Raw genomic sequence first — 57,671 nt, 5'->3', positions numbered from 1 at the left:
TCATCAAATTCCCCCCTTTTCAGGAGTGAAGTGAATACTTCCCGGGTCATCGCAAACACAGGCTTAGCGCCACGGGCCAGCATCGTGTATTCCGCTAAAGCGCTGTCTCCGGCATAACAGACCCCCTCATCTAAAGGAGGTAGCTTGTTAATCCAGACGATTTTCTTCACCGGATTACGCATCAGCAGAAGAGATTTTACGAAAGTCTCTGAGCGCGAAAATCTGAGTGAATAAAATCGGGTCGAAAAATCTTTCTCATGCGTTGAAGCAAGAAGCCCGGATTTTGTCAGCTCAGAAATGGCTTTTGAGAGCGTCACGCGACTGTAATTATATAAGCCCATCAACTGCTCAGCCGTACAGGTAATACCGGATTTAGAGAATGACTCATCCCATAAAAGCTGGATGAGCATAGCCTGAGTGGCCGGAGAAAAATCGTTTTGCACGTCTTTGCCGGCGCTTTTTTTACGAATTCTGAAGGCATCGCGCAAATCCATGGCCAGTTCAGGAATAAATAACTGCTTTTTAATCGCAATAAAATTTATGTGATGGTCAATCAAGCTGCGGCGTTCCGCCAGATTCATATTTTCGCAGACGTAGACAACCACCTTATCTGTCATCCTTTCAATGAGTGACAGACGTTTCCTTATCGTGACAATGCCCGGATAGGTGTCATCCCGCTGTAAAGCCGCCAGCAGAATCAGAGGAGCGTCACCCGGCACACCAACTTCCAGTTCGAAGAAACCAAACAACTCCTGAAGACTGAATGAAACTGAGAGTTTTACTTCGGTGGCTGTAGTGCGAAAGCCTAAAACCGTTTCAAGGTAGCTAACCAGTTGCGTTATCTTCTGTGTCATTTGCAGATCCGTGTAAAGTCATTTTTTAAAGTATAAAGCAAATCACTTTATACATCGAAAAAGACTTTACACGGTGTGACCCTACTTAAATATCTTCTGCACAAACTCCGCATAGGCCGGGCGCCAGACGTCCATTTCATGGCCGAGATTCGGGTATTCGTGGTAATCGAATTTAATCTTTTTCTCTTCCAGCTCGGTTTTCAATCCGGCAATGTCCTTCCCTGTTACCACATCTTTCTCGCCGACAACCACGGTGAAGTTTTTCAGTTGTGCATTGATTTTTTCCGGTTCAGCGAAGCGTTTCGCCACATCAGCATTGGGTACGGTGGTGGTGCTGACACCGCTGAGTGTCGCCAGCCAGCCAAACTGGTCGAGATGCGTCATGCCACTGACCAGCGTCTGATAACCGCCTTGAGAAAGCCCGGCCAGCGCGCGTCCGGTTGCGTCATCACGCACACGGAAGGTTTTAGAAATCAGCGGGATAATATCACCGGTCAGCTCTTTATCTGCGGCAGCGGCATTGCGCGGATAAAACTCTTTGCGGCGATCTTTGGTGACGTAATCTTCCGGCACCACGCCTTTGGCGTCGGTTTCGGTATCCGGAATGACCACCAGCATCGGCACGATTTTTTTCTCCGCCAGCAGGTTATCCATGATTTGCGGAATGCGCCCCTGATCCAGCGCCGAGCGACCGGTGTCGCCAAAGCCGTGATAGAAATACAGCACCGGCAACGGCTGTGAAGCATCGGTGTAACCCGGTGGCGTCCACACCGCGACCTGACGCTCGGAATTCAGCGCGGCGGAATGATAGGTCAGCGTGCGGACTTCGCCGTGCGGCACGTTTTTCACATCAAGAATACTGCCGGGCACCAGGATCAAACTGGTATTCACCTGACGCTGTGGCTTGGGCATTGCACTGCCAGGATCGGCAATCCTCAAGCCATCCACGTTGAAGAAATATTCATAGAGATCAGGCTTCTGTGCACCCGATGTCCAGCTCCAGACACCTTTATCGTCCTTGGTCATCTGATGCGGAATGTAGGTCACCGGCGTGGCACCGGTCACCACATCGACATGTTCGGCAGTCGGCGCATACAGCCGGTAAGTGATGGTTAAATCAGGATTCACCGCCGTGATGTAATTTTTCGCAGGCACCGACGCATCAGGATCCTGCGGCAAGCTTTGCGCAGAGACGGTCAGCGGGAACGGCGCGCTGAGCGCCAGAATCAAAAGCGTGGCAAGATTCAGCCGGTTACGGGTCATCATCCTTTCCTTCTGGGTTGGCGTGAGCAAACGGACAACCTGTCCTCAAGTAACTCACTGTTTTTGCACAACTCTCAGAGTAGGTTATTTTTACCGCCAGCGAGCGTGATCGGCGTCACTGTTCCGAAGATGCATCTAAAGCATGAAGCTGCGGCAGTGCACTCAGCCGCTGATAAGCAAAATCCCAGAAAGTCCGTACCTTGCGTGGCATTTGCTGTACCTGCTGCGCCACCAGTTGTACCGGCAACGGCAAAGGTTCGAAATCCTTCAGCAGCCGCACCATACGGCCTGCCTGCACATCATCCCTGACCTGATACGACAATAACCGTGCTATCCCCTGCCCGCTGCGCACCGCCAGCAGTTGCGATTCCACATCGTTGGAAAGCAAACGTGGCGACAGCCGCACGCGCAAATCGTCCTCATTCGGCCCGAAACGCCATTCACGGATTTGGGTGCGCAGCGTGCCCATCACCGTCTGATGAGAAGCGAGTTCCGACGGATGTTGCGGTTCACCATGCTGCGCCAGATACGCCGGACTGGCGACCAGAACGCGGGTGACTTGCGCAACCTTACGGGCGACTTTGCCTGAATCTTCCTGATGACCGATGCGCACCGCCAGATCTAACCCTTCGTCAATCAGATCCAGATTACGGTCATTTAACATCATTTCGATTTGCATATCAGGATGTTGCGCCAGAAATTCCATCACCAGCGGCGCGACGTGTTTACGACCAAACTGTACCGGTGCGGTGATGCGCAGCAGGCCGCTGAGCTGGGTTTCCGCGGTATCTTCTACCGCGTTCTGATACTGGCTGAGCAGCAGTCGCGCTTTTTCCGCCAGCCGTGCACCTGCTTCTGTCGGCGCCAGACTGCGCGTGGTGCGCTCGACCAGCCTTGCGCCGAACCGGTGTTCCAGCGAGGCAATGGCGCGGGTGATCGCCGGAGGAGAACGGTGAAGTTTACGGGCAGCTTCCGCCAGGCTGCCATACTGAAGTACAGCGACAAAAATCGCCATTTCATCTAAACGGTCCATAGATTCTTCCACCAGGTGAAACGCTCAATTTCAATCTTCGTGGATCCCAATCATTTGATGCAAGAGTAATCTTGACGCCAGACCCATAAAGGAGACATTCCATGCCAGCCATTCAACTTTACAGCACACCGCTTTCCGGCCATTGCCACCGCGTAACTCTGTTGCTGAACATGCTCAGTCTGCCCTTTGAGAACAAAGACGGCGGCAAAGACATTCGTCAAACCGCCGAATTCGCGCAGTTAAATCCGCTGCAGCAGGTGCCGGTGCTGACCGACGGCGAACTCGTTGTCACCGACAGTAATGCGATTCTGGTGTATCTGGTGAAACGTTACGCGCCCGACAGCCACTGGTTGCCGGAAGATCCGGTGCAGGCCGCTGAGGTGCAAAAATGGTTGTCCCGCGCCGCCGGTGAAGTGCGTTACGGCCCGGCATCTGCCCGTATGGTGAAACAGTTCGCGGCACCGGAATCTTATGAAAGCGCGCTGGCCGTGACGGCAAAGTTTCTGCCGCAGCTTGAACAGCATCTGGAAAGCCGCGAGTTTCTGGCGACGGAGCGGGCCACCATTGCCGATCTGGCCTGTTACAGCTATGTGGCGACGGCTCCGGAAGGCGGCGTTTCGCTGGCGGATTACCCGGCGATTCGCCGCTGGCTGAAACGGGTGGAAAGCCTGCCGGGCTTTACGCCACTTCCGGCGTTGCCACTGCCTGAAATTGTGGGGTAAAACGCGATGAACCATCCTTTCCATGCAGACGAAATCCTGGCACAGGACATGGCAGGGTTTGATGTTTCCGCACACGGCATCCGCGATGCGATGCCGGAACAGCACCGGCTTTTTTTCGCCACGCTGCCGTATCTGTTTATCTCAACACTGGACGAAAACGGCTGGCCGGTGGCAACTCTGCTGACCGGCCCCGCCGGGTTTATCAGTACGCCGGATGACATCCATTTGCGGATAAATGCGCCGCGACGGGCGGACGATCCGGCCCTGGCCGCTTTACAGCCGGGGAAACAGATTGGCGGGCTGGGGATCGATTTTTCCAACCGGCGGCGTAACCGCGTGAACGGCAGGATCGGGCGCATGGATAAAAACCGCATTGAGATCGTCGTCGATCAAAGTTTTGGTAATTGTCCGCAGTATATCCAGATACGCAAACTGGCCGATGTTCCCGTCAGTTTGCCGCTGGCTGCGCGGGAGGATATGACCGAACCGGATGCTGACGCCCGCGCACTGATTGCCCGCGCCGATACGTTTTTTATCGCCAGCCACGCGCACGGCGGTGCCGATGTGTCGCATCGCGGCGGCCAGCCGGGATTTGCGCATCTGGTGGGAAACCGCTTGTGGGTGCCTGATTTTCGCGGCAACCGTTATATGAATACGCTGGGGAATTTGCTGGCAGAACCGCGTGCAGCGCTGCTGTTTATCGATTTCGAAAACGGTGACCTGCTGCATCTTCAGGGACACACGCAAATCCACTGGCAGCCGGAGGATATTCCCGGGCCAGCAGGCGCAGAACGTTACTGGAGTCTGGACATCACCCGCGTGTGGCGCTTTCGCGGCGCACTGCCGTGGCGGGCAGAGGTGGCGGACTTCTCTCCTGCAACCCTCAGCAGTGGCAACTGGCCGGATAATCAGCAGCCAATTTCCTGACGCACCGCCTCCGGCAGACCGGATACCACCAACTGGTAGGAATCATCAATCAGATAATAAAACTGTGAATCGGGCAGCGAGCCGTCGAGGAACACGGTATTCCAGTGCGCTTTGTTGAGATGATCTCCCGGCACAATATCCGGATGTGCTGCCCGTAATTGCTCTGCCAGTTCAGGGCTGGTTTTCAGCGAAATAGCCTCGCGGCCATCAATTTCACACACCATGGCAAACATCGCGTCGCCCACTTTTACCTGATTTGCGCCGCGCTGATTTTCAACACTTTGCTCCGCACCGGGTTTTCCCATGCAATAGGTCAGCAATTCCGAACTGGTCATGTTTGGGTTTCTCCTTGTAACGTGATGGCTACGTAGCACGAAAGTGCCCTCGGTTAACCATAGCAAACCTGAACGATTTACAGGCTTAACACAGACGTCTTTTCTTTGCCGGTGACAGGATCTGGAATCTCCCCTTTTTTGCGCGCACCGATTTCCTCAATGATTCTGGCAAAGCGTTCCTCATTGAGTTTGTAAAATACGCCCATAATGATCGCCGCACTGATAGCCAGTGCACAGGGCCAGATAAAGATCAGCTGACGCAAACCGAGTAAGGTCGCGCTGCCCTGCACCACATTCGGGATATAACCGATTTGAGTCAGCATAATTCCCGGCAGGAACCCGGCAAGCGCGGCAGATATTTTTCGTGAAAAGGTATAACCGGTATACACCGAGCCTTCGGCACGAATACCGGTTTTCCATTCGCCATAATCCACGGTATCTGGCACCAGCGCCCAGTTCAGGCTGTTGACAAATGCGGTGCCAAAAAATGCCATGCAGGAAAACAGCACAAAGCTTAACGAGCTGTTTCCCCACAGGAAATTAAGCATATCGCCGGTTGCCCACAACAGTAATCCCCCCAGGTACACCTGTTTTTTGCCAAAGCGTTTCACGCAACCCGGCACCAGAAAGACACCGACCAGAATGCAGCCCATGCTGAAAAACCCCATCCACGACAACAGATGAATATCATTAAGCACGTACTGCGTGTAATACACCTGGATCGCCAGTTTGATGTTAAACGCCGCCAGCGTACACAGATTGGCGAGGCACAGTACCAGCAACGGCGGATTACGAAATATGGCGCGAAACGACCGCAGGATGCCGGATTTATGTCCCGCAGGCGTGAGTTCAACGTAACGTTCCCTGACGCCGCGATAGCACCAGCCCATACACAGAATGCCGCAGGTGGCGAAAATCAGGGCAGCGGAGAAATACCCCACCGAAGGGGAATTGCCGAACAACGCCTGTACCGGCATAAACCCGACGGTACACAACAATAATCCGAGCGTGGCACCGCCCTGGCGCCAGGCGGCAAGCTGCGCCCGTTCATGGGGATTTTTGGTGATAGCGGGCACCATCGCGCCGTATGAACAATTCATCAGGCTGTAGAACAAGCCGAACAACATAAACAGTACGGTGGCGAGCGCCGTTTTCACCGGCAGGCCGAAATCATTCGCCATAAACTGCGCCGTCGCGATCAGTCCTACCGGCACGGAGGCATACAAAATGAACGGTCTGAACTTACCCCGCGCACCAATATGACGGCGGGAATCAAGTAACACGCCGGTCAGCATATCGGTGAAAGCGGTGAAAAACTTCGCCACCAGGAAGATGATGCCGCCATAAAACGCCGGCATGCCCAGTTCATCGGTATAAAACTTCAGGAGATACAGCGTCCCGATACATAACATCAGGTTCGAGCCAAAATCGCCCATTCCATAGGCGCACTTCTCACGCAACGTCAGCGGATCAGGGTGATGACAATTCTTCATAGGCGATCCTCAAAGCGCCCCGCAGGGCGCTGTTACAGTGAATGCATTATGCCGTCTGCTTACGCTGCTCAATTTCCGCAACGATGCGCACGTACATTTTCTCGTTGAGGTTATAGAAACAGCCCATCGCCACGATGGTGATTGCCGCCAGCGCACAGGGATAAATGAAGATCAGCTGACGCAGCCCTTCCTGCGTGTGCGCCGACTGCACCACGTTAGGCACATAGCCGATTTGCGTCAGCATCAGGCCGGGGAAGAACCCCGCCAGTGCCTGTGAAACTTTGCGAAAGAAGGTGAAACCGGTGTAGACCGTGCCTTCCGAACGCACGCCGGTGCGCCACTCGCCGTATTCCACCGTGTCGGACACCAGCGCCCAGTTCAGGCTATTGACGAACGCCGATCCGAAGAACGCCAGACAGGAGAACGCGACAAAGCTGACCGAGCCGCTGCCATAGAAGTAGTTAAGGATGTCGCCGACAATCCACAGCGCCAGACCGCCGATATACACTTTTTTCTTACCAAATCGCCGGACGGCGGCAGGCATCAGGAACACGCCAATGAAAATGCATCCCATGCTGAAAAAACCCATATAAGAGAGCAGGATCGGGTCATTCAGCACGTACTGCGTGTAATACACCTGAATCGCCAGTTTGACGTTAAACGCCCCCAGCGTGCAGAGATTGGCGATGCACAGAATGAACAGCGGACGGTTACCGGCAATCGCCCGGAATGACAGCAACAGCCCCGGTTTTTGCGTATCACTGGCGGGCTGCGCCTCGACATAACGCTCTTTCACGCCGGCATAACACAGCCACATAAACAGTAACCCGACCAGCGAGAACAGCGTCGCGGCAAAGATATAACTGCGCTGCGCATGACCTTCAAGCAGGTTCATCACCGGCACAAAACCGACAGTGCACAACAGCAGTCCCAGCGTGGCTCCGCCCTGCCGCCATGCCGCGAGTGACGCCCGCTCGTCCGGGTTTTTGGTGATAGCAGGCACCATCGCGCCATACGAGCAATTCATCATGCTGAAAAACAGCCCGTACAACATAAACAACAGTGTTGCCACGACGGTTTTACCGGTGATCTCAAACGGTGTGCCGACGAAATTGGCGACGGCCAGCAACGTCACCGGAAACGCGGCGTACAATACGAAGGGGCGGAATTTGCCCTTTGGCCCGATCTTACGGCGCGAATCCAGCATGATGCCGGTGCCCATATCGGTAAATGCGGTAAAGAATTTGGCGATCAAAAAGATAATGCCGCCGTAAGTCCCCGGCAGGCCGAGCACGTCAGTGTAAAATTTCAGCAGGTACAGCGTGCCAATATCGAGCAGGATATTGGAGCCTAAATCCCCCATGCCGTAGGCCAGTTTTTCCCTGAAAGGCAGGCGCAGGGTCGCGGGGTTTTCCGATGTTGTCTGACTCATTATTATTCTCCTTCACCCGCCGGGGCGATGTATTCCCCCCGGCGGGCAAGCCTTATCAGAGGTGACGTAATGCACCGAACAGCGCTGCCCACTCGCTGTCTGCACGATAAAAGACCGGCGGCTGTCCTAACGGCGCGGCCACCGTAATATCGCCGCCGTGATGCGTTTCCCCGGTCCAGGCGTTGATCCACGTATCCTGCGGCAGATACAGCGACCAGTCGCTGCGCCCTTCTTCATGCACCGGTGCCACCAGCAGATCGCGGCCAAACAGGTACTGATATTTCAGGGTATAGGTGCGGGCATCGTCTTCGTAATGCAGGAACAACGGACGCATCACCGGTAAACCGCGCTGACTGTTTTGTTGCACGGCCTGCCGGATATACGGTTTGAGATGAGTGAACACGCCGGTCATGCGGGCGAAATGCGCAATGGTTTCCGCGTCGCCGTCAAACTGCCAGTTGTCGCCCGGACGGTTGCCTTCGTGAGTGCGCATCATCGGGGTGAAGGCGCTGAAATCGCACCAGCGCAGCAGCAGTTCCTTGCTACGTTTCATCTCGAACAGCGTGGTGTAACCGCCAATATCGCTGTGATGCAGACCGTGGCCGCTCATTGCCAGCGACAAGGCCGCCGGGATCACCGAGGCCAGCCCGTCGTCCGGGCTCCAGTCAACGTTCTGATCACCCGCCCACATCATCGTCGAATATTTCTGACTGCCGGTGTAACCGGCGCGCATAAAGAACAGCACCTCGCCGAGCTTGCCGGTTTCCTGCAAGGCTTCGTAGTTACATTTCGCCCACAGTGCGGGCCAGGCGTTATGCATGATTTCCGCACTGACGCCGTTGTGCAGGAAGGTATCGGTTGGCAGATATTCACCGAAATCCGCCATCCAGCCGCCACATCCCAGTTCAATCAGGTTCTTTTTGATGACGTTTTTGAACCAGTCATAGGCAGCAGGATTGGTCAGATCGACCACGCCTGCGTAAAACTCGCCGAACTCGACGTGATAATCGCCCCCCGTGGCATCTTTGGTCAGATAGCCTTTTTTTGAGGCTTCGGCACACAAATCCCGATCGCTGGCGACATACGGATTGATGTAAGAAAGGAACTGCACGCCCTCTTCTTTCCACAGAGGAATACGCTGGTCGAGTTGCGGATACAGCTCACTGTTCCACTTCCAGTTCCACATCACGCGTTTGCCGAATGAGGTCATGCGGATACCGGACCAGTCCTGCGCCCAGATGCCGTTGACCTTCACGCCGCCTTCGCGCATCACGTCGAGTTTCTGCTGGCAGACTTCCGTGCCGCCCTGAATACCCAGCGTCACGCCGTCGTATACCCAGTCCGGTAATTCCGGCTGACGGCCCAACAGCGCAGTGAGTTTTTCCAGCAGGCTGATATAGTCGTCGGCGCATTCAAAACGCAGCGTGGCGCTATCTTCCCAGAAGGCCAGTTCGTGGTAGTCCGGCGCGCTGAAATCGAAATTCATATAACCGCTGTTTTCAACATGGCAGTAAACCTTCTGCGTGCTGACAAAGGTCGGCTGGGGGAAGAACGTCCAGTAATAGTCGCCGCCTGCGTTCTCTTTGCAGTCGGCCTGCCAGGTCACATAGGTTTGTTTGTTGCGCCCGACGCCCTGCTCGCTGGTCCACAGCGGGAAAGGTTTGCCGCGCAAATCAAAGTAAGAGAATTGTTCACCGCAGCCGTAAATATGATCTTGCGGTTGCGCTGCCAGCCGCAACCAGATGCGGTTATGTGCGCGGTTATCATTTTGCAGGTTGAGCTGTAAACGCCCGCTATCATCGGTGGTGATAACCAGCGTAGCGCTGAGCGTATTACCACGGCTGAAATGTAAGTGCCATCCCGCGGGTTGCGCAGTGATCTTAACGTCTGTCAGGGCGACCTTTTCATTCAGACGATCTTTAATACTGAAATTACCGCGAAACATATCGATATCCGCTTCGCCGCCGCCAATCCACAAACAAGGCGCTTGCGCGGTATGACGTAAAATCAGACGCTGTTGATAAATCAGCGAAAATTCGTTATTACCGGCGATAAATTCAATCTGAGTATTTTTATTTTGTAGGGTACTCATGATGGTCTCCGTGATTTTTATTTTGCATTAACGTCCAGCAGACCCGCAGCCACGGCAGGCGCCAGCCCGGGTGCCAGCGGCAGACGCGGGATCACCAGGCAGTGCAGCAGATGATAAATATCCTGTTTGCCGTCCCAGACTTTGGTGGTGACGTTGTTGTCAGTGTCCAGCTCCTGCCACCAAGAACCATTTTCGTAGTCCATCAGGTATTTCACGCAGTAATCCCACCAGGTCTGATACCAGGTTTCGTATTGCGCCTCGCCGGTCACGCAGTGCAGTGCATACGCGGTGCCCATTGCCTCCACAACCGGCCAGCGCACGCGTTCACGCACGATGGGTTTCCCGTCCCAGTCAACGGAATAAACAAAACCGTCTGCGCCATCCGGTGCCCAGGCATCGCGGAGGGTGGCGTGGAACAGCCCTTTGGCATCCTCCAGCAACCAGGCTGGTGGCGTTTCAAAACGGGCTTCCAGCGCGGCATGCAGATGCAGCATCAGCCGTCCCCATTCGATCCAATGCCCCGGCGTGCCGCCGTAAGCGCGGAAACGGTGCGCCGGATTATCTTTGTTGTAATCGCGGATCGGGTTCCAGTGCGTATCGAAATGTTCATTAACGCGATACTCGCCGGGCCGGGCGACGTCATGAATAATGACCGAGGCAATTCTCAATGCGCGATCCAGCCATTTGCGTTCGTGCGTGACGTCATAAACAATCAGGAAAGCTTCGACGGCGTGCATATTCGCATTGCCGCCGCGATAGGCTTCGGTTTCGCTGAAGGCTTCATCCCACGACTCGAGACACATCTGTTCGTCTTCACTCCAGAAATACTTTTCGATCACGCCGATGGCCTGATCGAGTAACGCTCCGGCCTCAGGATGGCCGGTGGTGACCGCGCTGGCGGCGCCCAGCAAAACAAAGAAATGCTGATAACCTTGTTTCGAGGCATCCACCACGCCTTCATCATTTACGCAGGCGTACCAGCCGCCGTATTGTTTATCCGCCAGCGCGCCGTTGAGGGCACGGATGCCGTGATCCACCAGCGCATACGCACCGGGACGGCCCATGCCTGCGGCAACGGAATAGACGTGCAGCATGCGGGCAGTGATCCACAAATGGGTGCCCATCTCTGCCCGGACCTGGCCGTTATTGCCCAGCCAGCCAAAGCCGGTGGCCACAGCGGCATTTTTGCCAAAATCGAAGATCCGGTCGGTTTCCTGCTCAAGCCAGCGGTGGTGGCTCAACGTGTTAAACCATTTCATTTTCCACTCCTTTCGTTAGCGGCGGCGCGCCATCATCTCGTCCACAATGTCGCCCAGGCGCTGTAATTTCGGCGCGGAAACATCCCTGAGCATGAGTTCGGTATCAGGTAAACCGACCACGGATGACCAGACCGCACGGCCTGCGAGGAAACCGGACGCGCCCGCCGTCATGGCGACGCTGACCGCGCGCGGGAAGAGTTTTTCATCAACACCGGAGGAGAGGATCACCCACGGCATATGAATATGTTCATTGAGGTGTTGCGATGCACGTAGCAGTTCAGCCTGCGTACCGCGCCCGCTGAGTGGCATTTCGACTTTATAAAGATCAGCGCCGCTGTCGCCGAGTTCTTTTGCGGCATCGATAATCGCCTGCTCGCGGTCAAATTTATCGCCACGGCGCGGCGGCCTGACCACCGGCTCGATAATGCTCAGCAGCCCGTGTGCATGGCAGCGCTGATTAAATTCCTTCACCATCGCCAGACGTTGCTGCGGATCTTCATCGCTGCGCCACAGCACCAGTAATTTCAGCGCCTTACCGCCGTTTTCCCGGACCTGTTGCGGATCGACATTTTTATCGATCACCACGCTGTCCACCGGAATGCCGTTGCCCGGAATAAATTCGTCTGCCGCGACAATCATGGCGCAGCTTTTCGCGATGGCCTGTTGCTCAACAATCTGGCGGTAACAGAACTGCTGATCGACCAGAATCGCGGAGGCGTACGGCGATAAAATCCGCGCGGCATTGACTTTAAAATCAGTCAGCACCTGATCGGCGACCGGGGCTTTCGCGCCGGCTGCCGCGAACATTAAGCGCATCGCTTCACGCTGATCGACCGCCAGCATGGCGAAGCCGCCGGACGGACGGGTGATATCGTTAAGGCTGTAATGGGTCATTTAACTTTCCTTGGTTAATGCGTTACGGATGTGTTTTCTGAGCCAGACCGGCGCTGGTGCGCACCTGCTCAAGAATGGCGGTCCAGTCCTGACGCCCGCGCCCGGCGGCACGCGCCTGGTTGTACACTTCGCGGGAAGCCGCACCGAGCGGCATCGGCACATGCAGCTGATTAGCGACGTCCAGCGCGATACCGAGGTCTTTATGGGCGAGGTCAATCATGAAGGCCGGTGACAAATCACCTTTCAGCACTTTGTTCGGCCATGAGGTGGTGAAGTGACCTTTTCCGGCCGGGGTGCCGCTCATTACCTGCAGCGCCACATCAAAAGAGAGATCCAGCGCTTCGCACAGCACGGCGGCTTCGGCGGAGAGCGCATTCAGGGCGATACTCATGTAGTTATTGATCAGCTTGACGCGGATGCCTTTGCCCGGCCCGCCCGCATTAATCAGCTCCGAGCCCATCGCCATCAACACTGGCCTCGCGCGCTCAACCTGTTCTGCCGTGCCGCCTGCCAGTAGCAGTAAGGTACCGGCCACTGCGTGATCAGAGGTTCTGCCCACCGGCACATCCATCATGCTGAAACCTTTTTCATGCATCTGCGCAATCAGCTTGTCGGTCTGTAACGGATGGATAGTCGACATATCAATAACCAGCGCGGACGGGCTCAGGGTTTCGCAAATACCATCACGGCCAAATAAAACCTCACTTACCAGATCGCCGTTGGGCAGCATAGTAATGACAAATTCTGCGCCCGCCGCCGCTTCTGCCGCGCTCTTGCTGCCCGTTGCCCCCTGTTGTATCAGTGAGTTAACCGTCTGCGGGTTGAGATCGAACACCGCTAACCGGTGTCCCTGTTTAATCAGATTGGCCGCCATCGGAGCGCCCATTTGCCCCAGACCAATAAATGCCACGTTTGCCATCCGTCTCTCCTTTGTGCTGATCAGGCATGTCACTTTTGATAATCAGCGGTGTCTGTGTTTGTCGTTTTTTGATCGTATTTGTAATTTAAGGTCAAAAAATTGACAGCCATCACTTTTTTAACAATTCGCTAAATTAAAATAACCCCATCAAAACACGCTTAAGGAATAGCCATGATTCGTATCGCCTGTGTCGGAATTACCGTGATGGACCGGATCTATTACGTTGAAGAACTGCCTGCGGAAGGAGGGAAGTATGTCGCTGAAAAATATCATGAAGTGGGTGGCGGTCCGGCGGCCACGGCTGCGGTGGCGGCGGCCAGACTGGGCGCACAGGTGGACTTTATTGGTCGCGTGGGCGATGACGATACCGGCAACCGGCTGCTCGCGGAGCTGGAATCCCTGGGGGTAAATACCCGCTATGTCCGTCGCGTTGAGCAGGCCCGTTCTTCGCAATCCGCCATTCTGGTGGACAACAAAGGTGAGCGGATCATCATCAATTATCCCAGCCCGGATTTACCCGTTTCCGCCGAGTGGTTACAAGCCATCGACTTTTCCCAGTGGGATGTAGTGCTGGCTGATGTGCGCTGGCATGACGGCGCGAAGCAGGCGTTTACCCTGGCGCGCCAGTCCGGTGTGCTCACCGTGCTGGATGCCGATGTGACGCCACAGGATATCGCCGAACTGGTGGCGTTAAGCGACCACAGCGCCTTTTCCGCACCCGGTTTGCAGCGGCTGACCGGAAAAACGGACGCCGGTGCTGCGTTAGTTAACGCCCAAACGCTCACAAATGGTCATGTGTATGTCACGCAGGGCGGGCAAGGTTGTCTCTGGCTGGAAAATGACCGTTTGCATCATCAGCCGGGTTTTGCCGTCAACGTAGTGGACACCACCGGCGCAGGGGATGTTTTTCACGGCGCACTGGCGGTCAGTCTGGCTCAGGGAGCGTCGCCCGCCGAAGCCGTGCGCTTTGCCAGCGGTGTTGCTGCACTGAAATGTACCCGGCCGGGTGGCCGTGCGGGGATACCTGACTGTGATCAGGCCCGGTCTTTTTTGTCACTTTCTGTATAGAATACGACTCAGACGCTCATTTTAAAGGATGTATCCATGAGTCTTACTGAACTGACCGGTAATCCGCGCCACGATCAACTGCTCGCATTGATTGCCGAGCGTGGTTACATGAACATTGAAGAACTGGCGGCGTTACTGGATGTCTCGACCCAAACCGCCCGCCGCGATATCCGCAAGCTCAGCGATCAGGGGCTGATCACGCGCCATCACGGTGGCGCGGGGCGGGCCTCAAGTGTGGTCAATACTGCCTTTGAGCAGCGTGAGATTTCCTGGACGGAAGAGAAAAAAGCCATTGCGGAATCCATCGCCGATTACATCCCCGACGGCTCAACGGTGTTTATCACCATTGGCACCACAGTCGAGCAGGTCGCGCATTCGCTGCTCAATCATAACCGGCTGCGGATTATCACCAATTGTCTGCGCGTCGCGCATATTTTGTATAAGAACCCGCGCTTTGAGGTGATGGTGCCTGGCGGCACGCTGCGCCCGCATAATGGTGGCATTATCGGCCCGGAGGCCACGGCTTTTGTCGCCGGCTTTCGTGCCGACTATCTGGTGACCAGCGTCGGCGCAATTGAAAGTGACGGTGCCCTGCTGGAGTTCGATGTCAACGAGGCCAGCGTGGTGAAAACCATGATGGCGCATTCACGCCATATCCTGCTGGCTGCTGACCACACCAAATATCATGCCTCAGCGGCGGTCGAAATCGGCAATGTCTCACAGGCCACGGCGCTGTTCACCGACGAACTTCCGCCCGCCGGATTGCTCAAGGTGCTGAAAAACCATCAGGTCGAAGTGATAAAAGTCAGTACCGCGGAATAAAAAAGGCCGACATTTCTGTCGGCCTTAATCAACATCTTATCCCCTAAATAATTCGGGTTGCGGGAAGGCGGTAAGCTCACGCAGCCCGAAGTATGACGGGGATTTACTGAACCGCGGCGAAAGCCTCAGCCACTTGCTTCACATTGTGGTGATTCAGACCGGCCATGCAGACGCGGCCGCTGAGTATCAGGTAAACGCCAAATTCCTCACGCAGACGGACAACCTGCGCTTCGCTGAAACCGGTGTAGCTGAACATCCCGCGCTGTTGCAGCAGGTAGTCAAAATTACGGCCCGGCAAGGCGGTTTTCAGACTGTCGACCAGCGTGTGGCGCATTTCGAGAATACGGGTACGCATTTGCTCGACTTCGGCTTTCCACTGGGCATTCAGCGCGCTGTCGCTCAGGACTTTCGCCACTACTTTTGCGCCGAAGCTTGGCGGGCTGGAGTAGTTACGGCGCACGGTGGCTTTCAGTTGCCCCAGTACACGTCCCGCCGCATCGCTGTCTTCACAGACCACAGACAGACCACCGACGCGTTCGCCGTACAGGGAGAAGATTTTCGAGAAGGAGTTGCTGACGAAACAGTTCACACCTGCCGCAGCCATCGCCCGGATGGCGTAAGCGTCATCGTCAATGCCCGCACCAAAGCCCTGATAAGCGATGTCGAGGAACGGGATCAGCTCACGCTGTTTGGTGATTTCAATCACCTGATCCCACTGCGCTGGCGTCAGGTCAGAACCGGTCGGGTTGTGGCAGCAAGGGTGCAGCAGCACAATGCTTTGCGCTGGCAAGGTTTTCAGGCGGTCAATCATCGCCGGGAAATTTACCCCCAGCGTCTCCGGGTCAAAGTACGGATAGGTATGCACTTTGAAGCCTGCGCCTGCAAAGATAGCCACGTGGTTTTCCCAGGTCGGGTCGCTCACGTAAACTTCTGAATTCGGGAAATAAAACTTCAGGAAATCAGCACCGACTTTCAGTGCGCCGGAACCGCCGACGGTCTGAATGGTCGCAATACGCTGTTGTTTCAGCGCCGGATGATCGGCACCAAACAGCAATTCCTGAATGCCTGCGCGGTATGCGGGCAGACCTTCCATTGGCAGATAGACTGACGCGGCCTGTGGCCCGGCGTTCAGTTGTTGCTCTGCATTTTCCACTGCCGCCAGTTGCGGAATAATACCCTGCTCGTCGTAATAAAGACCGATGCTCAGGTTTACCTTATCTTGTCTCGGATCGGTCTTGAAGCTTTCCATCAGCGACAAAATCGGGTCACCGGCATAGGCATCGACATGTTGGAACACGGTATACATCTCCTTGGTTTGGTTAAGTGGCGCTGCGATCCACATCCGGCAACCCGGCGCATCGCAACTGTTTCACAGACTATCAAAGTTCGTTAAAAAAGATGACAACTATGTTGTCGATTTTCGGGCACTCATTGCGTATCAAACCGTCCGTTCGCCTGAGATGCTGATCCGCTCACATCAACTACGATCAAATGGACATCTCATTCTTCCCGGAGCAAACCAATGACAACTCAACACTCACTGCAAGGTAAAGCCGCTTTCGTTCAGGGCGGTTCACGCGGCATCGGTGCCGCCATCGTTCAGCGTCTGGCCCGCGAAGGCGCCAGCGTGGCCTTCACCTACGTTTCTTCTGAAGAAATTTCCGGCCCTGAAGCGGGGTATATCACCGGCGCAAATCTGACGATTGACGGCGGTTTCGGCGCGTAACACTTGCCGGTTCATTCATAAAAATGGCGCAGTCCCCTGCGCCATTTTTTTATCCATTTCGTCAGACGCTGTAGCGCCCCGGACGGTGATTCATCGCAATGATCAGGTTGACGATCACCGCGCCCAGCACCGAAGCAATCAGCATTTCAAGGCTGACGACAAACAGCGATGCCAGCACGATGCAGCAGTCCACACCCATTTGCAGTTTACCGGCTCGGATGCCGTATTTGTCCTGCAGGAACAGCGCCAGAATGTTCACGCCGCCCAGACTGGCTTTGTGGCGGAACAGCACAATGAAGCCGATGCCCATAATCACGTTGGCAAACAGCGTGGCGTAAAACGGCTGAAGATGATCGAAATGAACAAACAGCGGATGCAAATCAGAAAACACGGAAACCAGCGCGACTGCAGCAAAAGTTTTCAGTGTGAACTGCAAACCCATGCGACGAAAAGAGAGGTAATAAAAAGGTAAGTTGATGATAAAAAAGGCCGTACCGAATGATACCTGCGTCACGTAATGCGCCAGAAACGCCATTCCCGCCGTGCCGCCGGTCAGTGCGCCGACCTGACGCAACATCACCACACCAAAAGAGACCATCAGCGTACCGATAATGATCGCCAGCGCATCTTCAACCAGCGTGTGCCCGATGCGCGGCTGCTCAACCGGCTGTTTGATGTCGTCTACACTTGCCATAATTCCCTGTACCTCAAAATAATAATACTAAAGACTGATTTTGAGATAATTAATGAGATGGAGAGTTAAGGCAATATTCACGCATAGAATTTGCATTAAAAATCGAAAATAAGATTTTATGACGCGTTAATTATTCTTTACATGCACAGATCACGCATATTAATTCAAAATATTGCACCATTAAAGTGAGTCTGCACCAAAATAAATCACCCAAACAGTGCACCTGAAATACGCCCTTATTTTTCTCAGCTCAGCGTCAATAAGCCGTTTTCTTTTAAACGGTTAAGCACTACCGATGTTTTTACGTGGGCGACACTTTTATGGACTGACAGAATTTGGCTGATCAACATGCTTAAACCGGCTAAATCTTTCACCGCAACTTTCAGCAAATAATCCGCATCGCCAGTGGTTTTATAGGCATCAATAATGGAATCGACTTCGCCCAGCATGCTGTGAAATGCATCGACCTGTGCGGGCAAATGATTGATAAGCCTGACTTCAATCAGACCAATCATGCCTAAGTCGAGGGCTTCCGGTGCCAGACGGGCATGATAGCCGAGAATGAGTTGTGCCTGTTCCAGACCAATCCGGCGGCGTGAACACTGTGATGCGGACAGTCCGACCAGCTCGCTTAATTCTTGGTTAGTCAGTCTTCCGTTGGTTTGTAATAAGGTCAGAATTTTCAGATCGTAATCGTCAATGCTGTACATGGCAGTGTTCCTGTCGCTTTAATTTTTATATGTGGATTCTTATTGCAAAAAACATTCCCACTATAACCAGTTATAAATACTTTTCGGCCGTTTTTTCTTATACTTGCGCATGATTTAAACGCAAGGAAAAATAATGAAAAAAGTATTCTACTCTCTCGTTTTGCTGTCAGTTTTGCCCGGTCTCGCAAAAGCAGAGCCGGCATCTTCACGCCTTGAACGCGTATTACAGAAAGGCTCGCTGAATGTCTGCACCACCGGCGACTATAAACCGTATACATTTTTGAAAGAAAACGGTGAGTATGAAGGCATTGATATTGCAATGGCGGAATCGCTGGCGGCGAGTCTGGATGTGAAAGTGAACTGGGTACCGGTCACCTGGAAATCTCTGCCGGACGAAATGAGCGCAGGGCATTGTGATATCGCGATGGGCGGGATTTCGGTCACGCTGAAACGCCAGCAAAAAGCCTGGTTTGCCAACGTACTGGATCAGGACGGCAAAATCCCCCTGGTGCGCTGCGAAAATGTGCGTCAGTACCAGACGGTTGAGCAGTTAAACCGTGCCTCCGTGCGCCTGATTGAACCGGCAGGCGGTACCAATGAAGCCTTCGTACACAGCCATCTGCCAAAAGGCACGCTGACCCTGAGCGATAACGTGACCATCTTCCAGAAGCTGGTGGATAAGAAAGCGGATGTGATGATTACGGATGCTTCGGAAGCGCTGTTTCAGCAGAAACATTACCCGAAACTCTGTGCGGTAAACCCGAAGAAGCCGCTGCAATATGGCGAAAAGGCTTACATGCTGCCGCGTGATGACGTGAGCTGGAAGATGTATGTCGACCAGTGGCTGCACCTGAGCAAAGCCACTGGTGAATATCAGAAGATCGTCAGCCAGTGGCTGGCCGTGAAAAAGTAAGATTTAGTCGCCAATATAAACGCGGGCGACGCGCTCGCTGAGCTGGGTAATCAGCTCATAAGCACTGATACCGGTTGCCTGCGCAATGCGCTCAACCGGTAATTTCCCGCCCCAGAAAATCACTTCATCGCCGACCTTATCGGTCGCATCTGGCCCTAAATCGACAGTGATCATATCCATCGACACACGCCCGGCAACCGGCACTTCCCGACCATTGACCAAAACCGGCGTGCCGTTCGGCGCACTGCGCGGATAACCGTCGCCATACCCCATCGCCACCACGCCCAGACGGGTATCACGGTTGCTGACCCAGGTGCTGCCATAACCGACCGGCTCACCGGCAATATGTTCACGCACGGCGATCAGGCTGGAAGTCAGTGTCATTGCCGGTTGCAGCCCAAAATCGCTGGCTGTACCGGTTTCCATTGGCGACACGCCGTACAAAATAATGCCGGGGCGGACCAGGTTCATATGCGATTCCGGCCACAACAAAATACCGCCGGAAGCCGCAATAGATTTTTGTCCCGGCTTGCCTTCGGCAAATTCATTAAAACAGTTCAGCTGTTTCGGTGTCGCGTCGCTTTCCGGTTCGTCCGCGCGGCAGAAATGGCTCATCATATTGACCGGCTGAACCACGTTTTTGCAGGCACTCAGACGCTGATAAAATGCATCGGCCTGTGCCGGATGAACGCCCAAACGGTGCATCCCGGTATCGATTTTCAGCCAGACATTCAGCGGACGCGCGAGGTCAGCACTTTCCAGCGCATCAAGCTGTTCGAGGCTGTGAACAGCAGTATCAAGCTGATGTTCAATCAGCAACGGTAATTCGCTGGCGGAGAAAAAACCTTCGAGCAGGAGGATGGGTTTTACCACACCGGCTTTACGCAGCATCAGCGCTTCGCTAAGCCGGGAAACGCCGTAATAATCAGCGTCCTGCAAGCTATGCACCGTCTCCAGCAGACCGTGCCCATAAGCGTTTGCTTTCACTACCGCAACCAGACGACTTTGTGGCGCCAGATGACGCACCCGTTGCAGATTGTGTCGCAGAGCGCGGCGATCAATGACAGCCGTAGCCGCTTTCATTTTAAGTCCTTTGCATGAATTTGAGAGTGTTAACCTAACCGCTAATGCTTAGGGGCGTCAGCGTCGCGGCCAGTTTGGACACGGCCAGCGCGGAAAAACCGGAGCGTACACAAAGTACGTGAGCCAATCTTTCCAAAAAAAGTGAGCACTGCCCGGGTTCAAAATGGCAAGTAAGCTAGCTCCGCACTAGTCTTCGTCGTATTGCGGGCCGCCATAGTTATCAAACCGCGACCACTGACCGTTAAAGGTCAGGCGGACGGTACCGATCGGGCCGTTACGTTGTTTACCGAGGATGATTTGCGCGATGCCTTTTTCTTCACTGTTATCGTGATAGACCTCATCACGATAGATGAACATGATTAAGTCGGCGTCCTGCTCGATGGAGCCGGATTCACGTAAGTCGGAGTTGACCGGGCGTTTATCCGCACGTTGCTCCAGGCTTCGGTTAAGCTGCGACAGCGCCACCACCGGCACCTGCAATTCTTTCGCCAGCGCTTTGAGCGAGCGGGAGATTTCGGCAATTTCCAGCGTACGGTTATCAGACAACGCCGGAACGCGCATCAGCTGGAGGTAGTCGATCATGATCAGGCTCAGGCCGCCGTGCTCACGGAAGATACGTCGCGCACGCGAACGAACTTCGGTTGGCGTCAGCCCGGACGAATCATCGATATACATGTTACGTTTTTCGAGCAGAATCCCCATGGTGCTGGAAATACGTGCCCAGTCTTCATCATCGAGCTGGCCGGTACGGATTTTGGTCTGGTCGACGCGCGAAAGCGACGCCAGCATACGCATCATGATCTGGTCGCCGGGCATCTCAAGGCTGAAGATTAAGACCGGTTTATCCTGCATCATCGCGGCATTTTCTGCGAGGTTCATCGCAAAAGTGGTTTTACCCATCGACGGACGCGCCGCCACGATGATCAGGTCAGATTTTTGCAAGCCTGCGGTTTTCTTGTCGAGGTCAGCATAGCCGGTTGAAACGCCGGTTACGCCGTCATGCGGGCGCTGGAACAGCTCTTCGATACGGGAGACCGTGCTTTCCAGAATACGGTCGATACTTTTTGGACCTTCGTCTTTACTGGCGCGGCTTTCGGCAATCTGGAATACGCGGGATTCGGCTAAGTCCAGCAGGTCTTCGCTGCTGCGACCTTGCGGATCATAGCCCGCGTCGGCAATTTCATTGGCGACGGAGATCATTTCCCGGACAACAGCACGTTCGCGCACAATGTCAGCGTAAGCGCCGATGTTCGCCGCACTGGGGGTGTTTTTAGAGAGCTCTGCCAGATACGCAAAACCGCCGACGGAATCCAGATCGCCTTTCTGTTCCAGCGATTCGGAAAGCGTGATCAGGTCGATTGGTTTGCTCATTTCCAGCAAACGCTGCATTTCGGTAAAAATCAGGCGGTGCGGGCGGCTGAAGAAGTCATTGCTGACCACCCGTTCGGCCACATTATCCCAGCGTTCGTTATCCAGCATCAGCCCGCCCAGAACGGATTGTTCAGCTTCCAGCGAATGCGGCGGAAGTTTCAACCCTTCCATCTGGCGATCGCGGTTTTCGTTCTGTTGATTGGTCGGTTTTTTTGCTGCCATCTGTGGATTATTTCCTGCTCTAAGCGCCTGTTTTATGAGCGTCGGGTTTCCAAAAATCGGAGCCTGACTCGCGCGACAGTATAAACCATTTCAAAAGGGTATTAACCCTTAGTGCCGAAAATCTGGATTGTCCCTGACATTTAGCCTAGGGTTGAAATCAGACTCCATCACGAGGAAAAAACATGGCAAAGCGCATCCAGTTTTCTGAAACAGGCACCCCGGACGTTCTGCAATACGTTGATTATCAGCCACAAGATCCGCAGGCAGACGAAGTCCAGGTCGAGAATAAAGCCATCGGTATCAACTATATCGATACTTATGTGCGCAGCGGTCTGTACGCACCGGCCAGTTTTCCGGCGGGTTTAGGCACGGAAGCGGCAGGCATAGTCAGTAAAGTCGGTAGTGGCGTAACGGACATCAAACCTGGCGATCGTGTGGTTTACGCACAATCCGCGCCCGGCGCTTACAGCGAATTCCATAACGTACCACAGGAAAAAATCGCCCTTTTGCCGGACGCGATAAGCTTTGAGCAGGCCGCAGCCTCCTTCCTTAAAGGGCTGACAGTTTATTATTTACTGCGCAAAACCCATGAAGTACAGGCCGGTGAAACCATTCTTTTCCATGCCGCAGCCGGTGGCGTAGGCCTGATTGCCTGCCAGTGGGCGAAAGCGCTGGGCGTAAAACTGATTGGCACCGTGGGCTCTGATGAAAAAGCCGAACGCGCCAGACAGGCCGGTGCATGGGAAACCATTAACTACCAGAAAGAAGATATCGCGACCCGCGTGGCGGAACTGACGAACGGCGAAAAAGTCGGTGTGGTTTACGATTCCGTCGGCAAAGATACCTTTGAAAAATCGTTAAACAGCCTGAAACGTCGCGGTTTACTGGTCAGTTTCGGCAATGCGTCCGGCCCGGTAAAAGGTGTGGATCTGGCGATACTCAATCAAAAAGGTTCGCTGTTTGTGACGCGCCCTTCCCTGAATGGTTACGTGACTAACCGTGAAGAACTGCTGGAGGCGAGCAGCGAGCTGTTCTCAATGATCGCCAGTGGCGCGATAAAAGTGGATGTCAGTGACGCGCAGAAATTCCCACTGTCCGAGGCAAAACGCGCGCATGAAACGCTGGAAAGCCGCGTGACACAGGGTTCAAGTCTGCTCATCCCATAAAAGTTTCCCTGAACCAATGCAAAAAAGGCTTTCACAGTTGTGAAAGCCTTTTTTACTGCCTGACTCAGACGACCTCTGATTTCAGACGGGTACTGCTGTAGGGTACTGCCGGGTAAATCCACAGGGCGATGTCACTTAAGCGACTATTGTGTGCCTCAGCGGACTTGATGAATTCGGTTTACAGCCTGCTGGCTGCCAATGAATTCCATCCTAACAGTCACCCATGTTAAAAAATATGATTTATGCATTTTGACCGCACATTCTGACCCAGCTTGTGATCGCTAGCACATAAGCAAAAGTTATCACTGCAACGGTTACATTTTTTTGCGCTCAGAATACGGTCAGCAATCCCCATCATTTCATGCAGTTACGGAAACCGATAAAGTGAAGCTGTTATTATGGCAAGCGACGGCGACGGTATTTTGGCTCATCAGGCCGGAAAAATGTCCGGTAAATCCAGACCGCAAGCACGGCCAAAAGCAGCCACGGCAACATTTTTACAACAATCGCCAAAAACCCACCCAACATCATCAGAGCAAATGCCACGACCAGCGCCGCAACCATACCCAGTAAAGAAATGCCGGTCAGCATCAGCATAAAGAAAAAACCAAGCACGAAGAGAATTTCCAGCATCGGGTGCTCCTTAATAAGCCATGTGCGATAAGACGTAGCGTCCAAACACGCATTAACCATTACAAGAAACATGCCAGTGTGATGGGATAAATAATTGATTGAATGATAAGGAAAAAATAATTCGCAGGCACGAATGGCCTGCGAAAAGATAGTAAATTTGACTAACAGATAGCGATTTTACTCACCCTGTTTTTATGCCTGCGCCACCACTTCCTGCGGCTGAGCAACCATCTGCAACGCCTGTTCGACCACATCAATGCCCGCGCCGGCTTTATGCGCATTCTCACTCAGATGACGACGGAACTGACGCGCGCCCGGCACCCCCTGGAACAGACCAAGAATATGGCGGGTGATGTGACCGAGGTAAGTACCTTTGCTCAGTTCCGCTTCGATATACGGATACAGCGCGCGGATAATATCCGGCCCGGTTTTCAGCGGCGCATCAGAGCCGAACAGCTCGCGATCCACATTCAGCAACAGGCCCGGATTCTGGTAAGCCTCACGCCCCACCATCACGCCATCCATATATTGCAGGTGCGTTTTGGCTTCTTCGAGGGTTTTGATACCGCCGTTAATTGCCAGGGTCAGGTGCGGGAAATCACGCTTGAGCTGATATACGCGCGGGTAATCCAGCGGCGGAATTTCACGATTTTCTTTCGGACTGAGGCCCGAAAGCCAGGCTTTACGCGCATGAATAATGAAGGTATCGCAACCGCCGTTTTCTGAAACCTGACGGATGAAATCACACAGAAATTCGTAGCTGTCCTGATCGTCAATACCGATTCGCGTTTTAACCGTGACCGGAATTGAGACTACGTCGCGCATGGCTTTGATGCAGTCAGCCACCAGCGACGCCTGACCCATCAGACAGGCACCAAACATGCCGTTCTGCACGCGATCTGACGGGCAACCGACGTTGAGGTTAATTTCGTCATAACCACGTTCTTCCGCCCGTTTTGCGCAATGCGCCAGATCAGCCGGATTGCTGCCACCAAGCTGCAAAGACACCGGATGTTCTGCATCGCCAAACCCGAGATAATCCCCTTTGCCGTGAATAATGGCGCCGGTCGTGACCATTTCGGTATACAGCAACGTCTGGCCGGTCATCAGCCGGTGAAAATGGCGGCAGTGGCGATCGGTCCAGTCGAGCATCGGCGCAACGGAAAAACGCTGGGCGGAAAAGGGAGTGGTCTGGGGCATTACGTGTTGAGTTTCTGACATCGGCCTGACATTCGCTGAAGGGGTTCGTGACGCTCCCCCCGCTTCGCGCCAGAGGGAAGGTAATCGCTGATTATACCACAGAACAAAGATTCGGCATCTTGTGCCGCTGAGCAGGCGGATGCCGACGTTGCATCACATCTGAATGGCGCATAATTCGTCGTTTTGGTGCAAGCATGATAAAATCATCGGTGGTCGCATGATGTGGCCTATTCATTCCAATCTGCGCTCAGAGACCGTTGCTATGACCCTGAATAATCCGGAAAAATTACTTTCACAAGCTGAAGAACTTTGCCAGCAGCGCAATGTTCGCCTGACGCCGCAGCGGCTGGAAGTACTGCGCCTGATGACGCAACAACCCGGTGCGATCAGCGCCTATGACTTGCTGGATCTATTGCGCGTAAGCGAACCTCAGGCGAAACCACCGACCGTTTACCGGGCGCTGGATTTTCTGCTGGAACAGGGATTTATTCACCGTGTTGAATCCGCAAACAGCTATGTTCTCTGCCATCATTTTGAAGAGCCGAGTCATACTTCTGCGTTGTTTATCTGCGACCGCTGCGGGTTAGTTACCGAAAAAACCACCGACGGCATTGAAGAGCGTCTGGCAAAACTGTCATTAGAATCCGGATTTGAGCTTCGCCATTCCGTCGTTGAAGCGCATGGCTTATGTGCAGAGTGCAAAGTAGTAGAAACCTGTGACAGCCATGACCATTGCGATCACGACCACAGTATTGTGGTGAAAAAACGCTGAATGATCGGGTTTTAAGGTCTTGAAGGTGACTCGTAAGAGGGGGATGTTTTGTACAGAGAAGAGGTTGGGTACATCCGTGTACCCGTATCCTGAAGCGTTCCGGGTAGGAGCAGCTAAATCTCAGGATACGTCACTGGCACGCGAGGGGGAGTCGCGTCTTACCAGTGATATTTGTTTTTGGTTTCCCATTCATTGAGCTCTTTCTCGGCCTGATCTTTTTGATAGCCGTAACGCTCCTGAATTTTACCGACTAACTGATCACGTTTACCTTCAACCACTGTCAGGTCGTCATCAGTCAGTTTGCCCCATTGTTCTTTCACTTTCCCTTTGAACTGCTTCCAGTTACCGTCGGCTTGGTCCTTATTCATAAAATATCTCCTGTTACCTTGGGTTTTATGAACTGCATTTCGTCTTGCAGCTCGTCCTTAACACTTTAAAGGTTAGTAGAGAATCTCGATTAATCCTCCCTAAACAGGGATAAAAACCACTATTAGGATTAATCTAAAGCATGAAATAACGACAAAGCTGCGCTTATTTCTTTGAAAATAGCTGAAAAATCAGTGCGACGGAGACGAAAACCATGTGTCATGCCGCCAGTAACGACGCCATATCCAGCCCAGTGAAATCCCGCGTAACCCGAGGAATACCGTCAGCGCCAGCCACAACGCATGATTGCCCAGCAGCGGTAAAGTGAACAATGTCAGCCCGAACCCCAGCGCCGCCGCCAGCATGCTGTTTCGCATATCCCGCCCACGCGTTGCGCCGATAAACATGCCATCAAGCAAATAGCACCAGACAGCCACCAGCGGCAGTATAATTTGCCAGCCAAGATATCGGTCCGCCAGCTCACGCAATTCCGGTAATGATGTCAGCGCATCAATGATCGCCCCACCCGCCAGCGCGTAAACCAGAGCAAAAAACAGCGCAACCAGCCCGGCCTGACGACACGCGGCATGCCAGACATTCAGCAGTTTTTCGCGGTTGCGGGCACCGAATGCCTCACCGGAATGCGCTTCGATAGCATAAGCAAAACCGTCAAGTGCAAACGCGGTAAATGTCAGCAGGTTCATCAACACGGCGTTGACCGCCACAATGTGGCTGCCCAGCCGCGCGCCCAGAACGGTCAGCGATGCAAAGCAAAGCTGCAACAGTAATGAGCGCAGCATGATGTCGCGGTTAAGCCCGAGAAGACGGCGCAAATTACCACGCCACGCGGAGGTGATTTCTGCGCCGGTGATACCGCGTCGTTTCATCACCCGCCAGACGAAATACAGCCCGATGAGTAGCGTGAAATACTCGGAGCTTGCCGTCGCCATGGCTGCGCCACGCACGTTCCAGCCCAGCCCGATCACCAGCCACAGATCCAGAATGATATTCAGCAAATTCCCGGCAATCAGCAAAATCACCGGCCCGCGAACGTACTGAATGCCGAGCAACCACCCGAGGATCACCAGATTCGCCAGTGAAGCCGGGGCGCTGAACCAGCGGATTTCGATAAACAGCCTCGCCTGTTCAAGCACGGGCTGGCTGCCGCCGACAATGTGAAACGCCAGCTCCATCAGCGGATGACGGAATACCACAATAATGACGCCCGCCAGTACAGCCAGAAGGAAGGGTTGTACAAAAGCACGCGCCAGAAGCTGATTATCTTTCGCGCCCAGCGCCTGAGCGGTCATGCCGGTGGTACTCATCCGCAGAAACAGTAAGAGCATAAAAAGGAAAGTGGTGATCATCGAACCCACAGCCACGCCGCCGAGATAATCCGGGCTGTCGAGATGACCGATCACTGCGGTATCCACCAGGCCGAGGAGCGGCACCGTGATATTGGAAAAAATCATCGGCAATGCCAGCATCCAGAGCGCTTTATCGGCAGGGCTTAAAAAGGTGTTTTTGAGTGTGTGTCGCAGGGAATGATGTTGCATAGAGAATCTCATGCCGGAGGTTCAGGTTATGCCTAAAATGACATCGCCCCGAAAGGGGCGATGATGAGAGAAACGCATTTCTCTTTGAATTCACATGGATGCCAGAGGCGGCCGCCATCCATATTCAATTAGTTTTAGTCTTGTCTATCTGACACAGCAATTTCTGACTTAGTCATATCTGACCGAGTAATTCGAGTTATATCAAGGCGGCAACTAAGCGAACGCCGGGAGCATACACAAATATGTGACCGGGGTTCGCGAAGGCAGCCAACGCAGAGATAGCTCGAAGTACGAAGGTCAGATCCAGTCGCCGTTGCGGATAACACCTACGGCTAAGCCTTCAATGCTGAAATTCTGCTCGCGCAAATCCACCACGATCGGCTGAAACTCGCTGTTCTCAGGCAATAACTGCACCACACTGCCTTGTTTTTTCAGGCGTTTCACGGTGACCTCATCATCGATACGGGCCACCACAACCTGACCATTACGCACGTCTTGCGTTTTATGCACGGCCAGCAGATCGCCGTCAAGGATACCAATATCACGCATCGACATACCGCTGACACGCAGCAGGAAATCGGCGCTCGGCTTAAACATTGCCGGATCGATCTGATAGTGCCCTTCGATATGTTGCTGCGCCAGCAGCGGTTCACCGGCGGCAACGCGGCCAATCAGCGGTAAACCTTCTTCTTCTTCCATCAGCAGACGAATGCCGCGTGATGCACCGGAAACAATCTCAATAACACCTTTACGCGCCAGCGCTTTAAGATGCTCTTCCGCCGCATTGGGAGAACGGAACCCCAGACGTGATGCAATCTCTGCGCGGGTTGGTGGCATACCGGTGGTGGAGATATGATCGCGAATAAGGTCGTAGACCTCTTGTTGTCTGGTCGTTAAAGCTTTCATTCCGCCCCCTGGTTGTTTATACAGTCTTGCTGTGAGTATATACAGCTAAACGGTCAATGAAAACCTAAGATTGAATAAAAACAGGGCATAACGTTGATTCCTGGAATGCAGATTCCAAATCAGAACCATCGCGACCAAAAGATGCTGACCCAGACAAAAATCGCCAATATGATGGTCAGAAGTACGGCAGCAGAGCCGATATCTTTTGCGCGACCGGAAAGCACATGAAACTCAGGCCCGATGCGGTCTATTGCACATTCCACCGCGCTGTTGAGCAACTCCGTGACACAGACCAGCACGACGGATCCCACCAGCAGGATACGTTCAATGGTGCTGACATCAAGCCAGAAAGATAGCAAAATTAACGGGATAGCGACGCTGGCCTCCTGGCGAAATGCCGCTTCGTTTTGCCATGCCGCTTTGAATCCTTTCCAGGAATAGCCGGCCGCTTTATAAATTCGGGTAAATCCGGTGACTTGGTTCGCCATTTCGGGTACTGATCCTTAGAGTGTTTGCAGCATTTTAGCTTTTATATGACCACAGATCTCCACGGATCTTTCTGGTATCCTTGCGGCGAAATTGCTAACAAGAGGCTTCACGTTTTTATGTCAGGTTGGCGTAGACTTTATTACACATTATTGAATTTACCACTCTCATTGCTGGTAAAGAGCAAGGTCATACCTTCAGATCCGGTTACCGAGTTGCATTTAGACCCGACGCGGCCGATTTTGTACGTATTACCTTATAATTCCAAAGCCGATTTGCTGACGTTGCGTGCGCAATGTCTGGCGCAGAATCTGCCTGATCCTCTTATTCCGCTGGAAATTGACGGCACCCTGCTACCAAGCCATGTCTTTATAGCCGAAGGCCCGCGCGTATTCTCTTATTACACGCCGAAGCAGGAGTCCGTAAAGCTGTTCCACGACTACCTTGATTTGCACCGCAATAATCCGGATTTAGACATTCAGATGTTGCCGGTGTCGGTAATGTTTGGTCGTGCACCGGGCCGTGAAGGTCAGGACGACACGCCGCATCTGCGCGTGCTGAACGGTATCCAGAAATTTTTCGCTGTGCTGTGGCTGGGGCGGGACAGTTTCGTCCGTTTCTCCAATACCGTTTCCCTGCGTTATATGGCGACGGAACACGGCACAGATAAGACGATTGCTCAAAAACTGGCACGTGTGGCGCGGATGCATTTCTCCCGTCAGCGTCTGGCTGCGGTTGGTCCGCGCCTTCCGGCACGTCAGGATTTATTCAATAAATTGCTGGCCTCAAAAGCCATTGAGAAAGCGATTGAAGACGAAGCCCGCAGCAAGAAAATTTCCCACGAAAAAGCCCAACAAAACGCCATCGCCCTGATGGAAGAGATTGCCGCTGACTTCTCTTATGAAGCCGTGCGCCTCTCTGACCGTGTGCTGAGCTGGACGTGGAACCGTTTGTACAAAGGCATCAACGTTAATAATGCCGAGCGTGTACGCCAGTTAGCGCTGGACGGTCAGGAAATTGTGTATGTGCCTTGCCACCGCAGCCACATGGACTATCTGCTGCTGTCTTACGTGCTCTATCATCAGGGTCTGGTACCGCCGCATATTGCCGCCGGTATCAACCTGAATTTCTGGCCGGCTGGCCCGATTTTCCGCCGTCTGGGTGCGTTCTTTATTCGTCGAACCTTTAAAGGCAACAAGCTCTATTCGACGGTTTTCCGTGAATATCTGGGCGAACTGTTCAGCCGCGGTTATTCGGTGGAATACTTTGTGGAAGGGGGGCGTTCGCGAACCGGGCGTCTGCTGGAGCCGAAAACGGGCACGCTGGCCATGACCATTCAGGCCATGCTGCGCGGCGGTTCACGTCCGATTACGCTGGTACCGATTTACATCGGTTATGAGCACGTCATGGAAGTGGGTACGTACGCGAAAGAATTACGCGGTGCGACCAAAGAGAAAGAAAGCCTGACACAGATGCTGAACGGGCTGCGCAAGCTGCGTAACCTCGGCCAGGGTTACGTGAACTTCGGTGAGCCGCTGCATCTGACCACTTACCTGAACCAGAACGTGCCAACCTGGCGTGAAGCCATCGACCCGATCGAAGCACAACGTCCAAGCTGGCTGACGCCGACAGTGCAGGATTTGGCAGAACAGATCATGGTGCGCATCAACAATTCAGCGGCAGCCAATGCCATGAACTTGTGTTGTACCGCGCTGCTGGCCTCCCGTCAGCGTTCACTGACACGCGAACAGCTGACCGAGCAAATCGACTGTTATCTGCAATTGCTGCGTAACGTGCCTTACAACGCGGATTCGACGGTGCCTGATCTGACCGCTGACCAGTTGCTTGATCACGCGCTGAACATGAATAAGTTCCAGGTTGAGAAAGACAACATTGGCGACATCATCGTTCTGCCTCGCGAACAGGCCGTGCTGATGACGTATTACCGCAACAACATCCATCATATGCTGGTGTTGCCATCACTGATTTCAAGCATTGTGATGCACCACCGCCAGGTCAGCCGCGCGGAATTACTGCATCAGGTCGAACTGATTTATCCGATGCTCAAAGCCGAACTGTTTATGCATTTCGATACGCCTGAGCTGCCACAAGTGCTGGATGTTCTGACGCTGGAACTGGCGCGTCAGCAAATCATTCACCTTGAAGATGATGAGCTGACACTTAATCCGGCCCGTATCCGCACCCTCCAGTTGCTGGCGGCTGGTGTACGTGAAACGCTGCAACGTTACGCGATTACCTTCTCCCTGCTCACCAATAACCCAAGCATCAACCGCGGTGCACTGGAAAAAGAGAGCCGGATTATGGCGCAGCGTTTATCCGTGCTGCACGGTATCAATGCCCCTGAATTCTTCGATAAAGCTGTGTTCTCGACGCTGGTCGGCACACTGCGCGCAGAAGGCTATATCAGTGACACCGGCGATGCCATTCAGGAACAAACGCGTGAGATTTACCTCATGCTCAGCGACCTGATGACACCGGATATCAAGCTAACTATCGAGAGTGCGGGAATGCCTTCTGAGCTGCCGCAAGCAACGGAGCCACCGGCTGAACCGAAGATGGATGTACGCGATACCGATCATTAACCCGTATTAGCGCCAGACATCAGATTAAAAAAACAAAACGCCCGGACTTTTTACAGAGTCCGGGCGTTTTTAATTGTTGTCGCGCAGGCTAACTTACTTAGAAATTGAAGCCTGACAGGCTCATCAGAATACCGAGGAACAACACCAGCCCGACATAATTGTTCTGGCGGAAAGCCAGGAAACAGGCATCACGTTCACGTTTAGCAATCAGCTTTTGCTGATGCACAAACAGCGCAGCAGCCAGCAGCAACGACCAGTAAAACGGTGCGCTGAGCTGGGAAAGATAACCGACAATCCCCATCAGGATCAGCGTTGCCAGTTGCAGCAGGCCGATGATCAGCGTGTCAAAACGACCAAACAGAATCGCTGTCGATTTCACGCCGATCTTCAAATCATCGTCACGATCGACCATCGCGTATTGCGTATCGTAAGCCACCGTCCAGCAGATATTTGCCACGAACATTAACCAGCAGCTAAGCGGCACACTTTCGCTCACAGCGGCATACGCCATCGGAATTGCCCAGCCAAACGCCGCGCCCAAAACCACCTGCGGCAGATGGCTGACGCGCTTCATGAACGGATAAATCCATGCCAGCGCCAGTCCGGCCAGAGACAGCCAAATGGTCATGCGGTTAAGCAGCAGAACCAGCAGGAATGACACCAGCACCAGTCCGGCGAATAATATTTTCGCCTGCTTGCCGGTGATCGCCCCGCTCGGCAATGGCCGGTGAGCGGTGCGTTTTACGTGACCATCAAACTTACGGTCAGCGTAGTCATTCACCACGCAACCGGCGGCACGCATGAAGAACACGCCCAGCACGAAGACCAGCAAAATCTTCGCAGACGGCATTCCCCCTCCCGCGACCCACAGTGCCCATAACGTTGGCCACAACAGCAGCAGTGAGCCAATCGGCTTATCAATGCGCATCAGGCGGCAGTAATCACGCCATGTGCCCTGCGTCATACTTCCTGACACTCTCTGTTCTCCTTGTTGATTAGTCTGACTCATACCTTGCTCACTTTACCCTCAGGGCGGTGAACCGGCGAATCCGGGAGGAAAATTTCGGTCAGCAGCAACGGCTTATCAGACAAACGCAGGCGGGAACGGCGCGCCCATAATTCTCCCTGCTCACTGTGTAACTGGCCTAAATGAATGTAATCGCGGGACAAGTTGTTCCCGCTAAACAGATAGCGCCCCAGCGGCACCGTGCCTAAATCGACCAGCGCCAGATCCGGCCCGGTCAGCGTTTCTTCAGGAATGACCGTGCGCCCCAGCAGCCAGGGTTCGGCATCGCCAAACAGCACGATTTCGCGGATCCAGTAACGGGCACTTTCCGGCAACTGCTGTGCTTCGCTTTCACCCAGTTCTTCGCGACTGACAAAACATTCATTTTGCGGTTTCACGGTGACGGTAACACCCTGCTTTTCAAACCGGCGGGTCATGGACCCCATTTCCATCAGCCAGTCAGCCACATCCGCAGGCACCTGCGAAGGGTCGTCAAACCAGTGGATCGGGGATGGTTCGGGGGAATGGGGATCAGACATCAACGGCTCCGTAATGAAGGCATTCATACCTCCAATGAATTATCTGCCTCGCATTCTAGCGCATCAATGCGAGGCAGTAATTGCCTGATTTATTCGCGGCGCAGACGTTCGCTATTGGCCAGAAACAGTGTCACGACCAGCACAAGGATCGCGCAGGCGTAAACCAATGTGTCATAAGGACTTTTGTGGTCGACGATGATCAGACGGATAATCGCGGTGATGCCGATGTAAATAAAATAGCGTAACGGGAAATGATAGCCCGACGAAAAATATTTAATAATCAGGGCAATAAACTCAAAATAGAGGAAGTAAATTACAATCCCTTCAATGAGCAGATATGACGAAGACTGATCGTTATTCACGAACAACACCATTGCTAAATGATAGGTTTCGCGCCCGATAAAAATCATCAGGATCGCGGCCAGTCCTAATAAGAATACGTTCAAAATTCGCTGCATAATGACGGATATCATCAATGCCCGTTTTGATCCTGCCATGTGATCTACATCCCACTTTTGTTATTAATCCCCGCAGAATACCACAGAGTCAGCACAGGAAAAGCGCCATTAAAAAAGGGCCAGCCGGTGAAGGCTAACCCTTTTATTGAGAAATATTTCGACCTGTCCCTCTAAATCATTCGGGCTGGATCAAGGCGGCAAAGGAACGAAGCCCCGGGAGCTTACATAAGTAAGTGACCGGGGTGAGTTCACGCAGCCAACGCTGAAACAGTCTGAAGGATGACGAGGGATTAGCGCCAGTTTTTGAAGCGGTTAATTAAACCGTTCGTGGAACTGTCGTGGCCTGTCACTTCTGAGCTACCTTCCAGTTCTGGCAGGATACGGTTTGCCAGCTGTTTGCCCAGTTCTACGCCCCATTGGTCGAAGGTGTAGATGTTCAGGATCACGCCCTGGGTGAAGATTTTGTGTTCATACATTGCGATCAACGCACCCAGGCTGTAAGGCGTGATTTCACGCAGCAGGATGGAGTTGGTCGGACGGTTCCCTTCGAACACTTTGAACGGCGCAACGTGTTTAACGTCTTCTGGTTTTTTACCCTGATCGGCGAATTCTTTCTCGACAACATCCAGAGATTTACCGAATGCCAGCGCTTCGGTCTGGGCGAAGAAGTTAGATAACAGTTTCGCGTGGTGATCGCTCAGCGGGTTATGGCTGATGGCCGGTGCGATGAAGTCACAAGGGATGATTTTAGTCCCCTGGTGAATCAGCTGATAGAACGCGTGCTGACCGTTAGTGCCCGGTTCGCCCCAGATGATCGGGCCAGTCTGGTAATCCACCGGGTTGCCGTTACGGTCAACGAACTTACCGTTAGATTCCATGTTGCCTTGCTGGAAGTAAGCGGCAAAACGGTGCATGTACTGGTCGTATGGCAGGATAGCTTCGGTTTCGGTGCCGTAGAAATCGTTGTACCAGATGCCGATCAGCGCCAGCAGTACCGGCAGGTTTTTCTCAGCCGGCGTATTCGCGAAGTGTTTATCCATCGCGTGCGCACCGCTCAGCAGTTGTTCGAAGTTATCGAAACCTACAGACAGCGCGATAGACAGACCGATTGCGGACCACAGAGAGTAACGGCCACCGACCCAGTCCCAGAATTCGAACATGTTGTCGGTGTCGATACCAAACTCGCTCACCGCTTTACCGTTGGTGGACAGCGCCGCGAAGTGTTTCGCCACGTGTTGGTTATCGCCAGCGGTTTTCAGGAACCAGTCACGCGCGCTGTGGGCGTTGGTCATGGTTTCCTGCGTGGTGAAGGTTTTTGATGCAACCAGGAACAGCGTGGTTTCCGGAGACAAATCCTTCAGCGTTTCAGCGATATGCGTGCCGTCAACGTTGGAGACGAAATGCATATTCAGGTGGTTTTTGTACGGACGCAGCGCTTCAGTGACCATGAACGGACCGAGGTCTGAACCGCCGATACCGATGTTCACCACGTCGGTGATGGCTTTGCCGGTATAACCTTTCCATTCGCCACCGATAACACGTTCGGTGAAGCCTTTGATTTTCGCCAGAACTGCATTCACTTCCGGCATCACATCTTTGCCGTCCACGACGATTGGCGTGTTGCTGCGGTTACGCAGTGCAACGTGCAGAACAGCACGGTCTTCGGTGCGGTTGATCTTCTCGCCAGAGAACATCGATTTGATTGCGCCCTGAAGGTCAGTCTCTTTCGCCAGCGCCTGCAGCTTATCCAGCGTCTCTGCGGTGATGCGGTTTTTGGAGAAATCGACCAGCATCTGGTCTTCAAACGTGGCAGAGAATTTGGAGAAACGATCACCATCTTCAGCAAACAGATGGCTAATCTGCACATCTTTCATCTTGTCGAAATGCTGCTGCAGGGCTTGCCAGGCAGCGGTCTGAGTTGGATTGATATTTTTCATAGCAATGCTCTTAGGCTGAGAATAAATATGAGGTAACTGTCCCGATTGTAGCCTGAAGTTCCCGGGAAGAGATGCCTTTTCTTGCGATAGGTTAGATCTGCTTAATCACAATGACAGAGAACAATATTAGATGAGAATCGCTCAAAATGTGGCGCATGCATTGCCTGACCGTTGACAGACGGGCGATAAACGGCTATTCCTAAGCGCCTAACTCGCGCGCTCGATGCGCGAGCCAGAAGAGGCGCGTCGCCCAGGCAGTGTATCGGAGGAGCCGAAATCCTACGAAGATACATCAGGGGGAGCGGCGCCGAGATCATAAGCCCACGGCAGGCAAATGATCGACTACAGGGGCTGAATCCCCTGGGTTGTCACCGGAACACCCAACAGGGTGTCGGCTAGGTGGGGCGCTTCTGGGTGTATCGTAGTATCTCTACGCCTGCTCCCGTTTCCCGCTCTTCCCTTTGTGCCAATTCTTATGGAATCGATGGCCGTCATGATATGGCGACCCGGACACGAGGTTTTACATGAATCACGCAGTATCCCGCAACGCCAGCCAGCAGCCTTTGGGCAATGTCATCGTCGCCAAATTCGGCGGTACCAGCGTGGCGGATTTCGACGCAATGAACCGCAGCGCGGATATCGTGCTGTCGCGCCCTGAAGTGCGTCTGGTTGTTCTCTCCGCCTCTGCGGGCGTCACCAATTTATTAGTTGAGCTGGCAGAAGGTAAAGAAACCGAACGCCGGGTGTTCCTGCTTGATGAAATTCGCCGCATCCAGAGCGCCATTATCGATCGCCTCGATAATCCCACCGTGATCCGCGAAGAAATCGGCCGCATGCTGGAAAATATCGCCATGCTGTCAGAAGCGGCGAGCCTTGCGACCTCTACCGCGCTGACCGACGAACTGGTGAGCCATGGCGAACTGATGTCCACCCTGCTGTTTGTTGAAATCATCCGCCAGCGCAACGTGCCAGTGGAATGGTTCGACGTACGTAAAATCATGCGTACCAACGATCGCTTTGGGCGCGCGGAGCCGGATACACAGGTATTAAGCGAGTTAACCGTTCAGCAGCTACAACCGCGCTTGCAGGACGCCCTGGTAATCACACAAGGTTTTATCGGCTCAGAAGGCAAAGGCCGCACCACGACGCTTGGCCGTGGCGGCAGCGATTACACCGCCGCATTGTTGGGTGAAGCGCTGAGCGTTTCCCGTGTGGATATCTGGACTGACGTCCCGGGGATTTATACCACCGACCCGCGTCTGGTGCCGGCGGCAAAACGTATTGACCGCATTGCGTTTGAAGAAGCCGCTGAAATGGCGACATTTGGTGCCAAAGTTCTGCATCCAGCCACTCTGCTGCCCGCGGTGCGTCGCGGTATCCCGGTGTTTGTAGGCTCGAGCAAAGACCCGTCAGGCGGCGGCACCTTAGTGTGTGATACCAGCGATAATCCGCCGTTGTTCCGTGCGATAGCCCTGCGCCGCAGACAAACGCTGGTCACGCTGCACAGCCTGAGCATGCTCCATTCACGCGGTTTCCTCGCCGAAGTGTTTGGTATTCTGGCACGCCACAGTATCTCTGTGGATCTGATCACCACATCCGAAGTCAGCGTCGCGCTGACGCTGGATACCACCGGTTCCACATCCTCAGGCGACAGCCTGCTGACCACCTCACTGCTGACAGAATTATCCTCACTGTGCCGCGTGGAAGTGGAAGAGAATCTGGCGCTGATTGCGATTATCGGCAACAAACTGTCCCAGGCCTGTGGCGTCGGCAAAGAAGTGTTCGGCGTGCTGGACCCGTTCAATATCCGCATGATTTGCTACGGCGCAAGCAGCTACAACCTGTGCTTCCTGGTGCCGGGCAACGATGCCGATCAGGTCGTTAAAACTCTACACCGCAACCTGTTCGAATAATGACGGGCGCGGTATGTGAGAAGACCGGGCCATGTGCCCGGTCTTTTTTTGTCTGTACTTTTGCAAACAACAAAGACAAGGATCACCTCAATGTTAGCCAAAATAACCCGCCTGTTCCCGTTGTGGGCCGTGCTGTTATCCGTCGCGGCCTATTACTCGCCCGGTACGTTCACGCCGATCGGCCCGCATGTTTCTACCCTGCTGATGCTGATTATGTTCGCGATGGGTGTCACTCTCGAATTCGGTGATTTCAAACGCGTGCTTTCCCGACCTGGCCCGGTTGCTGCCGCCACGTTCCTGCATTATCTGATCATGCCGCTGGCGGCGTGGGTGCTGGCAAAACTGTTCCATATGCCGGCAGATTTATCGGCGGGAATGATTCTGGTGGGCAGCGTTGCCAGCGGTACAGCCTCTAACGTGATGATTTATCTTGCGAAAGGAGATGTCGCGCTTTCCGTGACGATTTCAGCAGTTTCCACACTGGTGGGGGTTTTCGCCACGCCACTGCTGACGCGTCTGTATGTCGATACGCACATTAAAGTGGATGTGGAAGGGATGCTGCTGAGCATTTTGCAGATCGTGGTGATCCCGATTCTGGCCGGTCTGATCATTCATCATCTGTTCACCAAAACCGTGAAACGTATCGAACCGCTGCTGCCGCTGTTCTCGATGGTCTGCATCGTGGCGATTATCAGCGCCGTGGTGGCGGGCAGTCAGGGCTTTATCGGTTCTGTGGGGCTGATCGTGATTGTGGCGGTGATCCTGCACAACGGCATCGGTCTGCTGAGCGGTTACTGGGGCGGGAAACTGTTTGGCTTTGATGAAACCACCTGCCGCACGCTGGCGATGGAAGTCGGGATGCAGAACTCAGGTTTAGCGGCGACGCTGGGGAAAATCTATTTCACCCCGCTGGCCGCACTGCCGGGCGCATTGTTCTCGGTATGGCACAATCTGTCAGGTTCTTTGCTGGCCGGTTACTGGTCCGGTAAGCCGGTCAAAAAAGACTGATTTCCAGACGAAAAAGAAGATGAAAAAGAAACGGGCGCCTTCCTCAGCGCCCGTTTTGATTCGTCCTACACCCGTTGCACATCATCATTCGGTTCGCGCTGCTCATCTTCCTGCTCATCCTGATCCAGCACGTTATAGGCCACCGCACAGAACAGTGAGTTCAGACGTTTCATATCCCCCAGCAACCCGAGGTGCAGCGAGCTGGTTTCGATACTCTGCACATTATGCTGATGCAGGCGATCGACGTGCGCATGCGCATAACGGCGGTCGAGAATGCGGAAACGGTGTTTGGAGCGGCGCAGACGGCGCGCACTGGTCAGATCGTTCGACAGGAAAACGCCCAGACTCAGGCGCAGGTTATCCTGCAATTTTTCATGTAAGGCATCCAGCTCCACCAGTCCTTCCGGCGAGAACGCGCGGCGGGTAGCGTGGGATTTGGCGGTGATATCGCCGGTCATGCGCTCGATAATGTCACCGGCCTGTTCGAGGTTCAGCGCCATTTCGATGATTTCAGCCCAGCGGCGGGAATCATCTTCGCCAAGTCCTTCCTTGTTGATTTGCGCCAGATACAGCTTGATGGCGGTATAGAGCACATCAACATCATCGTCGAGACGCCGCACTTCGCGATCCTGTGCCAGTTTACCGTGCATCACTTCCCGGTTGAGGATCAGCATATGTTCGACCACGTCGCCCATGCGCAAGGTTTCACGGGCGGCATTGGCCAGCGCCAGCGTCGGGGTATCAATTGCGCTGACATCCAGATGGCGCGGACGCAGACGGGGATCATCTTCAGGCACATCGGCAATCATCATCTCGCAAACCTTCGCCATCGGCGCCGTCAGCGGCACCATCGCCAGACAACGGATCAGGTTGTAGAACATGTGGAAGTAGATCACCAGTTCTTCATCCGGAATGCCAAGCCGCGCCAGTTGCGTCGACAACAGTCCGACAAACGGCAGCACAATCACCAAACCAATCAGTTTAAACAGCGTACTGCCGAGCGCCACGCGGCGACCGGCGGCATTCATTTTACTGGCGTTAATCATCGCCAGCAGCCCGCTGCCGAGGTTGGCACCGATGACCAGACAAAGTGACACTTTAAGCGAAATCACGCCGGTCGCGGCAAGGGTTGCTGTCAGCAACACCGCCGCCAGACTGGAATAGCTGATGATGGCAAACACTGCGCCGGTCAGGGCATCGAGCAGCACATCACCGGTCAGGGACGAGAATAAAACTTTAACGCCGGAGGCCTGCATGATCGGCGTCGCGGCGCCCACAATCAGTTCCAGCGCCAGTAAAATCAGCCCCAGCCCGATACCGACACGACCCATTTGCCCCGCGCGGGTCTGTTTACGGCTGAGGAAGAACGCGACACCGACGAAAATCAGCAGCGGAGAAAGCCAGGAGAGATCGAAGGTCAGGATACGCGCCATCACGGCGGTCCCGACATCTGCACCGAGAATAATCACCAGTGCCGGAGCCAGGGCTACCAGCCCCTGCGATACAAACGACGTGACCAGCAGCGCGGTAGCATTACTGCTTTGCACCAGCGCAGTAACGCCAATGCCCGCCACAAACGCCAGCGGTTTTTTCTCGACACTGTTACTCAGAACACGGCGCAGATTGGCGCCAAAGACGCGCATGATGCCGGTACGCACGATGTGCGTACCCCATACGAGCAGAGAAATAGCAGACAACAAATGCAAAAGGGTTAACACGAAAGAACAGCTCCATTAACGCCAGGCATAGACCGGCCATCCTGCCTGCCGGGCGTGCTGGAGCAGGATAGCGTCTGGATTCACCGCCACCGGCTGGCCCACGCGGGTCAGCAACGGCAGATCATTATGGGAATCAGAATAAAAACTGGCTGATTGCAAAAGGGATGCGTCCTGATTGATGAGCTCCAGCAACCGCGAGACTTTTCCCTCGCGATAGGTCATCGTCCCTCGTGTGGCGCCGGTAAAACGCCCGTCTTTCATTTCAACACCAATCGCCAGCGTTTCATCAACACCGAGAAAACGGGCAATCGGCTGCACCAGATGTTCACCGGACGCGGAAATAATTACCGTCCGGTCGCCCTGTGAACGGTGAGCAGCCAGACACTCACGCGCCTGCGTGTAAACACGCGGGGCAATCACATCCTGAATATAATTCGCAACCATCGCCGCGACATCACGTTGACTGCGGCCGGACAGCGGCACCAAAGTGCAGCGCATGTACTCCTGCATATCCATCTGACCGACAGCATATTGCTGCATCAGCGCGGCATCTTGTTGCAGAAAAGCCTGCTCATCGGCCACCCAGCCATTTGCCACCATGTAGGCTGACCACAAACTCGAACAGTCGCCGCTAATCAGGGTTTCATCGAGATCAAACAGCGCCAGTTTCATGCAACTTCCCGTAACGTAACAAGATCTAACTGTAGACCAATATCGCTGCCATCGGCGCGAAGTGAGGCCACAGAACGGTTTAAGACATCCACAGAAAGCTCAACTCCGTGTGCTAAAACGCGATAACGCACGACGTTGCCAAGCAGACTGTGGCTGATAATTTTAGCCGGAATGCCTTCAATCAGCTCGCATATTGTGACCGACTCCGGACGGATGGCGACACGGCCCGTGTAAGTTATGCCGGTCAGCGCCATCGCCTGTTCAGGGCTTAGCAGGTTGTAGCTGCCGATAAAGCCCGCAGCAAACGCATCCACCGGTTCAGTATACAGGGTTTCGGCATCGGCATTTTGGACGATTTGCCCTTTGTTCATCAGCACAATCCGGTCGGACATGGTCAGCGCTTCTTCCTGATCGTGGGTCACGAAAATCGCCGTCAGATTCATTTCACGCTGAATACGGCGGATTTGCTCACGCAGATGCTTACGGATACGGGCATCGAGCGCGGAAAGGGGTTCGTCGAGCAGCAACAGGCGCGGCTGCGTAACCAGTGAACGCGCCAGTGCCACACGCTGACACTGACCACCGGAAAGCTGATGCGGATAACGTTTTGCGTAATCGTTCATTTCCACCAGTTCCAGTACTTCACCGACGCGCCGGTGCAGCTCTGAAGCCGGTATCTTTTGCATTTTCAGGCCGAACGCGACATTGGCTTCAACCGTCATATTAGGAAACAGCGCATAGCTCTGGAAGACCATGCCGATGCCGCGCTGTTGTGGCGGCAGCGGCACAATATCCTGCCCCTGAATCAGAATTTTTCCGCTGTCGACGGAAGTCAGACCGGCCAGACAGCGCAGCAGCGTGGATTTTCCGCAGCCGCTTGGCCCCAGCAGTGTGACGAATTCTCCCTCTTCTGCTGAGAAATCGATGTTGTTGAAAATCTGCGTCGGACCGTAAGACTTGTTGAGTTGAGTAACCTGCAAATACGACATAATCAGCTCTTTCCTTTGTTCAGCATGTTCGCCACCCAGGTGAAAATCAGGACGACCATGAAATAGGAGATGACCAATGCGCTGGTAAAATGGCCGCTGCCATTACGCATGTTATAGAGGTAAACCTGAACCGTTTCATAACGGCTGCCCGCCAGCAGATTGGCGAACACAAACTCCCCGATCAGGAAGGAAAACGACAGCAGGACGGCAATCATTCCGCCTTTGCGTAAGTTAGGCAAAACCACCAGCAGCGCCGCTTTCCAGGTGCTGGCACCGAGCAGATGTGCAGCATCCATCAGGTCACGCAGGTTGATCGCCTGCATGTTGTTAGAAATAGCGCGATAGATAAACGGCAGCGCGATGGTGAAGTAACAGCCAATCAGGATCCACGGCGTACCGGTGAGCGCCAGCGGTTCAGCGGAATAGAGTTGCATCAGGCCCACCGATGACACCACCGGCGGCACGGCGAACGGCAGCAGGATCAGGATGTTCATCAGTGCATCGAGCTTAGGGAAATAGTAAGCAATCACAAACATTAGGGGCAGGATCAGTACCAGCGACAGAAAAAGTGTGCCGAAACACACCAGCAGCGAATGCCAGAGCGCAATCAGGAAGCGCGGATCGCTCCACAGTTCCACCAGCCATTTCAGCGTAAAGCCGCTCGGTAAAATGGTCGCCCCCCATTCCAGCACCAGCGCATAGACCAGCGTCGCCAGCAGCGGCAACATCAGGACAATCAGTAAAATCCAGATCACCACACGGTGGTAAATTGCTTCAGACCGCGACATCTTACGTTCCTTTTTCTGCCCGTCAGCTGCGCTGACTGAGATAACTTTTACGCAATAACCACTGATGGATCAGCGTGATAAAGGCCATCAGCACCACCAGCAACATCGCCAGCGCGCTGCCCATATTCGGATCGAGAGAAATATCCCCCGAGACCAACGCCGCGATACGCACCGGCACCACGTTAAAGTTACCGGTGGTCAGCGCATACACCGTGGCATACGCGCCAAGGGCATTGGCGAGCAAAATAACGAAGGTGCCGAGCAAGGCCGGGAACAGTACCGGAATACCGATATGACGCCAGTAACGCCAGCGTCCCGCGCCCAGCAAGGCCGCTGACTCGCGCCAGTCCTCCCGTAACGCATCAAATGCCGGATACATCAGCAACACGCCCAGCGGGATCTGGAAATAGGTATAGAGCACAATCAGGCCGTCTTTTGAATAGAGGTCGAAGTGTTCCATCAGGCCATATTTTTTCAGCAGCAGCGTCAGACAACCATTCAGGCCAAGCAGGATAACGAAGGCGAAGGCCAGCGGTACGCCCGCAAAGTTGCTGGTCATGTTAGTAAACGACATCACAAAGTCGTGCAGCTTTGTCGGGCCAAGCTGGCGAAGTGAGTAACTACCCACTAACGCAATAAGCAAACCGTATAAACTCGACCAGATGGAAATATCCAGTGAGAAACGCATAGCCTGTAAATAGAACGGTGATGTCAGAATGTCGGTGTAATTGCCCAGTCCCCAGGCTTCATAGGTTTCGCTGTAAAAGCTGCTCACCGCAATCCATGTCAGCGGCGCCAGCTGAAAAGCGATGAAAAACACCAGAAACGGCAGCATAAACAACGCCGCAATCCACTTAGCTTTCATCGGGTATCCTCTAAAAGTGACGGGATTCAGGCCAGTAATGCCGCGCAATGTGGCTTGTCGTGGGCAATATTGAGGATCTGACAAACAGTTCCGCATAACTCCGTCTGCAACGGTGCGGCCTCTTTGAAGCTGAACGCACTGCCGAAGACGAACAGCGGCACCTGACGCTCCTCCGGCAAAATACCGCCGTGGCTGCGGTCATCATTCATACCGTGATCCGCAGTCACGATCACCTGATAACCGGCGTCCAGCCAGTCGCCCAGATAGCGCGACAGGATGCCGTCTGCGGTGCGTGCTTTGTTGCGGTATTGGGGCGTCGACAGGCCAAATTTATGCCCGGCATCATCAATGTTCATCGGGTGGATCAGCAGGAAGTCGGGATCATGACGACGACGCAGGCTTTCGGCGTCATCGAACAGATGCGAATCAGGGTAACTATCATCGTAATAAAAATGGCCGTGCTGGATGGTCAGCGAGTCATCGCTGGTGTGGCGGTCACGCGGCGGGTCAAACGGCGTGCGGTTATACAGCTCGCTGACCCAGTGATAAGCCGCAGCAGCCGTCGTCAGGCCAGCGTCGCGGGCATAGTGGAAAATACTACGTTGAGTCGATAACCGGTCAACGTGGTTGTGAACAATGCCACTCACCACCGGCGTGATACCGGTGAGAATGCATTCATAAAGTGGCCGGGACAGCGAAGGCAATTCGCATTCCAGTTGATACAAGCGGCCGCGTCCTGCGGCACACTGGGCTTGCAGATAACCCATTGCGTCGCGGCCGACCTGATAATTCAGCCCGTCGAGTACTACCAGAATGCTCTTCATACCATGTCTACCTTTCATTTCTTACAGGTGTTGTTATTAACCAATGCTTTCGCTGTCCGGTTTTTCTTATTTTTTAATCAATTACTGCTGCATGTTGATCATGACGTTTTCCTGCCACAGACGCGGCAAGGTTTTCGCGCTCTTATCCCAGGCAGCCGGATCTGCAATCGGGTGCGCATTTTTGTATTCGCTGGAAGGCAGCAGTTTGGCTTTTGCATCGTCTGGCAGCGTGATGTGATCGGCACGGATTGGACGGGCATAGCCTTGTGCCAGATTGATCTGACCGGCATCAGAGAAGATGTATTCACGCGCCAGTTTGGCGGCGTTCGGATGTTTGGCGAATTTGTTGATGATCGTGGTGTAACCGGACGTGATAGTGCCATCAGATGGGATCACCACGTCGAAGCGGGTTTTGTCGATTTTGTCGCGATAGCTCAGACCGTTGAAGTCCCAGACTACGCCAACCTGCACTTCACCTTTTTCCAGAGACGCGATGACCGGGTTAGTCAGGCTCAGACGCCCTGCTTTCGCCAGTTTGCCAAAATATTCCAGACCTGGTTTCAGGTCCTTTTCATTGCCGCCCATCGCGTAAGTTGCCGCCAGCACGCCATTTGCGGCCTGCGCTGCGGTGCTCACGTCACCGATAGTCACTTTGTATTTGCTGTTTAGCAGATCAGCCCAGCTGTGTGGCTCATCTTTCACCTGCGATTTATCAATGATGAAGGCGATAGTGCCGGTATAAGCAAGTGCCCACATACCCTCTTTATCTTTTGCCCAGTCTGGTACCTGATCCCAGGTGGTCGGTTTATAGGGCTGAGTCACGCCTTTTTGCACGGCAACGGGTCCAAAAGCTGCACCCACGTCGCCAATATCAGCACTGGCATTGTCTTTTTCTGCCAGGAATTTCGCGATCTCCTGTGCCGAACTCATATCGGTATCGCTATGTTTCAGGCCATACTTGGTGCTCAGATCACTCCAGGTTCCTTTCCAGTTCGCCCAGTCATCAGGCATACCGACACTGTTTACCGTTCCTTCGGCTTGTGCCGCTTTCAGGAGTGCAGCAGGAGGTTCAGCGGCAAATGCCGATGAAGCGGAGAGGACAAGCGCGCTGGTTAACACAGAAGCGAACAACTGTTTCATAACGGATGCTCCGGATGGTAGTGTGTGTGAAGTGCTGGTCTAGTCCAGCAAGAACCAAGCCAATCTAACGCTCAATTGTGATAATTATATGTCAGCGCGAAAAAGCAGCAGTTTTAAGCTTATCGCTGTTAACAAGCGCACATTATTTACACGATGAAAGTTCAGATTGGTGCAAAAACGCACTGAAATGAGGCTTGCTGACCGATGAGTGAATCGCAGACTACCCTTGCCGTTATCTGCAAGGCATTAAGCGAAAGTATTGCGGCCGGGGCATTTTCTGCCGAGGGAAGGCTGCCTTCTGAGCGCACGTTGAGTGAACAGTTTTCCACTACCCGTATTACATTACGGGAAGCATTGAGCCAGCTTGAGGCCCAGGGTCTGATTTACCGGGAAGTACGCCGGGGCTGGTTTGTTTCCCCGCCACGCATTGTCTACAACCCGCTGCAAAGAAGTCACTTTCACGCAATGGCGAAAGATCAGGGGCGCAGCGCAAAGACCACAGTGATTAATGCGAAGCACTGTATTGCCAGCGATACGGTGTGTCAGAAGTTATTGTTGCCGTCAGAGAGTGAGGTCATTTGCATCCGGCGGTTGCGTTATATCGATAACCGCCCGGTTTTGTACGTCGAGCACTATCTTAATCCTCTGTATTTTCAGGGCATTCTTGACGCGGATCTCACGACATCGCTGACTGATTTGTACGCATCCCGCTATGACATCCATTACGGACGCGTGCGTTTCGACATGGTGCCGACATTGCTGCCTGAAGAGGCGTCACATGCGCTGAAAGTGGCTCCCGGCAGTCCGGCGCTGTTTATTACGCGTATTAACCGCGACCAGCACGACCGGGTTATCGACTGCGATTTAGAATACTGGCGCTATGACGCGCTGCACATTGATGTGGAAGTGAGTTGATTTAAGTGGAAAAAAACACCGATGGGATACCCTAAATCATTCGAGATGAATTAAGGCGGCAACTGAATGAACCCCAGGAGCTTACTGAAGTAAGTGACTGGGGTTCGTGATGGCAGCCAATGCAGAGTCAACTTGAAGGATGACGGGTATTAGTCGGCGTCGTAACCTAAGTTCGGCGCCAGCCAGCGCTCCACTTCGGCGACCGGCATATTTTTACGTGCCGCGTAATCTTCGACCTGATCACGCTGGATTTGTGCCACGGCGAAGTATTTGCTGTCAGGGTGGCTGAAATACCAGCCTGACACCGCAGCACCCGGCCACATCGCAAAGGATTCGGTCAGTTGCATACCGGTATTGGCTTCCACATCCAGCAGCTTCCAGATTTGCCCCTTTTCAGTGTGTTCAGGACAGGCCGGGTAACCGGGCGCCGGACGTATTCCCTGATAATTCTCGCGGATCAGCTCTTCGTTGCTCAGATTCTCGTTGGCGGCAAAACCCCAATACACCTTGCGCACTTTCTCATGCAGGTATTCCGCAAACGCTTCTGCCAGACGGTCAGCCAGCGCCTTGATCATGATTTTATTGTAATCATCATGCTGTTTGTCATACGCCTCGGCCAGCGCATCCTCCTCCAGCCCGCCGGTTACAGCAAATGCCCCCATGTAATCTTTCTTGCCGCTGGATTTCGGTGCGACAAAGTCAGCCAGGCAATAGTTGGCGAAATCGGTTTTTTCCGTTTGCTGACGCAGATGATGGCTGACCACCAGCACGTCTTCGCGGCGTTCATCGCTGTAGATTTCGATGTCATCGCCTTTGCGGTTTGCCGGGAAGAGACCGACGACGCCGCGTGGGTTGAGCAATTTCTCAGCGCAAAGTTTATCGAGCAGGTCATTGGCATCTTTGAACAGGCGTTTCGCTTCTTCGCCGACAACTTCATCTTCAAGAATGCGCGGATATTTACCTGCCAGCGACCAGGTCATGAAGAACGGCGTCCAGTCGATGTAATTGCGCAGTGTTTCAATGCTGGCTTCGACTTTCTGGATGCCCAGACGATGGACCACCGGTGGCGTGTAAGCTTCCCAATCGATAAAAGTAGCGTTGTCGCGGGCCACTTCAAGACTCACTGGCGGCGTGCGCGGCTTTTTACGACCATGCTGGATACGTACAGTGTCGTACTCTTTACGTGTACGTTCGATAAACGCGTCCCGCTGATCTTTTGACAGCAACGCAGACACCACGCCGACAGAACGCGAGGCGTTTTGCACGTAGCAGGTCACACCACTGTAATTTTTTTCGATTTTCACCGCAGTGTGCGCTTTCGATGTGGTTGCGCCGCCAATCAGCAACGGCATGGTAAAACCACGCCGCTCCATTTCTTTCGCGACGTTGACCATTTCATCGAGTGACGGCGTAATCAGCCCGGAAAGCCCGATGATATCGACGTTTTCTTCGATGGCGGTTTTCAGGATTTTGTCCGTCGGCACCATTACACCGAGATCGATAATCTCGTAGTTATTACATTGCAGCACCACGCCAACGATGTTTTTACCGATGTCATGGACATCGCCTTTGACCGTGGCCAGCAGGATTTTGCCGTTGGTCTGGCCCTTTTCCTTACTGGCTTCAATGTATGGCTCCAGATAGGCCACAGCCTGTTTCATCACGCGCGCGGATTTCACCACTTGCGGCAGGAACATTTTACCGGCACCAAACAGGTCGCCGACGACGTTCATACCGTCCATCAGCGGGCCTTCGATCACTTCGATAGGACGCGCGGCCAGCTGACGGCACTCTTCGGTATCCAGTTCGATAAATTCGGTAATGCCTTTCACCAGCGAGTATTCGAGGCGTTTTTTCACGTCCCAGCTGCGCCATTCCGCCTGCTGCTTATTCGCTTCTCCATCGTCCTTGCTGCCACGGTATTTTTCAGCCAGTTCAAGCAGGCGCTCAGTACCATCATCGCGGCGGTTGAGGATCACATCTTCGACGGCGTCGCGCAGTTCAGCCGGTAAATCATCATAAATCGCCAACTGACCGGCGTTGACGATGCCCATATCCATACCGTTGCGGATGGCGTGATACAGGAAGACGGCATGAATGGCTTCACGTACCGGTTCGTTACCGCGGAAAGAGAATGAAACATTGGAAACACCGCCGGAAATCAGCGCATGCGGCAGTTGTGCTTTGATATCGGCGCAGGCTTCGATGAAATCGACGGCGTAGTTGTTGTGTTCGTCAATGCCGGTCGCCACCGCAAAGATATTCGGGTCAAAAATGATGTCTTCCGGCGGGAAGCCGACTTTTTCAGTCAACAGCTTGTAGGCACGGCGGCAGATTTCAATTTTGCGGGCGCGGGTATCCGCCTGCCCGGTTTCATCGAATGCCATGACCACAACGGCCGCGCCGTACCGGCGTACCATACGGGCGTGGTGCAGGAAGGCTTCTTCGCCTTCTTTCATGGAAATGGAGTTAACAATCCCCTTGCCCTGAATGCATTTCAGGCCTTTTTCGATAACATCCCATTTGGAGGAGTCGATCATGATCGGCACACGGGCGATATCCGGTTCACCGGCAATCAGGCTGAGGAAACGCACCATTGCCGCTTCGGCGTCGAGCATCCCTTCATCCATGTTGATATCGATGATTTGCGCGCCACTTTCTACCTGCTGACGGGCTACCGCCAGCGCTTCCGCATACTTTTCTTCTTTAATCAGTCGCTTGAAACGAGCAGAACCGGTCACATTAGTACGTTCACCGACGTTCACAAACAGCGTCTGTGGATCGATGGTCAGCGGTTCCAGCCCTGCCAGACGACAGGCAACAGGAATGGTCGGTAAAGCGCGGGGCGGTACGCCTTCCACGGCTTTCACCATCGCCGCGATATGCGCAGGCGTGGTACCACAGCAGCCACCGACAATGTTCAGAAAGCCCGAGCGTGCCCATTCGGCAATATGCTCAGCCATTTCTTTGGCTTCGAGATCGTATTCACCGAAAGCATTAGGTAAACCGGCGTTCGGGTGCGCGGTAACATAACATTCTGCAATACGAGATAACTCAGCGACATACTGACGTAACTCATCCGGCCCCAGCGCGCAGTTAAGGCCAAAGGTGAGCGGTTTAACGTGACGCAGCGAGTTATAAAAAGCTTCGGTTGTCTGGCCAGATAAGGTGCGGCCGGAAGCATCAGTAATCGTGCCGGAAACCATGACAGGCAATACGATGCCCATTGCTTCGAATTCACTTTCTACTGCGAACGTCGCGGCTTTGGCGTTGAGAGTGTCAAATACGGTTTCGATCATGATCAGGTCGGCACCGCCTTCGATCAGTGCCCGGGTGGATTCGCGGTAGGCTTCAACCAGCTGATCGAAAGATACGTTACGAAATGCGGGATCGTTAACATCCGGGGAAATCGACGCCGTCCGGTTGGTCGGGCCTAAAACCCCGGCAACATAACGCGGTTTATCCGGCGTACGGGCGGTCCACGCATCGGCACATTGACGCGCCAGCCGCGCAGCTTCATAGTTAATTTCAGCCGACAGCGATTCCATATGGTAGTCAGCCATTGCAATCGTGGTGGAGTTGAAGGTGTTGGTTTCGAGGATATCTGCACCAGCAGCAAGATAACCGTTATGGATCTCGACGATCACGTCGGGTTTGGAGAGCACCAGAAGATCATTATTGCCTTTAAGATCGCTTTCCCAGTCAGCAAAACGCTCACCACGGTAATCTTCTTCTTCCAGACGATAGCTTTGGATCATGGTGCCCATGCCGCCATCCAGAACCAAAATGCGCTGTGCCAGCTGCTTATGTAGCGCCTCAACTCGATTAGTCACTTTCACCTCATCACCCATCACGCACACCCGGCAAATTGTTCATTCATGCGCCGGAAATCATGGTCAACATCCTAGCATACCTTCCTCAGCCAAAAGCCCGCACCGACGTGAGACTTTTTCAATTCGGGAAGACATCCCGCAAACGCAGTGCAACACATCGGATGAGCGTAAAGGCAGGTTGCGATCCATACTGTAAAAACGAAAACCAATTCCAAAAATGATTTTTCTTCGCCAGCTTTTGGCACATCTTACAAGGAACAGGCTCATGGCAACGTCCGTAACGGCTCCGGCCAAACGTGCTAAGAAAACCAAAGCCGCGGCTGTAACCGGCAGCGTCGCGACCGGGCAGGTACAGTCCCTGACACGTGGCCTTAAGTTGCTGGAATATATCGCTGAAGCCCAGGGCAGCGTGGCACTGACCGATCTCGCCCAGCAGGCGGGTTTACCCAATTCCACCACCCACCGCCTTCTGACCACCATGCAACAGCAGGGATTTGTCCGTCAGGTCGGCGATTTGGGCCTGTGGACCATTGGCTCACATGCTTTTATCGTAGGAAGCAGTTTCCTGCAAAGCCGGAATTTACTGGCAATGGTGCATCCGATGTTACGCCGCCTGATGGAAGAATCCGGCGAAACGGTGAATCTGGCGGTGCTGGATCACAGTGATTATCAGGCGATCATCATCGATCAGGTGCAGTGCAATGCCCTGATGAGGATGTCAGCGCCGATTGGTGGCAAATTACCGATGCATGCGTCGGGTGCCGGTAAAGCATTTCTTTCGACGTTGCCGGAAGAGCGTCTGGCAAAACTGCTACATAAAATAGGCCTGCACAGCTATACGCCCCTGACAAAAACGTCTCCTGTGAATCTGAAGCAGGAGTTGGCGGATACCCGTAAACGCGGCTATGCCTTTGATGATGAAGAGCATGCGCTCGGACTGCGTTGTGTGGCAACCTGCATTTACGACGAACACAACGATGCCTATGCGGCGATTTCAATCTCGGGCCCGGTTTCACGAATCACCGATGACCGCGTGACGGAACTGGGTGCACTGGTGATTCATGCGGCGAAAGAAATCACGCAGGCCTACGGCGGTGGAAAACACTGAGAAAGATGCTGAAATCCCACCATTATCCGGGAGGATTTCAGCAAATTAACGCTGGCTAAAACGCCGGGAACGACGATACGCAAAAACATCTTCGACGTGCCCTTCACGGATACGCTGTTGCAAACCGCGCCAGTAACCGGCGCTAAACAAATCGTCGTGTAGCGTTTCAAAGATTTGACCAAGGCGTTTGTCGCTGCAAAGGAAATGCCGGAATTCTTCCGGGAAAACATCGCCCGGAGCAATGCTGTACCAGGGTTCGCTGGCCAGTTCATCCTCCGGGTAACGGGGTGCGGGAATATCGCGAAAATTAACTTCAGTCATGTAGCAGATTTCATCGTAGTCATAAAACACCACACGACCATGACGGGTCACGCCAAAATTCTTAAACAACATGTCGCCGGGGAAGATATTCGCCGCAGCCAGTTGTTTGATCGCATTGCCGTATTCTTCAATCACGTCATGAAGCTGCGTATCGCTGGCCTGTTCCAGATATAAATTCAGCGGCGTCATACGCCGTTCAATGTACAGATGCCGGAGCGCAATGCTGTCCCCCAGATCTTCTATCTTGGCAGGTACTTCGCGCTGTAGTTCAGCCATCAGTTCAGGGCTGATGTTTTTCTTCGGCAGAACAAAGTGCTCAAATTCCTGGGTATCGGCCATCCGCCCGACGCGGTCATGCTCTTTCACCAACTGATAGCAGGCTTTGACCTGTGCCTCCGTCACTTCTTTCTGCGGCGCAAAATTATCTTTTATCACCTTGAACACGCGGTCACTGCCAGCCAGGGTAAATACCAGCATGACCATGCCCTTGACCCCCGGCGCAATAATAAAAGACTCGTCGGTTTGCGCCATAAAGTGCAAATGTTCACGGTAACATTCTGTTTTTGCGTGCTTTTGACAACCGATAGCGCTGTACAGCTCAGCCGTGGTTTTGGCCGGTAAAATCTCACGTAACCATTCAACCAGCGCACCGGGCTGCGGGGCATACACCATAAAATATGAGCGGGCAAAGCCAAAGACTATGCTGGCATCGTTGCTTTCCGTCAGACAGGCATCAACAAATAACTCATTCTGATGACTAAGATGCACCGGCAATAACAGCGGGAATATCTGTGAAGCACATCTGATTTTGCCGATTATCCACGCGGCTTTATTGCGATAAAAAATCTCGGTAGCGATCTCAATATCAGCATCCGCAAGCCACTCTGCGGGGAAGCGTTGCTTTAATGCAGTGGCAATATAATCCACATCACGGTTCGCATCCTCCCACGGTAAGCGCACCGGCAGGTCATCAAGGACTTTTACCAGCGTGGCAAAGAAATTACCCTGAACCGGGTAGAGGCGTGACAAAGGACGGGCACAATGTTGCTGACGCCGGGAGGACTGCTCACTGAAAATAAAAAGTTTGTCCGCTGTCAGATCGCGATGTTTGAAAATCCGGCAATAGACTGAATTAAAAAAGCTTTCAGCGATTTCAGCCCTCGGATAATCAGGCAGTAATCCGGAGTAACATTCCTTTATGCGGATCAGAAACGCGGCATCATAAAAACGCTGGCCGGTAATGCATTTGAGCTGGGCGACAACCAGACCGACATGGTGGTCATACAAATGGATACGTTGCTTCATCGCTGCCTGTACCGCTGACCAGTCGGCATTTTCAAAGCGCTGCTGCGCCCCCGATGTCACTTCGAGAAAGCGGCCGTACTGGGCGTCGAACCCCTGTAAAATAGTCTGCGCAATCAACAGCTCTATACGCATAGTGGCGACTCCCTGAGGAAAGAGACCCGGCTTTCACCAGGTCTGATGAGCATCAGTGTGACGTCGGAGAAAACTGCTGTTCTTCGGTAGAGCCGGTGAGTGCGGTGACCGAGGAGCGACCGCCCTGAATAATGGTGGTGACTTTGTCGAAATAGCCGGTTCCGACTTCCTGCTGATGAGAAGCAAAGGTATAGCCGCGATCTATGGCCGCAAATTCCGGCTCCTGCACTTTATCCACGTAGTGCTTCATCCCCTCGCCCTGTGCATAAGCATGGGCAAGATCGAACATGTTGAACCACATGCTGTGAATGCCCGCCAGCGTAATGAACTGATACTGGTAACCCATCGCGGCCAACTGGTCCTGGAAACTGGCGATGGTTTTATCGTCGAGATTCTTCTTCCAGTTAAACGATGGCGAACAGTTATAGGCCAGCAATTTGCCCGGGAATTTAGCGTGGATGGCCTCAGCAAAACGCTGAGCCAGTTTCAGATCAGGCGTCGATGTCTCGCACCACACTACGTCGGCATAAGGTGCGTACGCCAGACCGCGACTGATGGCCTGCTCAATACCGGCGTTCGTCCGGTAGAAACCTTCATGTGTTCTTTCGCCGGTAATAAACTGGCTGTCATACGGGTCGCAGTCCGACGTCAGTAAATCTGCCGCATCGGCATCGGTACGTGCCACCAATAACGTCGGCACACCAAGAACATCGGCGGCAAGACGCGCGGAAATCAGCTTCTGTACGGCTTCCTGTGTCGGCACCAGAACTTTGCCGCCCATATGCCCGCACTTCTTCACCGCAGCAAGCTGATCTTCAAAATGAACGGCGGCAGCACCGGCTTCAATCATGGATTTCATCAGTTCAAAGGCATTGAGTACGCCACCAAAACCGGCTTCAGCGTCCGCCACAATCGGCAGGAAATAGTCGGTATAGCCAGGCTGCCCGGGCTCAATGTTATTGGCCCACTGGATCTGATCAGCGCGACGAAAAGTGTTGTTAATCCGCGCCACAACTTCAGGCACCGAATTCACAGGATACAAAGACTGGTCGGGATACATACTGGAAGCCGTATTGGCATCCGCGGCAACTTGCCATCCCGAGAGATAAATGGCTTCGATACCCGCTTTTGCCTGTTGTAAGGCCTGGCCACCTGTCAGCGCGCCGAGGCAATTCACATACCCTTTACGCGATGCGCCGTGGAGTAAATTCCACAGGCGGGCAGCTCCGTGCTGAGCCAGCGTACACTCCGGATTGACTGAACCCCGCAGGCTGATCACTTCTGCCGCCGTGTAAGGTCGGGTGATATTTTTCCAGCGTGGTTGGCTCCACGTTTCTTCAAGCTGCTGAATTTGCTGAGTACGGTTCGTTTTCATGGCAAATACTCCGGTCTTTTTATGTGTAGGGTAAGAAGGATCAGGCCAGCAGCTGATAGCCCGGCAGGGTCAGGAAGTCGATTAACTCATCTTGTGTGGTGATTTTTTCCATCAAGGCAGCCGCCTGCGTGAAACGACCGGCGCTGAAACGTTGTTCGCCCAACTCCTGCTGAATAACCAGCATTTCTTCGTTCAGCATGCGGCGGAATAACGGCTTGGTGACGGGTTGTCCGTCATTAAGCGTTTTGCCGTGGTGGATCCATTGCCAGATGGATGTGCGGGAGATTTCAGCCGTGGCAGCATCTTCCATCAACCCGTAAATCGGGACGCAGCCGTTGCCAGAAATCCAGGCTTCAATGTATTGCACTGCGACACGAATATTGGCGCGCATCCCCTCTTCAGTACGCTCGCCGGAACAAGGTTCGAGTAATTGCTCTGCAGTAATTTCGGCATCTTCTTCACGCAGTACATCCAGCTGGTTTGAACGGTTGACGAGTGCCTTATCGAATACCTCAAGCACTGTGTCTGCCAGCCCAGGATGGGCGATCCAGGTACCATCATGTCCGTTATTCGCTTCCAGCTCTTTGTCTGTCCGGACTTTGTTCAGCACCCATTCGTTGCGTTTAACGTCTTTGCTGGGAATAAAGGCCGCCATTCCGCCCATCGCAAATGCTCCACGCCGGTGACAGGTTTTAATCAGCAGCCGGGAATAAGCATTTAGAAAAGGCTGAGTCATCGTTACGGACTGACGGTCAGGTAATATACGGTCAGCATGATTCTTCAACGTTTTGATATAACTGAAAATGTAATCCCAGCGACCACAGTTCAATCCGACAATGTGATCGCGCAAGTGGTAAAGGATTTCGTCCATCTGGAAAACCGCAGGCAGGGTTTCAATCAGCACCGTGGCTTTAATCGTGCCCCGCGCCAATCCCGCATAATCCTCGGCAAAACTGAAGACCTGGCTCCACCAGTCAGCCTCATGATAAGACTGCATTTTTGGTAAATAGAAATAGGGGCCACTGCCTTTTGCCAGTAATGCGCGATAGTTATGGAAAAAGTACAAAGCGAAGTCGAACAACGAACCGGGAATAGCTTCACCCTGCCAGTTCACATGCTTTTCAGGTAAATGCAGGCCACGTACACGACAAATCAGAACGGCAGGATCAGGTTTGAGCTGATAAATTTTCCCGGATTCATTGGTGTAGCTGATACTCCCGTTCACCGCATCGCGTAAGTTAATCTGCCCTTCTATAACTTTCTGCCAGTCCGGTGCCAGAGAGTCCTCAAAATCCGCCATAAAGACTTTTACATTGGCGTTCAGCGCATTGATCACCATCTTGCGTTCGACAGGACCAGTGATTTCTACCCGGCGATCCAGTAAATCAGCCGGAATGCCCCGTACCTTCCAATCTGAATTTTTTATGGAATGCGTTTCCGAAATAAAATCAGGCAACACCCCCTGATCTATCTTCTGCTGTACGGCAATGCGATCGGCCAGTAATCGATTTCGCAGCGGGGTAAAACGGACAACCAGTTCGGATAAAAAATCCACGGCTTCTTCGGTCAGAATTTGCGCTTCGTTTTCACCAAAACGGCGCGTAAAACCAAGCTGACTGCGGGTAATTTGCTCAGACATCGTTTATCTCCTGATTTATCTGCTTAATCTGCCAGACCGCCTCACTGAACAGATGCTATTACGGTCGAAAACATACCCGAGATACGCTCATGATCCTGAGGTGGCTTTTCTCTGGTTATTTATTGCCCGATAGATTTAAGCGTAATCAGTAATTTCATAAAATCAAAAACGATTTCCATTTTATTTCAAAATTAAAAAAGTTATGATTTTAATCAATCAGATAGAATTAGATAAATTTTCCATAAAATGGGAATGAATTTCGAATCTAAGAAAAATGTATGCAGAAGGAAGAAGATCAGAAAAAAGATCGCAGGGAGAAAAAGGGGAGAAAAACAGACGACCGATAAGATCGTCTGCTGGAAGCGGAAAGGGATTTACTCGAGTGTCGGATTCATCTGGCGCAGATCAAACGGCGTGATCTGATAAACATAGTAATTCAGCCAGTTAGTGAACAGCAGATGTCCATGGCTTCGCCAGGTCGCCTTCGGTGCCAGCTCGGCGTTATCCTGCGGGAAATAGTTGTAAGGCATTTCAGGTGATAACCCCGCCGCCACATCACGCAGATACTCTCCTGCCAACGTTCCCGCATCATATTCAGGGTGCCCGGTCACAAAAGCCATCCGCTTATCTTTTGTCGCAAAGAGATAGGCGCCGGCTTCGTCGGATTCAGCAAAGATCTCCAGATCCGTGTGCTGGCGGAGCACATCAGCCGGAAAATCTGCATAACGGGAATGGGGTGCCAGGAAGCTTTCATCAAAGCCACGGGTCAGTAATGCCAGCGGTTGCAGCGTCTGATGAGGATACACACCCGAAAGCTTCGCTTCGCGGGTCATTTTAGGTAGTCCATAAAGCACATTCAGAGCAGCCTGAACCGCCCAGCAAACAAAAAGTGTGGATGTTACATGCTTTTTCGCCCAGTGGATCACGCGCTCAATTTCCGGCCAGTATGCTACATCACAAAAATCGACCAATCCTAAAGGCGCACCGGTAACGATCAGGCCATCATAGTTGTCATGCTGAATGTCTTCAAAGTCACAATAGAAATTATTCAGATGCTCTGCAGGGGTGTTTTTAGATTCACGACTGTCAATGCGCAGCAGCTGCACATCTATCTGCAGAGGAGAGTTGGAAAGCAGCCGTAAAAACTGATTTTCGGTCTCAATTTTCTTCGGCATCAGGTTGAGAACCAGCACCTTAAGAGGACGGATCTCCTGCGTTTTCGCACGTGATGACGTCATGACAAAAACGTTCTCATTGCGCAGGAAATTCACGGCTGGTAATTCATCTGGAACCCGGATCGGCATAACAACTTCCTCACTACATCCATTTATACGTTTAGACTTCTAGATAGCCGAAGATAACGGGTTTTGATTGAGATGTCGAGCCTGCAAGCGGTAAGTGAAAATGTTTCAGCTTAAGCTACTAATTTAGACGGTCTGGTTATAAAGGAGAGCAGTTCAGGGCGCAGGAGAGATAAAAACGGCGAGTTAAGTTGTGGATCCTGACGGTTTTTAGGATAGATAATGTACAGAGCATTTCAAATTCCGCATAGCAAAAAGCCCCGTACTTTTGTACGGGGCTTTCCACTTATTTGATGCCTGGCAGTTCCCTACTCTCGCATGGGGAGACCCCACACTACCATCGGCGCTACGGCGTTTCACTTCTG

Annotated in this window: 49 protein-coding genes, 1 pseudogene and 1 riboswitch (1 of these 51 running past the window's edge); of the genes and pseudogenes, 13 read left to right on the top strand and 37 right to left on the bottom strand. The window is 53.3% G+C overall.

The window, feature by feature from the left end; translation table 11 throughout:
- The 3 genes from HGO41_RS20560 to HGO41_RS20550 all read right to left on the bottom strand — a co-directional run.
- Nucleotides 1-854 carry the 5' portion of a hypothetical protein gene (locus tag HGO41_RS20560; RefSeq protein WP_013577343.1) on the bottom strand. The gene continues 187 nt to the left of window position 1, outside the view, so 854 of the gene's 1,041 nt are visible here — the first part of the coding sequence; the start codon lies at nt 852-854; the stop codon falls past the left edge of the window.
- Between the two features lie 81 nt (nt 855-935).
- Nucleotides 936-2,117 (bottom strand): esterase, encoded by a 1,182-nt coding sequence (locus tag HGO41_RS20555; RefSeq protein WP_015690548.1) that lies wholly within the window; start codon nt 2,115-2,117, stop codon nt 936-938.
- Nucleotides 2,118-2,232: 115 nt separating this feature from the next.
- Nucleotides 2,233-3,150 (bottom strand): LysR family transcriptional regulator, encoded by a 918-nt coding sequence (locus HGO41_RS20550; RefSeq protein WP_013577345.1) that lies wholly within the window; start codon nt 3,148-3,150, stop codon nt 2,233-2,235.
- Between the two features lie 101 nt (nt 3,151-3,251).
- Here HGO41_RS20550 and HGO41_RS20545 point away from each other — a divergent pair, with 101 nt between their 5' ends.
- Complete coding sequence (locus HGO41_RS20545) at nt 3,252-3,872, top strand: glutathione S-transferase (protein WP_112151075.1); 621 nt, start codon at nt 3,252-3,254, stop codon at nt 3,870-3,872.
- 6 nt (nt 3,873-3,878) lie between these two features.
- Nucleotides 3,879-4,799 (top strand): pyridoxamine 5'-phosphate oxidase family protein, encoded by a 921-nt coding sequence (locus HGO41_RS20540; RefSeq protein ID WP_250981344.1) that lies wholly within the window; start codon nt 3,879-3,881, stop codon nt 4,797-4,799.
- On the opposite strand, the gene HGO41_RS20535 is transcribed toward HGO41_RS20540, so the two are convergent.
- From HGO41_RS20535 to yihU, 7 genes are all read right to left on the bottom strand, one after another.
- Entirely contained in the window at nt 4,781-5,134 is a 354-nt protein-coding gene (locus HGO41_RS20535) for an MmcQ/YjbR family DNA-binding protein (protein ID WP_250981343.1), read from the bottom strand. The genes HGO41_RS20540 and HGO41_RS20535 overlap by 19 nt on opposite strands.
- Nucleotides 5,135-5,211: 77 nt before the next feature.
- Nucleotides 5,212-6,627 (bottom strand): MFS transporter, encoded by a 1,416-nt coding sequence (locus tag HGO41_RS20530; RefSeq protein WP_250981342.1) that lies wholly within the window; start codon nt 6,625-6,627, stop codon nt 5,212-5,214.
- A gap of 46 nt (nt 6,628-6,673) precedes the next feature.
- Nucleotides 6,674-8,059: an MFS transporter gene (locus tag HGO41_RS20525; protein WP_121019649.1), complete on the bottom strand. Its 1,386-nt coding sequence runs from the start codon at nt 8,057-8,059 to the stop codon at nt 6,674-6,676.
- 55 nt (nt 8,060-8,114) lie between these two features.
- Nucleotides 8,115-10,151: an alpha-glucosidase gene (locus HGO41_RS20520; protein WP_250981341.1), complete on the bottom strand. Its 2,037-nt coding sequence runs from the start codon at nt 10,149-10,151 to the stop codon at nt 8,115-8,117.
- A 17-nt stretch (nt 10,152-10,168) separates the two neighbouring features.
- Nucleotides 10,169-11,410, bottom strand: a complete 1,242-nt coding sequence (yihS, locus tag HGO41_RS20515) for a sulfoquinovose isomerase (protein ID WP_112197678.1) — start codon at nt 11,408-11,410, stop codon at nt 10,169-10,171.
- Between the two features lie 15 nt (nt 11,411-11,425).
- Nucleotides 11,426-12,304 (bottom strand): sulfofructosephosphate aldolase, encoded by an 879-nt coding sequence (gene yihT, locus HGO41_RS20510; RefSeq protein ID WP_013577353.1) that lies wholly within the window; start codon nt 12,302-12,304, stop codon nt 11,426-11,428.
- A gap of 22 nt (nt 12,305-12,326) precedes the next feature.
- Nucleotides 12,327-13,223: a sulfolactaldehyde 3-reductase gene (yihU, locus tag HGO41_RS20505; RefSeq protein ID WP_013577354.1), complete on the bottom strand. Its 897-nt coding sequence runs from the start codon at nt 13,221-13,223 to the stop codon at nt 12,327-12,329.
- A 171-nt stretch (nt 13,224-13,394) separates the two neighbouring features.
- Between yihU and HGO41_RS20500 the strand changes: the two genes are divergently transcribed.
- Together HGO41_RS20500 and HGO41_RS20495 are read left to right on the top strand one after the other, a co-directional pair.
- Nucleotides 13,395-14,291, top strand: coding sequence for a sugar kinase (locus HGO41_RS20500; protein ID WP_241916855.1), 897 nt, complete (start codon nt 13,395-13,397; stop codon nt 14,289-14,291).
- A gap of 36 nt (nt 14,292-14,327) precedes the next feature.
- Nucleotides 14,328-15,113 carry a DeoR/GlpR family DNA-binding transcription regulator gene (locus HGO41_RS20495; RefSeq protein ID WP_241916854.1) on the top strand — a complete coding sequence of 262 codons (786 nt, stop codon included), beginning with the start codon at nt 14,328-14,330 and terminating at the stop codon, nt 15,111-15,113.
- Between the two features lie 103 nt (nt 15,114-15,216).
- Here HGO41_RS20495 and HGO41_RS20490 read toward each other — a convergent pair whose 3' ends face one another.
- Nucleotides 15,217-16,410 (bottom strand): amino acid aminotransferase, encoded by a 1,194-nt coding sequence (locus HGO41_RS20490; protein WP_112151104.1) that lies wholly within the window; start codon nt 16,408-16,410, stop codon nt 15,217-15,219.
- 225 nt (nt 16,411-16,635) lie between these two features.
- On the opposite strand from HGO41_RS20490, the pseudogene HGO41_RS20485 reads away from it, so the two are divergent.
- Nucleotides 16,636-16,806, top strand: a pseudogene (locus HGO41_RS20485) (SDR family NAD(P)-dependent oxidoreductase); the annotation flags it as partial.
- 94 nt (nt 16,807-16,900) lie between these two features.
- Here HGO41_RS20485 and HGO41_RS20480 read toward each other — a convergent pair.
- Nucleotides 16,901-17,533 (bottom strand): YitT family protein, encoded by a 633-nt coding sequence (locus HGO41_RS20480; RefSeq protein WP_013577359.1) that lies wholly within the window; start codon nt 17,531-17,533, stop codon nt 16,901-16,903.
- Nucleotides 17,534-17,778: 245 nt separating this feature from the next.
- Nucleotides 17,779-18,243 carry an Lrp/AsnC family transcriptional regulator gene (locus HGO41_RS20475; protein WP_013577360.1) on the bottom strand — a complete coding sequence of 155 codons (465 nt, stop codon included), beginning with the start codon at nt 18,241-18,243 and terminating at the stop codon, nt 17,779-17,781.
- A gap of 133 nt (nt 18,244-18,376) precedes the next feature.
- Here HGO41_RS20475 and HGO41_RS20470 point away from each other — a divergent pair, with 133 nt between their 5' ends.
- On the top strand, nt 18,377-19,156 hold the full coding sequence (locus HGO41_RS20470; RefSeq protein ID WP_013577361.1) for a transporter substrate-binding domain-containing protein: 780 nt from the start codon (nt 18,377-18,379) through the stop codon (nt 19,154-19,156).
- A gap of 3 nt (nt 19,157-19,159) precedes the next feature.
- On the opposite strand, the gene alr is transcribed toward HGO41_RS20470, so the two are convergent.
- Together alr and dnaB are read right to left on the bottom strand one after the other, a co-directional pair.
- On the bottom strand, nt 19,160-20,239 hold the full coding sequence (gene alr / locus HGO41_RS20465) for an alanine racemase (protein ID WP_037034958.1): 1,080 nt from the start codon (nt 20,237-20,239) through the stop codon (nt 19,160-19,162).
- A 186-nt stretch (nt 20,240-20,425) separates the two neighbouring features.
- On the bottom strand, nt 20,426-21,832 hold the full coding sequence (gene dnaB / locus HGO41_RS20460) for a replicative DNA helicase (RefSeq protein WP_013577363.1): 1,407 nt from the start codon (nt 21,830-21,832) through the stop codon (nt 20,426-20,428).
- Between the two features lie 182 nt (nt 21,833-22,014).
- On the opposite strand from dnaB, the gene HGO41_RS20455 reads away from it, so the two are divergent.
- On the top strand, nt 22,015-22,998 hold the full coding sequence (locus tag HGO41_RS20455; RefSeq protein WP_112151084.1) for a quinone oxidoreductase: 984 nt from the start codon (nt 22,015-22,017) through the stop codon (nt 22,996-22,998).
- A gap of 396 nt (nt 22,999-23,394) precedes the next feature.
- On the opposite strand, the gene pspG is transcribed toward HGO41_RS20455, so the two are convergent.
- Complete coding sequence (gene pspG, locus HGO41_RS20450; protein WP_013577365.1) at nt 23,395-23,631, bottom strand: envelope stress response protein PspG; 237 nt, start codon at nt 23,629-23,631, stop codon at nt 23,395-23,397.
- A 192-nt stretch (nt 23,632-23,823) separates the two neighbouring features.
- Nucleotides 23,824-24,831, bottom strand: a complete 1,008-nt coding sequence (gene dusA, locus HGO41_RS20445; protein ID WP_121019643.1) for a tRNA dihydrouridine(20/20a) synthase DusA — start codon at nt 24,829-24,831, stop codon at nt 23,824-23,826.
- A 262-nt stretch (nt 24,832-25,093) separates the two neighbouring features.
- Between dusA and zur the strand changes: the two genes are divergently transcribed.
- On the top strand, nt 25,094-25,603 hold the full coding sequence (gene zur, locus HGO41_RS20440) for a zinc uptake transcriptional repressor Zur (protein WP_037035116.1): 510 nt from the start codon (nt 25,094-25,096) through the stop codon (nt 25,601-25,603).
- A gap of 158 nt (nt 25,604-25,761) precedes the next feature.
- On the opposite strand, the gene HGO41_RS20435 is transcribed toward zur, so the two are convergent.
- From HGO41_RS20435 to HGO41_RS20420, 4 genes are all read right to left on the bottom strand, one after another.
- Entirely contained in the window at nt 25,762-25,971 is a 210-nt protein-coding gene (locus HGO41_RS20435) for a CsbD family protein (RefSeq protein ID WP_013577368.1), read from the bottom strand.
- 189 nt (nt 25,972-26,160) lie between these two features.
- Nucleotides 26,161-27,525, bottom strand: coding sequence for an MATE family efflux transporter DinF (dinF, locus tag HGO41_RS20430; protein ID WP_250981340.1), 1,365 nt, complete (start codon nt 27,523-27,525; stop codon nt 26,161-26,163).
- Between the two features lie 297 nt (nt 27,526-27,822).
- Complete coding sequence (gene lexA / locus HGO41_RS20425; RefSeq protein ID WP_013577370.1) at nt 27,823-28,431, bottom strand: transcriptional repressor LexA; 609 nt, start codon at nt 28,429-28,431, stop codon at nt 27,823-27,825.
- 119 nt (nt 28,432-28,550) lie between these two features.
- Nucleotides 28,551-28,919, bottom strand: a complete 369-nt coding sequence (locus HGO41_RS20420; RefSeq protein WP_013577371.1) for a diacylglycerol kinase — start codon at nt 28,917-28,919, stop codon at nt 28,551-28,553.
- Between the two features lie 117 nt (nt 28,920-29,036).
- Between HGO41_RS20420 and plsB the strand changes: the two genes are divergently transcribed.
- A complete protein-coding gene (gene plsB, locus HGO41_RS20415) occupies nt 29,037-31,520 on the top strand; it encodes a glycerol-3-phosphate 1-O-acyltransferase PlsB (protein WP_013577372.1) in 2,484 nt (827 codons plus the stop codon).
- 97 nt (nt 31,521-31,617) lie between these two features.
- Here the strand turns inward: plsB and ubiA are convergent, their stop codons facing one another.
- The 4 genes from ubiA to pgi form a co-directional block, all read right to left on the bottom strand.
- Nucleotides 31,618-32,484: a 4-hydroxybenzoate octaprenyltransferase gene (ubiA, locus tag HGO41_RS20410; RefSeq protein WP_041673175.1), complete on the bottom strand. Its 867-nt coding sequence runs from the start codon at nt 32,482-32,484 to the stop codon at nt 31,618-31,620.
- A gap of 41 nt (nt 32,485-32,525) precedes the next feature.
- Nucleotides 32,526-33,065: a chorismate lyase gene (gene ubiC / locus HGO41_RS20405; protein ID WP_121019641.1), complete on the bottom strand. Its 540-nt coding sequence runs from the start codon at nt 33,063-33,065 to the stop codon at nt 32,526-32,528.
- An 89-nt stretch (nt 33,066-33,154) separates the two neighbouring features.
- Nucleotides 33,155-33,562 (bottom strand): phosphate-starvation-inducible protein PsiE, encoded by a 408-nt coding sequence (psiE, locus tag HGO41_RS20400; RefSeq protein WP_013577375.1) that lies wholly within the window; start codon nt 33,560-33,562, stop codon nt 33,155-33,157.
- Nucleotides 33,563-33,813: 251 nt separating this feature from the next.
- On the bottom strand, nt 33,814-35,460 hold the full coding sequence (gene pgi / locus HGO41_RS20395; RefSeq protein ID WP_013577376.1) for a glucose-6-phosphate isomerase: 1,647 nt from the start codon (nt 35,458-35,460) through the stop codon (nt 33,814-33,816).
- A gap of 228 nt (nt 35,461-35,688) precedes the next feature.
- Nucleotides 35,689-35,878: riboswitch (Lysine riboswitch) on the top strand.
- A gap of 106 nt (nt 35,879-35,984) precedes the next feature.
- Between pgi and lysC the strand changes: the two genes are divergently transcribed.
- Nucleotides 35,985-37,373 carry a lysine-sensitive aspartokinase 3 gene (gene lysC, locus HGO41_RS20390; protein WP_013577377.1) on the top strand — a complete coding sequence of 463 codons (1,389 nt, stop codon included), beginning with the start codon at nt 35,985-35,987 and terminating at the stop codon, nt 37,371-37,373.
- 90 nt (nt 37,374-37,463) lie between these two features.
- Entirely contained in the window at nt 37,464-38,381 is a 918-nt protein-coding gene (gene panS, locus HGO41_RS20385; RefSeq protein ID WP_037034948.1) for a ketopantoate/pantoate/pantothenate transporter PanS, read from the top strand.
- A 65-nt stretch (nt 38,382-38,446) separates the two neighbouring features.
- Here panS and HGO41_RS20380 read toward each other — a convergent pair whose 3' ends face one another.
- From HGO41_RS20380 to HGO41_RS20350, 7 genes are all read right to left on the bottom strand, one after another.
- Nucleotides 38,447-40,099 (bottom strand): Na/Pi cotransporter family protein, encoded by a 1,653-nt coding sequence (locus HGO41_RS20380; RefSeq protein ID WP_013577379.1) that lies wholly within the window; start codon nt 40,097-40,099, stop codon nt 38,447-38,449.
- A gap of 15 nt (nt 40,100-40,114) precedes the next feature.
- Complete coding sequence (locus tag HGO41_RS20375; protein ID WP_223510388.1) at nt 40,115-40,771, bottom strand: HAD family hydrolase; 657 nt, start codon at nt 40,769-40,771, stop codon at nt 40,115-40,117.
- Complete coding sequence (locus HGO41_RS20370; RefSeq protein WP_013577381.1) at nt 40,768-41,760, bottom strand: ABC transporter ATP-binding protein; 993 nt, start codon at nt 41,758-41,760, stop codon at nt 40,768-40,770. The genes HGO41_RS20375 and HGO41_RS20370 overlap by 4 nt, the downstream gene beginning before the upstream one ends.
- Before the next feature lie 2 nt (nt 41,761-41,762).
- Nucleotides 41,763-42,548 carry an ABC transporter permease gene (locus HGO41_RS20365; protein WP_013577382.1) on the bottom strand — a complete coding sequence of 262 codons (786 nt, stop codon included), beginning with the start codon at nt 42,546-42,548 and terminating at the stop codon, nt 41,763-41,765.
- A gap of 22 nt (nt 42,549-42,570) precedes the next feature.
- On the bottom strand, nt 42,571-43,413 hold the full coding sequence (locus HGO41_RS20360) for an ABC transporter permease (protein ID WP_037034946.1): 843 nt from the start codon (nt 43,411-43,413) through the stop codon (nt 42,571-42,573).
- A 26-nt stretch (nt 43,414-43,439) separates the two neighbouring features.
- A complete protein-coding gene (locus HGO41_RS20355) occupies nt 43,440-44,237 on the bottom strand; it encodes an alkaline phosphatase family protein (RefSeq protein ID WP_013577384.1) in 798 nt (265 codons plus the stop codon).
- Nucleotides 44,238-44,318: 81 nt separating this feature from the next.
- Nucleotides 44,319-45,377, bottom strand: coding sequence for an ABC transporter substrate-binding protein (locus tag HGO41_RS20350; RefSeq protein WP_013577385.1), 1,059 nt, complete (start codon nt 45,375-45,377; stop codon nt 44,319-44,321).
- A gap of 204 nt (nt 45,378-45,581) precedes the next feature.
- On the opposite strand from HGO41_RS20350, the gene HGO41_RS20345 reads away from it, so the two are divergent.
- Nucleotides 45,582-46,292 (top strand): UTRA domain-containing protein, encoded by a 711-nt coding sequence (locus HGO41_RS20345; protein WP_015690560.1) that lies wholly within the window; start codon nt 45,582-45,584, stop codon nt 46,290-46,292.
- Between the two features lie 149 nt (nt 46,293-46,441).
- Here HGO41_RS20345 and metH read toward each other — a convergent pair whose 3' ends face one another.
- A complete protein-coding gene (gene metH, locus HGO41_RS20340) occupies nt 46,442-50,143 on the bottom strand; it encodes a methionine synthase (protein ID WP_013577387.1) in 3,702 nt (1,233 codons plus the stop codon).
- Nucleotides 50,144-50,390: 247 nt separating this feature from the next.
- Between metH and iclR the strand changes: the two genes are divergently transcribed.
- Nucleotides 50,391-51,233, top strand: a complete 843-nt coding sequence (gene iclR / locus HGO41_RS20335; protein WP_250981339.1) for a glyoxylate bypass operon transcriptional repressor IclR — start codon at nt 50,391-50,393, stop codon at nt 51,231-51,233.
- Between the two features lie 45 nt (nt 51,234-51,278).
- Here iclR and aceK read toward each other — a convergent pair whose 3' ends face one another.
- From aceK to metA, 4 genes are all read right to left on the bottom strand, one after another.
- Nucleotides 51,279-52,991 carry a bifunctional isocitrate dehydrogenase kinase/phosphatase gene (gene aceK / locus HGO41_RS20330; RefSeq protein WP_013577389.1) on the bottom strand — a complete coding sequence of 571 codons (1,713 nt, stop codon included), beginning with the start codon at nt 52,989-52,991 and terminating at the stop codon, nt 51,279-51,281.
- A 52-nt stretch (nt 52,992-53,043) separates the two neighbouring features.
- Nucleotides 53,044-54,366 carry an isocitrate lyase gene (gene aceA, locus HGO41_RS20325; RefSeq protein ID WP_013577390.1) on the bottom strand — a complete coding sequence of 441 codons (1,323 nt, stop codon included), beginning with the start codon at nt 54,364-54,366 and terminating at the stop codon, nt 53,044-53,046.
- A gap of 40 nt (nt 54,367-54,406) precedes the next feature.
- Complete coding sequence (aceB, locus tag HGO41_RS20320) at nt 54,407-56,005, bottom strand: malate synthase A (protein WP_223510389.1); 1,599 nt, start codon at nt 56,003-56,005, stop codon at nt 54,407-54,409.
- Nucleotides 56,006-56,379: 374 nt separating this feature from the next.
- Entirely contained in the window at nt 56,380-57,309 is a 930-nt protein-coding gene (gene metA / locus HGO41_RS20315; RefSeq protein ID WP_013577392.1) for a homoserine O-acetyltransferase MetA, read from the bottom strand.
- Nucleotides 57,310-57,671: the final 362 nt, after the last annotated feature.

Source organism: Rahnella sp. CG8 (assembly GCF_023701875.1).
Classification (GTDB): Bacteria; Pseudomonadota; Gammaproteobacteria; order Enterobacterales; family Enterobacteriaceae; genus Rahnella; species Rahnella aceris.
Note: the sequence above shows the minus strand (reverse complement) of the source record. Positions and strands in the feature narration are given on the sequence as shown.

What these genes read in the sequence shown, in the direction of transcription:
- HGO41_RS20555 (WP_015690548.1), bottom strand. Translation starts at nt 2,117, where the DNA reads ATGACCCGTAACCGGCTGAATCTTGCCACGCTTTTGATTCTGGCGCTC.
- HGO41_RS20550 (WP_013577345.1), bottom strand. Translation starts at nt 3,150, where the DNA reads ATGGACCGTTTAGATGAAATGGCGATTTTTGTCGCTGTACTTCAGTAT.
- HGO41_RS20545 (WP_112151075.1), top strand. Translation starts at nt 3,252, where the DNA reads ATGCCAGCCATTCAACTTTACAGCACACCGCTTTCCGGCCATTGCCAC.
- HGO41_RS20540 (WP_250981344.1), top strand. Translation starts at nt 3,879, where the DNA reads ATGAACCATCCTTTCCATGCAGACGAAATCCTGGCACAGGACATGGCA.
- HGO41_RS20535 (WP_250981343.1), bottom strand. Translation starts at nt 5,134, where the DNA reads ATGACCAGTTCGGAATTGCTGACCTATTGCATGGGAAAACCCGGTGCG.
- HGO41_RS20530 (WP_250981342.1), bottom strand. Translation starts at nt 6,627, where the DNA reads ATGAAGAATTGTCATCACCCTGATCCGCTGACGTTGCGTGAGAAGTGC.
- HGO41_RS20525 (WP_121019649.1), bottom strand. Translation starts at nt 8,059, where the DNA reads ATGAGTCAGACAACATCGGAAAACCCCGCGACCCTGCGCCTGCCTTTC.
- HGO41_RS20520 (WP_250981341.1), bottom strand. Translation starts at nt 10,151, where the DNA reads ATGAGTACCCTACAAAATAAAAATACTCAGATTGAATTTATCGCCGGT.
- yihS (WP_112197678.1), bottom strand. Translation starts at nt 11,410, where the DNA reads ATGAAATGGTTTAACACGTTGAGCCACCACCGCTGGCTTGAGCAGGAA.
- yihT (WP_013577353.1), bottom strand. Translation starts at nt 12,304, where the DNA reads ATGACCCATTACAGCCTTAACGATATCACCCGTCCGTCCGGCGGCTTC.
- yihU (WP_013577354.1), bottom strand. Translation starts at nt 13,223, where the DNA reads ATGGCAAACGTGGCATTTATTGGTCTGGGGCAAATGGGCGCTCCGATG.
- HGO41_RS20500 (WP_241916855.1), top strand. Translation starts at nt 13,395, where the DNA reads ATGATTCGTATCGCCTGTGTCGGAATTACCGTGATGGACCGGATCTAT.
- HGO41_RS20495 (WP_241916854.1), top strand. Translation starts at nt 14,328, where the DNA reads ATGAGTCTTACTGAACTGACCGGTAATCCGCGCCACGATCAACTGCTC.
- HGO41_RS20480 (WP_013577359.1), bottom strand. Translation starts at nt 17,533, where the DNA reads ATGGCAAGTGTAGACGACATCAAACAGCCGGTTGAGCAGCCGCGCATC.
- HGO41_RS20475 (WP_013577360.1), bottom strand. Translation starts at nt 18,243, where the DNA reads ATGTACAGCATTGACGATTACGATCTGAAAATTCTGACCTTATTACAA.
- HGO41_RS20470 (WP_013577361.1), top strand. Translation starts at nt 18,377, where the DNA reads ATGAAAAAAGTATTCTACTCTCTCGTTTTGCTGTCAGTTTTGCCCGGT.
- alr (WP_037034958.1), bottom strand. Translation starts at nt 20,239, where the DNA reads ATGAAAGCGGCTACGGCTGTCATTGATCGCCGCGCTCTGCGACACAAT.
- dnaB (WP_013577363.1), bottom strand. Translation starts at nt 21,832, where the DNA reads ATGGCAGCAAAAAAACCGACCAATCAACAGAACGAAAACCGCGATCGC.
- HGO41_RS20455 (WP_112151084.1), top strand. Translation starts at nt 22,015, where the DNA reads ATGGCAAAGCGCATCCAGTTTTCTGAAACAGGCACCCCGGACGTTCTG.
- pspG (WP_013577365.1), bottom strand. Translation starts at nt 23,631, where the DNA reads ATGCTGGAAATTCTCTTCGTGCTTGGTTTTTTCTTTATGCTGATGCTG.
- dusA (WP_121019643.1), bottom strand. Translation starts at nt 24,831, where the DNA reads ATGCCCCAGACCACTCCCTTTTCCGCCCAGCGTTTTTCCGTTGCGCCG.
- zur (WP_037035116.1), top strand. Translation starts at nt 25,094, where the DNA reads ATGACCCTGAATAATCCGGAAAAATTACTTTCACAAGCTGAAGAACTT.
- HGO41_RS20435 (WP_013577368.1), bottom strand. Translation starts at nt 25,971, where the DNA reads ATGAATAAGGACCAAGCCGACGGTAACTGGAAGCAGTTCAAAGGGAAA.
- dinF (WP_250981340.1), bottom strand. Translation starts at nt 27,525, where the DNA reads ATGCAACATCATTCCCTGCGACACACACTCAAAAACACCTTTTTAAGC.
- lexA (WP_013577370.1), bottom strand. Translation starts at nt 28,431, where the DNA reads ATGAAAGCTTTAACGACCAGACAACAAGAGGTCTACGACCTTATTCGC.
- HGO41_RS20420 (WP_013577371.1), bottom strand. Translation starts at nt 28,919, where the DNA reads ATGGCGAACCAAGTCACCGGATTTACCCGAATTTATAAAGCGGCCGGC.
- plsB (WP_013577372.1), top strand. Translation starts at nt 29,037, where the DNA reads ATGTCAGGTTGGCGTAGACTTTATTACACATTATTGAATTTACCACTC.
- ubiA (WP_041673175.1), bottom strand. Translation starts at nt 32,484, where the DNA reads ATGACGCAGGGCACATGGCGTGATTACTGCCGCCTGATGCGCATTGAT.
- ubiC (WP_121019641.1), bottom strand. Translation starts at nt 33,065, where the DNA reads ATGTCTGATCCCCATTCCCCCGAACCATCCCCGATCCACTGGTTTGAC.
- psiE (WP_013577375.1), bottom strand. Translation starts at nt 33,562, where the DNA reads ATGGCAGGATCAAAACGGGCATTGATGATATCCGTCATTATGCAGCGA.
- pgi (WP_013577376.1), bottom strand. Translation starts at nt 35,460, where the DNA reads ATGAAAAATATCAATCCAACTCAGACCGCTGCCTGGCAAGCCCTGCAG.
- lysC (WP_013577377.1), top strand. Translation starts at nt 35,985, where the DNA reads ATGAATCACGCAGTATCCCGCAACGCCAGCCAGCAGCCTTTGGGCAAT.
- panS (WP_037034948.1), top strand. Translation starts at nt 37,464, where the DNA reads ATGTTAGCCAAAATAACCCGCCTGTTCCCGTTGTGGGCCGTGCTGTTA.
- HGO41_RS20375 (WP_223510388.1), bottom strand. Translation starts at nt 40,771, where the DNA reads ATGAAACTGGCGCTGTTTGATCTCGATGAAACCCTGATTAGCGGCGAC.
- HGO41_RS20370 (WP_013577381.1), bottom strand. Translation starts at nt 41,760, where the DNA reads ATGTCGTATTTGCAGGTTACTCAACTCAACAAGTCTTACGGTCCGACG.
- HGO41_RS20365 (WP_013577382.1), bottom strand. Translation starts at nt 42,548, where the DNA reads ATGTCGCGGTCTGAAGCAATTTACCACCGTGTGGTGATCTGGATTTTA.
- HGO41_RS20360 (WP_037034946.1), bottom strand. Translation starts at nt 43,413, where the DNA reads ATGAAAGCTAAGTGGATTGCGGCGTTGTTTATGCTGCCGTTTCTGGTG.
- HGO41_RS20355 (WP_013577384.1), bottom strand. Translation starts at nt 44,237, where the DNA reads ATGAAGAGCATTCTGGTAGTACTCGACGGGCTGAATTATCAGGTCGGC.
- HGO41_RS20350 (WP_013577385.1), bottom strand. Translation starts at nt 45,377, where the DNA reads ATGAAACAGTTGTTCGCTTCTGTGTTAACCAGCGCGCTTGTCCTCTCC.
- HGO41_RS20345 (WP_015690560.1), top strand. Translation starts at nt 45,582, where the DNA reads ATGAGTGAATCGCAGACTACCCTTGCCGTTATCTGCAAGGCATTAAGC.
- metH (WP_013577387.1), bottom strand. Translation starts at nt 50,143, where the DNA reads ATGGGTGATGAGGTGAAAGTGACTAATCGAGTTGAGGCGCTACATAAG.
- iclR (WP_250981339.1), top strand. Translation starts at nt 50,391, where the DNA reads ATGGCAACGTCCGTAACGGCTCCGGCCAAACGTGCTAAGAAAACCAAA.
- aceK (WP_013577389.1), bottom strand. Translation starts at nt 52,991, where the DNA reads ATGCGTATAGAGCTGTTGATTGCGCAGACTATTTTACAGGGGTTCGAC.
- aceA (WP_013577390.1), bottom strand. Translation starts at nt 54,366, where the DNA reads ATGAAAACGAACCGTACTCAGCAAATTCAGCAGCTTGAAGAAACGTGG.
- aceB (WP_223510389.1), bottom strand. Translation starts at nt 56,005, where the DNA reads ATGTCTGAGCAAATTACCCGCAGTCAGCTTGGTTTTACGCGCCGTTTT.
- metA (WP_013577392.1), bottom strand. Translation starts at nt 57,309, where the DNA reads ATGCCGATCCGGGTTCCAGATGAATTACCAGCCGTGAATTTCCTGCGC.